At 69.9% G+C, this 57671-nt stretch carries 42 protein-coding genes and 2 riboswitches (2 of these 44 only partly in view); of the genes, 18 read left to right on the top strand and 24 right to left on the bottom strand.

The genetic code is table 11. The features are described 5' to 3' along the window. From sfnG to FNH13_RS19750, 3 genes are all read right to left on the bottom strand, one after another. On the bottom strand, window positions 1–833 hold the 5' portion of the coding sequence (sfnG, locus tag FNH13_RS07810) for a dimethylsulfone monooxygenase SfnG (RefSeq protein WP_143782938.1). It extends 268 nt beyond the left edge of the window; only the first 833 of its 1101 coding nucleotides appear in the window; the start codon lies at window positions 831–833; its stop codon lies off the left edge, out of view. A 3-nt stretch (window positions 834–836) separates the two neighbouring features. Further along, window positions 837–1364, bottom strand: a complete 528-nt coding sequence (locus tag FNH13_RS07805; RefSeq protein WP_143782937.1) for a flavin reductase family protein — start codon at window positions 1362–1364, stop codon at window positions 837–839. A 257-nt stretch (window positions 1365–1621) separates the two neighbouring features. Further along, window positions 1622–1712: riboswitch (SAM riboswitch) on the bottom strand. A gap of 81 nt (window positions 1713–1793) precedes the next feature. Then, on the bottom strand, window positions 1794–2570 hold the full coding sequence (locus FNH13_RS19750; RefSeq protein WP_143782936.1) for an AMIN-like domain-containing (lipo)protein: 777 nt from the start codon (window positions 2568–2570) through the stop codon (window positions 1794–1796). A 121-nt stretch (window positions 2571–2691) separates the two neighbouring features. On the opposite strand from FNH13_RS19750, the gene FNH13_RS07795 reads away from it, so the two are divergent. Then, the gene (locus FNH13_RS07795; RefSeq protein ID WP_143782935.1) at window positions 2692–3138 is read left to right on the top strand and encodes a hypothetical protein; all 447 of its coding nucleotides are present in this window, start codon (window positions 2692–2694) and stop codon (window positions 3136–3138) included. 36 nt (window positions 3139–3174) lie between these two features. Here the strand turns inward: FNH13_RS07795 and FNH13_RS07790 are convergent, their stop codons facing one another. Together FNH13_RS07790 and FNH13_RS07785 are read right to left on the bottom strand one after the other, a co-directional pair. Beyond that, window positions 3175–4443 (bottom strand): DUF445 domain-containing protein, encoded by a 1269-nt coding sequence (locus tag FNH13_RS07790; RefSeq protein ID WP_228266646.1) that lies wholly within the window; start codon window positions 4441–4443, stop codon window positions 3175–3177. A gap of 217 nt (window positions 4444–4660) precedes the next feature. Next, complete coding sequence (locus FNH13_RS07785) at window positions 4661–5740, bottom strand: cell wall-binding repeat-containing protein (protein WP_165700055.1); 1080 nt, start codon at window positions 5738–5740, stop codon at window positions 4661–4663. A gap of 296 nt (window positions 5741–6036) precedes the next feature. On the opposite strand from FNH13_RS07785, the gene FNH13_RS07780 reads away from it, so the two are divergent. Continuing rightward, window positions 6037–6552: a hypothetical protein gene (locus FNH13_RS07780; RefSeq protein WP_143782933.1), complete on the top strand. Its 516-nt coding sequence runs from the start codon at window positions 6037–6039 to the stop codon at window positions 6550–6552. A 37-nt stretch (window positions 6553–6589) separates the two neighbouring features. Here FNH13_RS07780 and FNH13_RS07775 read toward each other — a convergent pair whose 3' ends face one another. The 12 genes from FNH13_RS07775 to FNH13_RS07720 all read right to left on the bottom strand — a co-directional run bounded on the left by FNH13_RS07775 (window position 6590) and on the right by FNH13_RS07720 (window position 28658). Further along, on the bottom strand, window positions 6590–9892 hold the full coding sequence (locus tag FNH13_RS07775; RefSeq protein WP_143782932.1) for a TM0106 family RecB-like putative nuclease: 3303 nt from the start codon (window positions 9890–9892) through the stop codon (window positions 6590–6592). Between the two features lie 141 nt (window positions 9893–10033). Beyond that, the gene (locus FNH13_RS07770; RefSeq protein ID WP_143782931.1) at window positions 10034–11134 is read right to left on the bottom strand and encodes a zinc-binding dehydrogenase; all 1101 of its coding nucleotides are present in this window, start codon (window positions 11132–11134) and stop codon (window positions 10034–10036) included. 24 nt (window positions 11135–11158) lie between these two features. Then, complete coding sequence (locus FNH13_RS07765) at window positions 11159–12175, bottom strand: TIGR03842 family LLM class F420-dependent oxidoreductase (RefSeq protein WP_143782930.1); 1017 nt, start codon at window positions 12173–12175, stop codon at window positions 11159–11161. A 10-nt stretch (window positions 12176–12185) separates the two neighbouring features. Continuing rightward, the gene (hydA, locus tag FNH13_RS07760) at window positions 12186–13607 is read right to left on the bottom strand and encodes a dihydropyrimidinase (RefSeq protein ID WP_143782929.1); all 1422 of its coding nucleotides are present in this window, start codon (window positions 13605–13607) and stop codon (window positions 12186–12188) included. Window positions 13608–13623: 16 nt separating this feature from the next. After that, window positions 13624–14472 (bottom strand): nitrilase-related carbon-nitrogen hydrolase, encoded by an 849-nt coding sequence (locus FNH13_RS07755; protein WP_143782928.1) that lies wholly within the window; start codon window positions 14470–14472, stop codon window positions 13624–13626. Window positions 14473–14567: 95 nt separating this feature from the next. Then, window positions 14568–24044: a carboxypeptidase regulatory-like domain-containing protein gene (locus tag FNH13_RS07750; protein WP_143782927.1), complete on the bottom strand. Its 9477-nt coding sequence runs from the start codon at window positions 24042–24044 to the stop codon at window positions 14568–14570. A gap of 212 nt (window positions 24045–24256) precedes the next feature. Then, on the bottom strand, window positions 24257–24631 hold the full coding sequence (locus FNH13_RS07745) for a DMT family transporter (RefSeq protein ID WP_143782926.1): 375 nt from the start codon (window positions 24629–24631) through the stop codon (window positions 24257–24259). Between the two features lies 1 nt (window position 24632). Continuing rightward, window positions 24633–24947 (bottom strand): DMT family transporter, encoded by a 315-nt coding sequence (locus tag FNH13_RS07740; RefSeq protein WP_143782925.1) that lies wholly within the window; start codon window positions 24945–24947, stop codon window positions 24633–24635. Window positions 24948–24986: 39 nt separating this feature from the next. Next, a riboswitch (guanidine-III (ykkC-III) riboswitch) is annotated at window positions 24987–25047 on the bottom strand. 46 nt (window positions 25048–25093) lie between these two features. Further along, on the bottom strand, window positions 25094–26323 hold the full coding sequence (locus tag FNH13_RS07735; RefSeq protein ID WP_143782924.1) for an acetyl-CoA C-acetyltransferase: 1230 nt from the start codon (window positions 26321–26323) through the stop codon (window positions 25094–25096). Then, entirely contained in the window at window positions 26320–26607 is a 288-nt protein-coding gene (gene catC, locus FNH13_RS07730) for a muconolactone Delta-isomerase (RefSeq protein ID WP_202878898.1), read from the bottom strand. Before catC ends, FNH13_RS07735 begins: the two co-directional genes overlap by 4 nt. Window positions 26608–26635: 28 nt before the next feature. Further along, window positions 26636–27499 carry a catechol 1,2-dioxygenase gene (gene catA / locus FNH13_RS07725; RefSeq protein WP_143782923.1) on the bottom strand — a complete coding sequence of 288 codons (864 nt, stop codon included), beginning with the start codon at window positions 27497–27499 and terminating at the stop codon, window positions 26636–26638. A 55-nt stretch (window positions 27500–27554) separates the two neighbouring features. Continuing rightward, the gene (locus FNH13_RS07720) at window positions 27555–28658 is read right to left on the bottom strand and encodes a mandelate racemase/muconate lactonizing enzyme family protein (protein ID WP_143782922.1); all 1104 of its coding nucleotides are present in this window, start codon (window positions 28656–28658) and stop codon (window positions 27555–27557) included. Window positions 28659–28827: 169 nt separating this feature from the next. On the opposite strand from FNH13_RS07720, the gene FNH13_RS07715 reads away from it, so the two are divergent. Genes FNH13_RS07715 through FNH13_RS07705 form a run of 3 tightly spaced genes read left to right on the top strand, consistent with a single transcriptional unit; the run spans window position 28828 to window position 31282 of the window. Further along, the gene (locus tag FNH13_RS07715) at window positions 28828–29394 is read left to right on the top strand and encodes a nitroreductase/quinone reductase family protein (protein ID WP_143782921.1); all 567 of its coding nucleotides are present in this window, start codon (window positions 28828–28830) and stop codon (window positions 29392–29394) included. Further along, window positions 29391–29933 (top strand): DUF6328 family protein, encoded by a 543-nt coding sequence (locus tag FNH13_RS07710; protein ID WP_202878897.1) that lies wholly within the window; start codon window positions 29391–29393, stop codon window positions 29931–29933. Before FNH13_RS07715 ends, FNH13_RS07710 begins: the two co-directional genes overlap by 4 nt. A 20-nt stretch (window positions 29934–29953) precedes the next feature. Then, on the top strand, window positions 29954–31282 hold the full coding sequence (locus FNH13_RS07705) for a hypothetical protein (RefSeq protein WP_143782920.1): 1329 nt from the start codon (window positions 29954–29956) through the stop codon (window positions 31280–31282). Here the strand turns inward: FNH13_RS07705 and FNH13_RS07700 are convergent. The 3 genes from FNH13_RS07700 to FNH13_RS07690 are packed head-to-tail and all read right to left on the bottom strand — an operon-like array spanning window position 31221 to window position 33175. After that, window positions 31221–31862, bottom strand: a complete 642-nt coding sequence (locus FNH13_RS07700) for a hypothetical protein (protein WP_143782919.1) — start codon at window positions 31860–31862, stop codon at window positions 31221–31223. The two genes, FNH13_RS07705 and FNH13_RS07700, sit on opposite strands and share 62 nt — an antisense overlap. 24 nt (window positions 31863–31886) lie before the next feature. Next, the gene (locus FNH13_RS07695; protein WP_143782918.1) at window positions 31887–32480 is read right to left on the bottom strand and encodes a hypothetical protein; all 594 of its coding nucleotides are present in this window, start codon (window positions 32478–32480) and stop codon (window positions 31887–31889) included. After that, complete coding sequence (locus tag FNH13_RS07690; RefSeq protein WP_143782917.1) at window positions 32477–33175, bottom strand: hypothetical protein; 699 nt, start codon at window positions 33173–33175, stop codon at window positions 32477–32479. The genes FNH13_RS07695 and FNH13_RS07690 overlap by 4 nt, the downstream gene beginning before the upstream one ends. Window positions 33176–33255: 80 nt before the next feature. Between FNH13_RS07690 and FNH13_RS07685 the strand changes: the two genes are divergently transcribed. The 5 genes from FNH13_RS07685 to FNH13_RS07665 all read left to right on the top strand — a co-directional run bounded on the left by FNH13_RS07685 (window position 33256) and on the right by FNH13_RS07665 (window position 42183). Further along, window positions 33256–34689 carry an FAD-binding oxidoreductase gene (locus FNH13_RS07685; protein WP_228266645.1) on the top strand — a complete coding sequence of 478 codons (1434 nt, stop codon included), beginning with the start codon at window positions 33256–33258 and terminating at the stop codon, window positions 34687–34689. Then, the gene (locus FNH13_RS07680) at window positions 34686–35984 is read left to right on the top strand and encodes a class I SAM-dependent methyltransferase (RefSeq protein WP_143782916.1); all 1299 of its coding nucleotides are present in this window, start codon (window positions 34686–34688) and stop codon (window positions 35982–35984) included. Before FNH13_RS07685 ends, FNH13_RS07680 begins: the two co-directional genes overlap by 4 nt. Before the next feature lie 87 nt (window positions 35985–36071). Further along, window positions 36072–37334 carry a CapA family protein gene (locus tag FNH13_RS07675; protein WP_143782915.1) on the top strand — a complete coding sequence of 421 codons (1263 nt, stop codon included), beginning with the start codon at window positions 36072–36074 and terminating at the stop codon, window positions 37332–37334. A gap of 15 nt (window positions 37335–37349) precedes the next feature. Further along, on the top strand, window positions 37350–39686 hold the full coding sequence (locus tag FNH13_RS07670; RefSeq protein WP_143782914.1) for a cell wall-binding repeat-containing protein: 2337 nt from the start codon (window positions 37350–37352) through the stop codon (window positions 39684–39686). 118 nt (window positions 39687–39804) lie between these two features. Then, the gene (locus tag FNH13_RS07665) at window positions 39805–42183 is read left to right on the top strand and encodes a cell wall-binding repeat-containing protein (RefSeq protein WP_165700054.1); all 2379 of its coding nucleotides are present in this window, start codon (window positions 39805–39807) and stop codon (window positions 42181–42183) included. 100 nt (window positions 42184–42283) lie between these two features. Here the strand turns inward: FNH13_RS07665 and FNH13_RS07660 are convergent, their stop codons facing one another. After that, entirely contained in the window at window positions 42284–43441 is a 1158-nt protein-coding gene (locus FNH13_RS07660) for an ROK family transcriptional regulator (protein ID WP_228266644.1), read from the bottom strand. Between the two features lie 94 nt (window positions 43442–43535). On the opposite strand from FNH13_RS07660, the gene FNH13_RS07655 reads away from it, so the two are divergent. The 8 genes from FNH13_RS07655 (at window position 43536) to FNH13_RS07620 (ending at window position 52460) form a co-directional block, all read left to right on the top strand. Then, window positions 43536–45104: a sugar ABC transporter ATP-binding protein gene (locus tag FNH13_RS07655; protein ID WP_143782911.1), complete on the top strand. Its 1569-nt coding sequence runs from the start codon at window positions 43536–43538 to the stop codon at window positions 45102–45104. Continuing rightward, window positions 45101–46156, top strand: coding sequence for an ABC transporter permease (locus tag FNH13_RS07650; protein ID WP_143782910.1), 1056 nt, complete (start codon window positions 45101–45103; stop codon window positions 46154–46156). Before FNH13_RS07655 ends, FNH13_RS07650 begins: the two co-directional genes overlap by 4 nt. After that, entirely contained in the window at window positions 46153–47346 is a 1194-nt protein-coding gene (locus FNH13_RS07645) for an ABC transporter permease (protein ID WP_143782909.1), read from the top strand. Before FNH13_RS07650 ends, FNH13_RS07645 begins: the two co-directional genes overlap by 4 nt. After that, on the top strand, window positions 47346–48611 hold the full coding sequence (locus FNH13_RS07640; RefSeq protein ID WP_143782908.1) for a substrate-binding domain-containing protein: 1266 nt from the start codon (window positions 47346–47348) through the stop codon (window positions 48609–48611). The genes FNH13_RS07645 and FNH13_RS07640 overlap by 1 nt, the downstream gene beginning before the upstream one ends. Before the next feature lie 109 nt (window positions 48612–48720). Next, on the top strand, window positions 48721–49656 hold the full coding sequence (locus FNH13_RS07635; protein WP_143782907.1) for a sugar phosphate isomerase/epimerase family protein: 936 nt from the start codon (window positions 48721–48723) through the stop codon (window positions 49654–49656). After that, window positions 49649–50893: a Gfo/Idh/MocA family protein gene (locus FNH13_RS07630; protein ID WP_143782906.1), complete on the top strand. Its 1245-nt coding sequence runs from the start codon at window positions 49649–49651 to the stop codon at window positions 50891–50893. The genes FNH13_RS07635 and FNH13_RS07630 overlap by 8 nt, the downstream gene beginning before the upstream one ends. 68 nt (window positions 50894–50961) lie before the next feature. After that, window positions 50962–51963 (top strand): sugar phosphate isomerase/epimerase family protein, encoded by a 1002-nt coding sequence (locus FNH13_RS07625; protein ID WP_143782905.1) that lies wholly within the window; start codon window positions 50962–50964, stop codon window positions 51961–51963. A gap of 116 nt (window positions 51964–52079) precedes the next feature. Then, window positions 52080–52460, top strand: coding sequence for an iron chaperone (locus FNH13_RS07620; RefSeq protein WP_143782904.1), 381 nt, complete (start codon window positions 52080–52082; stop codon window positions 52458–52460). A gap of 179 nt (window positions 52461–52639) precedes the next feature. On the opposite strand, the gene FNH13_RS07615 is transcribed toward FNH13_RS07620, so the two are convergent. From FNH13_RS07615 to FNH13_RS07605, 3 genes are all read right to left on the bottom strand, one after another. Further along, a complete protein-coding gene (locus FNH13_RS07615; RefSeq protein WP_143782903.1) occupies window positions 52640–55360 on the bottom strand; it encodes an HNH endonuclease signature motif containing protein in 2721 nt (906 codons plus the stop codon). Between the two features lie 221 nt (window positions 55361–55581). Then, complete coding sequence (locus FNH13_RS07610; protein ID WP_143782902.1) at window positions 55582–57243, bottom strand: NERD domain-containing protein; 1662 nt, start codon at window positions 57241–57243, stop codon at window positions 55582–55584. A 155-nt stretch (window positions 57244–57398) separates the two neighbouring features. Next, a protein-coding gene (locus FNH13_RS07605; protein ID WP_143782901.1) for a glucosamine-6-phosphate deaminase crosses the window boundary here: on the bottom strand, window positions 57399–57671 show its final stretch. Its footprint extends 492 nt past the window's final position; 273 of the gene's 765 nt are visible here — the last part of the coding sequence; the start codon falls outside the window, past its right edge; it ends in the stop codon at window positions 57399–57401.

The following is a 57671-nucleotide window of genomic DNA, read 5'->3' as shown; positions in this document are numbered from 1 at the left end:
TTGACCGCGTTGCCGAAGTCGTTGACCTTGTCCACGTCGGCCTTGGCGATGATCTCCTCGACCACCTCCCGCGCCTCCGCCTCGGTGTCCCGCACGACGGCAAATCCGTTGAGCCCGAAGCGGACCCGGCGACCGTTGGCGGCCGCCTGGGCGCCCACGTCCTGGATCTGCTCGGCGGCGCCGTCCAGGGTGTTGCCGTTCATGAAGTACCAGTCGGACAGCCGCCCCGCCATCGCCCGGGCCGAGGTGGAGTTGCCCCCTTGGAAGACCTCCGGCTGGAGCTTCGGCTGCGGCCGGAAGGTCACGTCGCGGGTGCGATAGAAGTCGCCCCGGTAGGTGAAGTCGTCCTCGGTCCACAGCCCGCGCAGCACCTCGATGAACTCCTCGGCGCGGCGGTAGCGCTCCTCGTGGTCCAGCCACGGCAGGCCGAGGTCGGTGTACTCCCGCTTGAACCAGCCGGAGACGACGTTGAGCGCGAGGCGGTTGTTGTGCAGATCCTGCGCCGTGGCGGCGAGTTTGGCCAGGATGGTCGGTGGCCACTGCCCGGGGTGCACGGCGGCGATCACCTTGAGCCGCTCGGTCGCTGCGAGCAACCCGAGCGAGAACGAGACGGACTCGTGCTGGGCGTCCGCGCCATACGAGGCCAGGTAACGCACCTGGGTGAGCGCGTAGTCGAAACCGACCCGCTCGGCGGTCTGCGCCACCTCCCGGTTGTAGTCCGGGGTGTGGTTGGTCCGCTGCTCGATGGTGGAGACCACCAGGCCGCCGGAGACGTTGGGCACCCAGTAGGCGAAGGACAGGTCCTCGGGCGTGGTCAGGTCGTAGGTCGTCATCAGTCAGGCTCCTGCGGTGGTCGGGGTGGCGAGCGGGGCGTAGGCGCCGGCGTGGTGCAGCAGCGGGCGTCCGGGGACAGTCGTCGCGTGCTCGACGCGAGCGATCGTCACGAAGCTGTCGCCGGCGTCCACCAGGTCCTGGACCCGGGTGATGAGCCGGACCCGGACGTCACGCAGCCGCGGCAGACCGTGGTCGTCATAGGCCCACACGTCGTCGTCGACGAACCGCTTGCTGCGGTCCCGCGCGAAGCGCTGGGCCAGTGCCTCCTGGCCCTCCCCGAGCAGGTGCAGCGCGGCACGGCCGGTGTGGGCGAGGGTGACCAGCGAGGACGAGTTCTTGCTGATGTTGAAGGAGACGAGCGGCGGGGTGAGCGAGACCGAGATGATCGAGATCGCGGTGAAGCCGACCGGGCCGCGCTCCCCTGAGCCGGTGACGACCCAGGTGCTGGCGGCGGCCTGCCCGAACGCGGTGCGCAGGTCGAGGTGGACGTCCGGAGGGACGGTGGGGTGGGTGAGTGGTTGTGCGGACATGAGGTTCCTTCGAGCAGGGTCCGGTATGCCGGACCGCAGGTGTGTGGGGTGTGCTGGCCGGCTCGGCCCGCGGGTCAGCGAGCGGGGTTGGGCAGCGGGTGCGTCGGGCGGACGCGCAGAAAGTTCGGCGGGCAGCGCGTCAGGAGCGACAGGCGCTGACCGCCCGGCGCATCAGGTCGACGTCGCGACGCAGGTGCGGGCGGTGCACGGTCAGTGGTGGTTCGGCCGGGCCGAGCGTGGTGCGGTGGTGCACGATGCCTCCATCGATCCTGGCGTGAGCACCTGTCCGGACGTGGATGGTTGCTGCGGCGTCAACGAGCCAGATCTCTCGGCCGCTCTGGATGGGTGGACCCAGACAATCACAGGATCTTCGGCAAAGTCAAGACACAGACTGGGCGCGCCGAAGGATCCGTTTCCTCGGCGGGGTGTTCAGTGCTGGACGTCGATGACGAGGCGCTCGGGACCACTGAGTCGGAACACCCGGAAGGGCGTCTCGGTCTCCAGCCCGACATACACCTGGAGCTGCCCCTCGAAGGGCACGCCGCGCAGCACCTCGGTGACTGTCTGCAGCTCCCCTCCGTCGACGAGCAGCAGCCCGTCGTCGTAGGCCGGGTCGTCCGGCTCCGGGTAGGCCATGCCCTGGGCAGTGACCACCAGGACGGCCGGGCCGGTGAGGTCGACGGGGGTCCCGCTGCCGTCGAGGGCTGGGTCGTCGACATACTCCACCCGCCAGCCCACCTCCCCGGTCCCGGACAGGTCGAGCACCACGCGGTCGTAGCCGTCCTGCACGCCCAGGCGCACGTCATCGACCAGGAGCTGCACCCCTGCCGCCGGGTCGCGGGTGAGCAGCGTTCCGGGCGCGGCAAAGTCGGGCAACGCGCTCGTGGCATCGTCGCCGTCTGCGACACCGGCCGTGCCCTCGGTCGTGGTGGGTGCAGTGCTCCCGCCGCCGGAGGGGTCCTGCTCGGCAGTGGCGCCGGGCGGGGCGGGTGCGGGTGGGGCGGGTGCAGGTGGGGTGGCGGTGGGAGCGGTACTGTCCGCGTCGTCCAGCGTGTCGGTGTCCTCCGCGGAGTCGGTCGCCTCGGACGGTGCCGTCGGACCGATCGTGATCGACTCGTCCTGCTCGATCTGAGTGCCGCAGGCCGCGAGCGCCAGGACCGTGGCGAAGACCGCCACGGCCTCGGCTCCTCGGTGAGCGCCCGCCATACCCTCAGCGTAAACCCGGGACCGGCGGCCCACGACGTCATCGTCGCCACAGATGCGCAGGTCACTACGGTGCTGTGGAAAACCTCAGCGCCGATCGAGGGGTTTGCTTCAGATTCACCCCATGAGCAATAAGACTTTCGACCTCGATGCCCGGACCCAGATGCCCTCCCTCTACGACCCTGACGTGGCCAACGACGCCCTGGAGGCGTTCGTCGAGCCGGACGATCGCCTCGCCGGTGGCCTGGCCTTCCTCTTCTGTGACGCCGACGGGCGGCTGCTGCAGCCCGTCCTGGTGGCCGACGTGCCCGACCCGCCCAGCGAGGAGCAGCGCTGGACGGCGATACGCTGGGCGACTGCCCTCTGCGAGATGGTCAGCGACGAGCACAGCGGACCGCTCGGTCTGGTCATGGCCATGGTCCGCGAGACCGGCCCGGTCAGCGACGAGGACCGCGCCTGGCACCAGGTCGCGCTGGAGGCCTGCGCGGAGGCGGAGGTGCCACTGATCGGCATGCACCTGGTCACCCTGGACGGGGCCCTCGTGCTGCCGACCGCGAGTCGGGCAGCCTGATCTGCTGGAGCTCCTGGCCGGCTCAGGGCAGCCGGCTCAGAGCAGCTGCGAGACCGTGTGGATCAGCAACCCGACCAGGCCGCCGACGACGGTGCCGTTGATCCGGATGAACTGAAGGTCACGGCCGACGTGCAGCTCGATCCGGTCGGAGGCGTCGCGGCCGTCCCACCGCTCGATGGTGTGGCTGATCACGGTGGTCAACTCTGAGCCGTAGCGCGAGATGAGCACTGCTGCCGCGTCTGCACCCCACGCGTCCAGCCGTCCCCGCAGCACGTCGTCGGTCATCATCCGCCCGCCCAGATCCTCCAGCTCCCGTGCCAACCGGGTACGCAGCTGGCCCAGCGGGTCGGCGAGCTGCTCGAGCAGCACGATCTTGACGGCGTCCCACACCGCGACCACGCTCGGACCGACCTGTGGGTGGTCGAGGAGGCGATCCTTGAGCCGCTCGGCGTTGGCCATGGTGTCCGGGTCGTGCTGCATGTCGCGGGCCAGGTCAGCCAGGTAGGAGTCCAGGGCCTGACGGACCCGGTGCTGCGGGTCGTCGTTGACGTCCTTGGCCCAGGCGACAAGCTCCTGATAGACCCGGGAGGCGACCATGTCGTCCACCCACTTCGGCGACCAGGCGGGCGCTCGGGCGCCGATGATGCGGGTGACGTCCCCCGGGTGCGCCACCAGCCAGGAGTGGAGTTCCCGGAACCCGATGTCCATCAGTCCGCGGTGGGCGTCGTCGCGGACGACCTGCTCGAGCAGGTGACCGGCGAGGGGGCTGAGCGGCTCGCGGCGCACCCTGGGCAGCAAGGTCTGCTCGACAAACTCCTGCAGGTCCGTCCCGCCCACGCGCTCCAGGACGCGTGAGGCCAGGGGTGCGGCCTCCTGGATGACCCGTTCGGAATTGACCGGGTCGCTGAGCCACTCCCCCGCCCGCCGGGTGACCTCTGCGTCCAGATACCTCTCCCGGATGGTCTGCTCGGTCAGGAAGTTCTCGGCGACGAACTGCTCAAGGCTGCGGGCGAGCATGTCCTTGCGTCGGGGGATGATGGCTGTGTGTGGGACCGGGATCCCGAGCGGGTGCCGGAACAGCGCCGTCACCGCAAACCAGTCCGCCACCGCCCCGACCATCGCCGCCTCGGAGGCTGCGTTGACGTAGCCCCAGGCGCCGTCGCGCCCGTGGGTGAGGACGAAGACGATCGCGGCCAGCACCAGCAAGCTCGTGGCCAGCCAGCGCATCCGTCGCAGGTTGGCGCGCCGCGCCGCGTCGTCGGCACCGAACGCGAGGGAGGAACGCGCTGCGGTCGCCGTCGCCATCACGGGAGTGAACTCCTGGTAGTGCTCATCTGGTTCCTTCCGCCCCGGGCCTGCCCCGGCCGACAACTCCGGCCCTTAGGGTACGGGCGTGACATGGCCAGCGCGGCCAGCGAGCCCGAGCCATCGAGCCCGAGCCATCGAGCCCGAGCCAGGGAGACCAAGTCAGGGAGCCCGAGCCAGCGACCTGAGTCAGCGAGACCGCGTCAGGGCGACCGCGTCAGGGAGTCGGAGCCAGCAGCTCCTCGACCTCGAGCATCAAGTCGTCGCTCAGCACACCCGGTCCACCGACGAACCTGACGGTGTCCGGGTCGAGCGAAACCAGCCCGTCACGCGTTGCGCCTGGCAGGCGGGACTGGTTGGCCAGCAGCACGGGAGCCCCCTGCGAGGCGGCCAGGGACGACACCGATAGTGCGTCGGCGAACCACTCTCCCGAGGCCAGATAGGTCGTCGGTGCTCCCGACTCATAGTCCTCAAACAACTTCGCGGCCGTCTCGAACCGGGTGGAGCCACTGATCCGGCTGACCGGTGCGATCTGTCGCAGCTCGCTCTCCACATACGCCGACACGGTCCCCAGTCCTCCGACGATCGTGATGCTCGGCGGGTCGAGAGCCTCCAGTGCCTGGCGCATCACGACAGGCAGGCTCGACGACTTGGTCAGCAGCACCGGTGCCCCCTCAGCGCCGGCACGCGCCGAGGCGGTGAGCGCATCAGGCATCATCGGCACGAACGGAGGCTTGGGGATCAGCGGCTGACCAGAGGCGACGTAGACGGTGTCGAATCCTGGCTCGAAGGTGGTCGCGAGCACCGCTGCTGTGCCATAGCGGTCCTGCCCGAACACTCGTATCGGCTCGATGCCGGCTGCCACGAGAGCCTCGTCCACGGACGGGTTCACGACCAGCGGGCCGCCCAGGATGACCGCGGTGGTCGGCGCGAGTTCCTCCAGCGCCACTCGCGTCGCCGCCGGTATGCCGCCCGCCCGCACCAGCAGGATGGGAGCCGGACGACCGGAGGGGTCAGCGACGAGCGGCGGCACCGTGCCGCTTCCGGCTGCAGCACCTGCCGCAACGGCGTCGGCTCCCTGGGCCCAGTCCTCACCATTGGCCAGATAGACGGTGTCCACGCCGTCCGGGAACTGCGCACTCACCAGGGCAGCCGTCTGGTAGCGGTCAGCGCCGGCGAGACGGTCGACCACGACGTGGGCGTCCTCTGGAGGGACCGGGGTCGATGCTGCGGCGGGTGCGGCAACCACCGCCACGGTCGCCGCTATGGACAGGGTCCACCGGAGCGTTCTATTCACCATCGGTCCTTTCACAGGAGCGCGGCCGGGAGCGGGGACGATCCACGTCTGCGCTGGTCGGCACGGGGACGAGCCGATCTGACGCTGATGCTATTGAAGGGTGCCGACCGCCACCTCCTGGGAGACGACTTCGGTCCGGAGGCCGTGAGAGAGCACATCAGAACCTACCTACGGCGGGGGAAGTCATCCTGAGGACGGATGCCGCGAGGCTCGCGCCACTCCTAGGGTCGAGACACACGACGAGGAGAGCCGCGCCAGCATGCGCTGCGCACAGACCGTCACGAGGGAGACAGACGATGGGCCTGTTCGACAAGATCAAGAAGACCTTCAACACCGGCGGCATCAAGGTCGGCCTGGAGGCACCGAAGAAGTTCGACTGGGCGGACCAGGTGATCTATGCCCGGGTGACGCTGACCGGTCACGAGTCCGAGCCGCGGACGATCCACCACCTGGACTTCACCCTCGAGGACGTGGGCGACAACCAGGGCCACCCCGGCATGCGGGATCGGGACACGCCTCACCGGCCGGACGGACGCCGGTTCCGCAGCACCTACCAACACCTCATCGCCCTGGAGCTGCCTCCCGGCGAGGTCCGCACGATCGACGTCGCGTTCCCGTTGGGGACCGCTGAGGGACCGACGGTCGTGGACCGCCTGTCGCTCACGAGCGGAGGGGCCGTTCTGCACTTCGGCGACCAGTGGTACGAGCTGAAGGTCGCCGCCCCTGTCGAGGGTGCCAACATGGCGAAGGCCGCGACCGCGAAGCTGAAGGCGCCAGGGCGGTTGGGCGATCGGACCATCACCTCTGGCTGACCATTAGCCCCGGCTGACCAGCACGTCTGCCTGACCATCACCCCTGGCTGACCACCTGCTCCGCGAGGTCGACAAACCGGCACAACGCGTTGACGAGACGCAACTGCTCAGGTGAGCTCACCGGGGACTCCAGCAGCGTGGGGCTGCCCACCACGACGGCCAGCGCCCAGGCGCGCGAGACGGCGACATTGAGCCGGTGGCTGTCGAGCAGGAAGCCCACCCCACGGGGGGCGTCCTGTCCGCTCGAGCTGGCCATCGAGAAGATCACCACCGGTGCCTGGCGGCCCTGGAACTTGTCGACCGTGCCGACCTGAATGCCCTCCGGAAGGCGCTCCTGCAGGAGCCTGACCTGGGCGTTGTAGGGCGAGACGACGAGGATGTCCGCGAGCCCCAGGCGGTGCTGAGCTCCGGTGCTGTCGGTCCAGGTGCCGTGCAGCAGGTCCTCGACCAGAGCCGCCACGGCCTCCCCCTCCTCCGGGGACTCGGACACGTTGCCCTGGTGGGCGACGGGCACCCAGCGCAGTCCCGAGCCGGCCAGCCCGCCCGGGGCGTCGACGCGCTGCCGCTCCAGCCCCTCGACCGACTCCAGCCGGGAGGCATAGGACAGGTCCGAGACAAACCGGGTGATCTCCGGATGCATCCGATAGGTGCGGTCCAGGAAGATGCCGCGGTCGGCAGCGATGGTGTCGGCTCCGTCGATCAGGTGCTCCAGTGCCGAGACGCCGGCCCCGTGCGGGTGCGTGCCCTGAGTGACCTGCGGCAGCTGCTGCGGGTCACCCAGCAGGACGATGCCCCGGGTGGCGGCCTGCGCCACGGCTAGGGCGTTGGCCAGGGAGAACTGTCCGGCCTCGTCCACGACGAGCACGTCCACCGCATCGGCCAACTCCTCGCGCGCCCAGAGCCAGGCCGTGCCGGCAATCAGCGTGGCACCGTCGGCGACGGCCTTGTCGAGGTCCGGGTTGCCGCTGACCACGCGCACCATGCCGCTGTCGTGGGCACGGGGCACCCCCTTGCGCACACCAGGCCGACCCACGCCCTCGATGAGTTCGGTCAGCACCGAGTGACTGTTGGCGGTGACGCCGACCTTCAGCCCGGCGTCGAGCAGGTCGCGGATCAGGGCCTTGCCCGAGAAGCTCTTGCCCGACCCAGGCGGTCCCTGCACCGCGAGCACCTGCCGGTCCAGCCCAGCACCCACCCGGCGCACCACGTCGGTCGGGGCCTCGTCACCGACAGGATCCAGACCACTCGGCACCCGGCGCTCCAGCAGCGCGGCACCGAGCGTGTCGCGCCCGGACAGGCTGGCCTCGGCGAGCCGCTTCAGGGATTTCTGCTGGGCCTGCGCACTCACATTGGTGCTCACCACCAGCCCCTGCGCGTGGACCGGCTCCTTGCTCTTGCCCAGCTTCAGCACGAGGAAACCAGCCTCGGCGTCGATGTCGACGACGGTCCCCACCCGGGTGCTGTGCTCACGCGCATCGTCGACCGTGTCACCGACCCCGATGGCCGTCTCCTGAGGCGGGAACTCGTAGCGCCACAACAGAGACCGCTGGATTGCTCCTGCCGGGGCCGGTGCGCCGAGCCCACCCAGCGTCAGCCCCTTGTCCTCGATGAGCTCCTCGTCGCTCATCTCCTTCGTGCGGAAATAGTCCCAGTGGCTCTGCTTGGCCTCGCGCCGGTGGAAGCCCACGCAGCCGGCCAGCAACTCCTGCCCGGCCGCGACGAGCCGCTCGGCCAGAGCGGTCTCGACCTGCATCGCCTCAGAGTCGGTGGCCTCCTCGCGGACCCCCTCACCGGGACGCCGCAGCACCCCACCGGTGGCACCCTCGAGCTCCGTGCGCCGTTCCTCCAACCACTCGTGCAGCGCGTGGGTGGAGCGCACGTCCTCGCGGTTGTAGGCCGCCAGCCGGTCGAGGATGGACTGGTCGACCCCGCCCTGGGCGAGCCAGCGTTCATACTCGATCACCGAGGTCATCGCGTCGGCGACCTCATCACCCTGACCCGTGCGGGTGTGCTCCCAGTAGAACGCCTCGAGCTTCTTGATCGAATAACTCGGCTTGCTGATCTGCAGGCTCTGCCGTACCACGGCATACAGGTCCACGAAACGCTCGCCGCGCAGCAACATGTCCAGCTCGGTCTCGGCGGTGCCGTGCTGCTGCGCCATCCGCTTCAGCGCGGTCTGCTCATAGGCCGCGTAGTGATAGATGTGCATCCCCGGGAACTGCTGCCACCGCTGATCCAACCAGGTCAGCAGGTCACGGGTCAGGACCTTTTCCTCGTCGCGGTCGTGCGCCCACCAGGCCAGGAACTCCTCCTCCCGGGTCCAGACACCGGCGAGGTACTCCCGCCCGGCGCCGTCCTCGGCGAACGGGTCGCCCTCAAAGTCCAGATAGACGTCACCCGGGTCGGGCTCGGGCAGCAGCTCCAGACCCTCACCCCTGCGCACCGGCAACAGTTCGTATGACGGGACGCCGCTGTCCCGCTCGCTCACCTGGAGCCGGGCCTGGGTGCGCACCCGCTCCCTGGTCCGGCTGGCGAGGACACCTGACAACTCGGCATCGGTCGCCCCGGCCAGCTGTGCCACGGTGGTGATGCCGGCGGCCTCGAGTTGCTCACGCTGCCCGGAGCGCAGCCCGGCGACCTGGACCAGGTCGTCCCGGTCGTGCCACTCCTGCTCGCACACCGCCTGCCAGCGGCATCTGCCGCAGTGCGAGACCTTGGTCGAGCGGGTTGCCGGAGCCTGGGCCACGAACCCCTCGAGCCGCTCGCGCGTGCGCCGCGCATAGGACTCCACATCCACCAACCGCCACGCGTGCTCGGCGCCGTCGCCGGTGACCACGACGAGCTGGGCGGGGGCCACCCCCTGGATGCGTTCCAGGTGCTGGGCATAGGAGGCCATCTGCAGCAGGGCAGCGGTCTGCAGGTGACGGGCCAGCTTGGTGTCGGCCACGTCGTAGGACCACACCCCCAGCCGACTGGGCCGCTCCACCCGCAGCAGGAAGTCGGCATAGCCGGTCCAGGTCTCGTCGGTGAAGGCGGCCTGATAGATCACCTGCGCCCCGGCATACATCGCCTCGACCGTGGCAGCCTCGCGCTCGGCGGCCGACCCGCGCCCCGGGATCACCACGACCTCGAGGCCGCGACGCTCCAACTCAGCGAGATAGCTCCGCTCATGGGACAGGCCCTTGTCAAAGACCAGCTGCACCTGCTCGTCGAACCCGCCCTCCGGCTGCTCCCGCTCACCCCGCGCTGCCTGCAGGTCCAGCGTCGTGGCGTGCGCACACGCCAGGTGCGTGGTCAGGTCGGTGGCGCTCAGCCGCAGCTGCCCGTCGATCAAGTGCATGCCCTCACCATGACATCCGCCGGTGACAGGGCTGATCAACCCGGGCGCCGTGCGGCAGTTCCCGTCCTCGTGCCTGACAGCGTGTGGCCAGGGTGACCGATGGGGCGGCACCGCAGGGCCGCCCTCGACAGGGTCGGGCAGTCACTCCATGACGATGATCGAGCGTCCCTGGATCTGCCCACGGTCGAGCAGGTCGTAGGCCTTGGGTGCCTCGTCGAGGGTGAACCGGCGGGTGACGGCGCGCCGCACGTCGAAGGCGCCCTCCGCGGCGAGCCGGACCACCTCAGGCAGGTCGCGCCGGGTGCGGGCACCGAACGAGCCGGTGATGGTCAGCCCGCGCCGGACCACGGCGGTGATCGGGACTGCTGCGGTGGCGGCACCGGCGGCGATCCCGACGAGGACGAGCTGGCCGCCCTCGCGCAGCAGCGACAGACCCAGCTCCACGGTCTCCGGGCGCCCGATCACCTCCAGCACCAGCTCGGCACCTGCACCGTCGGTGGCCTCGAGGACAGCCTCGCGCGCGTTAGTCGTGGCCGAGTTGACCGTGACCGTGGCGCCCAGCCCGCGGACCACCTCGAGCTTGGCGTCATCGACGTCGATCGCGATGATCGGGTCCGCCCCGAGGTGCTTGGCAAACTGGACGATGCTCGAGCCGACCCCACCCACCGCGACGACCGCGACGGACCGACCGGCCAGGTCTCCGTCGGCGCGGGCCAGTGCCCCGTATGCCGTGAAGGCGGCACAGCCGAGCACCGCCGACTCCTCCAGTGGCAGGCTCTCGGGCAGGTGCGTCAGGGCGGTCACGGGCACCACGGCATACTCGGCCAGTCCGGCCATGGAGTACATCGACAGCCGCGATCCGTCGCCGCGGGTGAGCCGGGAGGTGCCGTCAAAGAGGTTGCCGCGCAAGCGATTCTGCTCGAAGAACGGCTCGCACATGTCGTCGCGTCCGACCAGGCACTGCCGGCACGTGCCGCACGGCATGATGAACGCCCCGACGACGCGGTCGCCGACCGCGAAGCTCTCGACGCGCTCCCCGAGGGCCTCAACGTGACCGGAGATCTCGTGTCCGAGGACCCCCGGCGCGGGGAAGGCCACCTCGCCCTTGATCACGTGCAGGTCGGTATGACACACGCCGGTCGCGGCGATCCTGACCAGGACCTCCCCCGGCCCGGGGCTCGGCGTCGGCACCTCCTCGACCGTCATCGGTGTGCCAGGTCCGTCCCACACGACTGCTCTCATGGCAGCCATCGTGGCACTACCTGCTCAGGACTTGGCGACAACGTGCTCCCGCAGGGCGGGGATGATGACCTCGCCGTACTGCCGCAGGGTCTCGTCCTTGTTGTCGTGCATCACGTAGGCCGCGAACTGGTCGACCCCGAGGTCCTTGAGCGCGGTGAGCTTGTCGATGTGGTCCTGCGCCGTCCCCAGCACGCAGAACCGGTCGACGATCTCGTCCGGGACGAAGGAGACGTGGTCGTTGTCGGTCCGGCCGTGGGTGTTGTAGTCGTAGGCCGTGCGCTCCGCGATGTAGTCGGTCAGGCTCGGCGGGATCGCGCTTGTCGTCCCATAACGGTCCACGATGTCGGCGATGTGGTTGCCGACCATGCCGCCGAACCACCGGCTCTGCTCCCGCTGGTGCTGCACGTCCGACCCGACATAGGCGGGCGCGGAGACACAGATCTTGACCGACATCGGGTCGCGGCCGGCAGCCTCGGCGGCGTCCCGCACGGCCTTGATCATCCAGGTCGCGATGTCGACGTCGGCGAGCTGCAGGATGTAGCCGTCGGCGATCTGACCGGTCAGCTCCAGCGCCTTGGGGCCGTAGGCCGCGACCCACACCTCGAGGGATGAGCCGCTCGACCAGGGAAACTGCAGGGTGGCCCCCTGGTACTCCACCGGCCGGGAGTTGGCCAGCTCCCGGATGACCCGCAGGCTGTCCCGCAGCGTCTTCAGAGTCGCCGGCGCCCCGTTGGTCACCCGCACCGCCGAGTCGCCGCGGCCCAGGCCACACACGGTGCGGTTGCCATACATCTCGTTCAGCGTCGCGAAGACGCTCGCGGTGACTGTCCAGTCGCGGGTCGAGGGATTGGTGACGAACGGCCCGACCATCACCTTGCGCGTGGCCGCCAGGATCGCCGAGTGGATGACATAGGGCTCCTGCCACAGCAGGTGGCTGTCGAAGGTCCACACGTGGCTGAACCCATGATGCTCAGCCAACTGGGCGAGCTGGACGACCCGGCTCGAGGGCGGGTTGGTCTGCAGGACGACTCCGAAGTCCATGGGGATCCTCTCAGATCAGGTATTGACTGAGCCCGCGCTTGAGATAGCTCCCGTGCCCGGCCGAGCCGTGATAGCTCCCGTCGTCCACGATCACTCTCCCCCGCGACAGCACGGTGTCGACGTGGCCGTCGATCTCGAAGCCCTCCCAGGCGGCATAGTCCATGTTCATGTGGTGGGTCTTGTCCAGCCCGATGGACGTGTGGCCGGCCGGGTCGTAGACCACGATGTCGGCGTCGGCGCCGGGCGCGATGAGCCCCTTCGTGCCATAGAGGCCGAACATCCGGGCCGGGGTGGTCGAGGTCAGCTCCACCCAACGCTCGAGGCTGATCTCACCGGTGACCACGCCCTGATACATCAGGTTCATCCGGTGCTCGACCGACCCGATGCCGTTGGGGATGGCCCGGAAGTCGCCGATGCCCATCTCCTTCTGGTCCTTCATGCAGAACGGGCAGTGGTCGGTGGAGACCATCTGCAGGTCGTTGGTCCGCAGCCCCTGCCACATCGCGGCCTGGTGGCCCTCCTCCCGCGAGCGCAGCGGCGTCGAGCAGACCCACTTCGCGCCCTCGAAGCCGGGCGCCCCCAGCTGTTCCTCCAGGGAGAGGTAGAGGTATTGCGGACAGGTCTCACCGAAGACGTTCTTGCCGCGACCGCGGGCCGCAGCCAGCTGCTCGACGGCCTGCTTGGCACTGACGTGCACGACATACAGCGGGGCCTCGGTGACGTCGGCGAGCATGATCGCGCGGTGCGTGGCCTCCTCCTCCAGCTGCCAGGCCCGGGCGATGCCGTGGTAGTAGGGCGAGGTCTTGCCCTGGTTGTAGAGCTGCTCGGCCAGGACGTCGATGGCCGGGCCGTTCTCGGCGTGCATCATCGTCAGCAGCCCCAGGTCGGCGGCCTTCTGCATGGCCAGCAGGATCTGCGCGTCGTCGCTGTAGAAGACGCCGGGATAGGCCATGAACAGCTTGTAGCTGGTGATGCCCTCATCGACCAGCGTCTCCATCGCCTTGAGGGAGAACTCGTCCACCCCGCCGATGATCTGGTGGAAGCCATAGTCGATGGCGCAGTTGCCGCCCGCCTTGTCGTGCCAGGCGGCCAACCCCTCCTCCACCCGCTCGCCATATCGCTGGATCGCGAAGTCGATGATCGTGGTGGTGCCGCCCCAGGCGGCGGCCCGGGTGCCGGTCTCGAAGGTGTCGGAGGCCTCCGTGCCGCCGAACGGCATCTGCATGTGGGTGTGTGCGTCGATGCCCCCGGGTATGACGTACTTGCCGGTCGCGTCGATCACCGCACCGACGCTGCTGGCCAGGTCATGGCCGAGCAGGGTGGATCCCGGGGCGAGCAGCGCGACCACCAACTCGCCGTCGATGAGCACGTCGGCGTCGGTGCGACCGGTGGACGAGACGACGGTGCCGCCTCTGATGAGGGTGGTGCTCATGCTGGGGTCTCCTGGGTCAGGGCTGGGCGATGCGGGTGTAGGAGTCGGGGCGCCGGTCCCGGTAGAACTGCCAGTCGTCGCGCATCTGCTGGACCATGTCCAGGTCCAGGTCGCGGATCAGCACCTCCTCGGTCTCCGAGGAGCCGCGCTCGCCGACGAAGTTGCCGCGCGGGTCAATGACCTGGCTGGTGCCATAGAAGGTGACGGCCTCGTCGCCATACTCGTTGTCCTCGCGGCCGACCCGGTTGGGTTGCAGCACGAAGTAGCCGTTGGCCACCGCCGCGCACGGTCCCTCGACCTCCCACAGCCGGTTGCTCAGCCCCGGCTTGGTCGCATTGGGGTTGAACACCAGGTGGGCGCCGCCCAGGCCGAGCTCGCGCCAGCCCTCGGGGAAGTGCCGGTCATAACAGATGTAGGTCCCGACCTTGCCGACCGCGGTGTCGAAGACCGGGTAGCCGAGGTTGCCGGGCCGGAAGTAGAACTTCTCCCAGAACTTGTCCAGGTGCGGCAGGTGGTGCTTGCGGTACTTGCCGAGCACGCTACCGTCGGCGTCGACCACCACGGTGGTGTTGTAGTAGACGCCGGTCTGCTCCTCCTCGTAGATCGGCAGGACCGAGACCAGCCCCAGCTCCTTGGCGAGGTCGGCGAAGCGCTGCACGATCGGACCGTCGGCCGGCTCGGCATAGCGGTAGTACTTCGGGTCCTGGGTGATGCCGAAGTAGGGGCCGTAGAACAGCTCCTGGAAGCAGATCACCTGCGCACCCTGCGCAGCGGCATCGCGGGCGAACTGCTCGTGCTTGTCGAGCATCGACTCCTTGTCACCCGTCCAGGTGGTCTGGGTGATTGCTGCTCTCACGCGTGCCATGACACTCCCTGCTCAACGCTGATGGGGAGTTGGCACTGTAGCGGTTTGCCGCCGTCCGCGTAAGGGGTCGCGCCGCGCCGCAGCGTCGCCCGGGCCTACATCCGCAGCTCCGGTCCGAGCACCAGTGCCTCGAAACCGTCGACGTCCAGCGCCACCTGCAACTCGTAGGTGCCGCGCGGCACACCGCGGACCACGGCGAGGTAGCCGGCGCCCGTGCTGCGCATCGGGAGGGTCTCGACGACCTCCCCGTCCTGCCGCAGCTGCAGCTGTGCACCGTCGACCAGCACGGTCTCGCCGCTGGAGTCGGTGAGGATCACCCGCACCGCCCTGGCCCGGGAGGTGGTGTCCGGCATCTGCCAGGTGACGTCGAGGTCCTGGTGGGCCACCTGACGGGTCTGCGCGGTCTCGTTGCCGGAGGCGTCCGTCGCCACCACGGTGAGGTCGTTCACGCCCTCCTCCAGCGGCACGACCAGTTCGAACGTCCCATCAGTGCCGACCTCGACGTCCTGCCCCTGGACGGTCACGCTGACCGGTCCCGGCGAGTCGTCCGAGACGGTGCCGCTGACCAGCACCTCGGGGTCGAGCACCGCGGTGCCGTCCTCCGGGGTCCACTCCAGCGTCGGCGCGGTGGTGTCGGTGGGCACCAGCAGCCAGTCCAGGGAGTTGAGGACGACCTGCTCGGTGCCCTCGGTCCAGCCGCGGTCGGGCCCCATGTAGTCGGAGACCGCCGCAAAGCTGAGCAGCAGGTGCCCGCTCTGCGCGGTCCGCTCCTCAAAGGCCACGGCGGTGCCGACCGGGGCACCGCCGACAGTGAGGGTCCCCAGCGACTCCCCCTGGTATGCCGACAGCCAGCTGTAGTAGCCGTCGTCACCCACGATGTGGTCGAGGGCATCGGCCGTGAGGTCGGCGAAGATCGGGTGGTCGGCCACCTCAGTCAGTCCCACTGCGCCGTCACGGTAGCCCTGGCCACCGACAGTGACACCCTCACCGTGCTGCTCCAGCAGCCGGATGCCACCCTCGCTCACGCCATAGGTGCCGGTGAAGACCAGGTCGACGCCCGCCTCGTCGGCGGCCTCGACCAGGTCGTCGAACTCGGCCTCGCTGGGATCCCCAGCAGCGTCGCCGCCGTTGACCACGACCACGCCGTAGTCCGCGACGTCCGCGGCCGCGTCGGCCCAGCTGATCTCCTGAGAGGCCACGCCCTCGGCCACCAGGAACTCGGTCAGGTCGCCGCGCACGTCTCCGAGGACCGCGACCTGGATCGGGGAGACCTCGACGGTCAGGGTGGCGGGCTCCTCACCCACGGTCACCTCGACCACGGCCTCGACGTGGCGCGGCCCGCGGACGGTGACCGTGTAGTCACCGACCAGCACCGGGTCGAAGAGCGCCGTGCCGTCCGCGCCGGTCTCGCCCGAGGCCCCGGTCGGGCCCTCGATGTCGACGACCGCACAGGCCACCGCCACTCCCGTCGTGTCGTCCACGACCGTGACGGTCAGGCTGGAGGAGGCCAACGGGACGAGCTCGATGTCGTGCAGCAGGCTCTCCTGCGGGTCGACGGTGACCGTCGCGCTGAACGGCGCGAACCCGGCGGCGGTCACCTCGAGGGTCACCTCACCTGAGGCCACGCCCACCTCGTAGGCGCCGTCTGCTCCGGTGACGTCCCGGGCACTGGTCCCGGCCACGGTCACCTCGGCGTCCTCGACCGGGGCGCCGTTGCCGGTGACCGTGCCATAGACCGAGCTCTGCTGGGCCTCCAGCGCCCAGTCGACACCGTTGAGGGTGATCCGCTCGGCGTCGAAGGTCCACCGGTTCACCGGGGACCCGTAGGAGCTGGACCCCAGACTCCCCAGCAACAGCTGGACGGAGCCGGGCGAGGCGAAGTGGTAACCCACTGCCTGGTCGAAGACGGTCCCGGTGCCGGGATGCACCGTGTCGGCCAGCACCGTGCCGGTGTAGCCGGCGAAGGACTGGAACTGCTGGTTGCTGCCCGGGTTGCTCAGCAGCGTCACGGTCTCCCCGACGTCATAGCCGTCGAAGACCGGGTGCTCGGCACCCACCCGCAGACCCATCGCGTCGGGCTCGAAGTCGTTGTCCACCGACGCGGGGTCGCCCAGGTAGGAGGACAGGTGCCGGATCGAGCCGGAGTTGTACTGCGAGGGCAGCACGACCGGCACGTCGTGGGCCGTGGTGGCCTCCAGGAAGGCGGTGAACACCTCGGCGGTCGGTGCGACACCATTGCCGTTGAGGAAGACCAGGTCGTAGGCACCGGTCGTGACATCCACGGTGTCCAGGTCCCGGTAGGCGATCGGGTCGACCGTGTAGCCGTTGTCGGTCAGGAAGGTGCCCATCGAGCCGTTGCCGATGTCACCGACCAGGGCGAGGTGCTTGCTGGCACCCAGCCGGGCCTGCGCGGTCGCCGTCGCACCGTCGGTCACCGTCACGTCGACGAAGTCGGTGACCAGGCCCTCGGCCCGGGCCACGACGACCCAGTCGCCGGACGGCAGGTGCGGCAGGGTGAACGTCCCGTCGGCACCGGTCGTGGCGGCATACTCCGTGCCTGCCACGGACACCGCGGCCCCGGCCACGGGGGCGCCGTCCGGCCCGCTGACCGTGCCGGTGATCGGCCCGCCGGCCGAGACCGGCAGGACGATCTGGGAGGTGACCGACTCGCCCTCGACGATGGTCACGCTGCTCGAGGCGGTGTCGTGACCGAAGGTCGAGGCGGTCAGCGTCCAGGTGCCCGGCTCCAGAGGTATGACGTAGCTGCCGTCTCCCTCCCGCGCCGGGTAGGTGCGTCCCGTCTCCTCGACGGTGACCGTGGCCTCCAGCGGGTGGCCGTCCGAGGACACGACGGTCCCGCGGGTGTCCGAGCCCAGCCCGTCGGCCGTCAGGGCCCACTGCAGGGCGTTGGTCAGCGAGCGGGAGGTGTGCGTCGAGAAGTAGAACTCGGGCAGCTCCCGCGTGCCGACCGCGCCGTAGGAGGATGCGCCGTTGGTGGACAGCAGGACGTCCACCGAGCCGGCGGTGCGCCCGTCGAAGGCGATCGAGTCACCGGCCGGCCCGTCGTCGCTGGCGATGGTGGCCAGCGTCGTGCCGGTGTAGCCGGTGAACCCGCCATACATCCGGCCCTCGTCGGTGGTCGCGAAGTTCTCCGGCAGGCCGCTGGTCAGCGGATGGTCGGCCGTGACGGTCGTGGTGACGGCACCGTCCAGGGAGCCCTCGACCCAGGTCTGCGGGTTGCCATAGAGGGAGACCATCTCCTCGATCGCGCCGCGGTCCCGGTTGCCGGCCCACACGACCGGCAGGTCGGCGCGGTTGACGCTGTCGAGGAAGGCGGGCAGGTCGCGGCTGGCGTAGGACGGGTCGTTGACCAGCACCATGTCCAGCCCGGCCGTGGCGCCCGGGTCAGTCCAGTCGATGTCGACCGCCTCATAACCCCAGTCGGTGAGGAAGGCCGTGAGCCGGCCCTCGTGCACACCCGACGTGGAGTCGGCGACCACACCGACCGTCGCGGACTCGAGGATCTCGACGTCCTCGGTGTGCGCCCCCGCCGTCATCTCAAACGGGTGCAGGGTCCGGATGTAGCCGTCGAGCTCGATCTCCAGCTCCTGCTCGCCGAGCTCGACCAGGCCGAAGGAGTAGGCACCGGTGTCGTCGGTCACGGTCTCCAGCGGCGTGCCGACAACGCGCACGGCCGCACCCTCCAGCGGCACCCCGTCGGCCTGGGTGCCCAGACCCGTGCCGGGCAGGGTGGCACCGGTGATGGTGCCGCTGAGCGCCCCGACGTCACCGTGGGCCAGCACGAACGTCAGGTCCTGGGCCGCGCCGTCGACGACGGAGATCTCCTGCGTCTGGGTGACATAGCCGAAGGCGCTGTCCTGGACGGTGTAGTCCCCGTCGGGCAGACCGATCAGGAACTGCCCGTCCGCACCGGTGGTGGCGCTCCAGGTCTGGCCCCAGACGCTGATCTCCGCGCCGGACACCGGGGCGCCCTCGGGGTCGGTGACCGAGCCGGTGACCTGCGCCAGGCCGGGGTCGCCGGCATAACGGACCGCGTTGAGGAAGAGCTGGCGCCCCTCGGGGGCCCACTCCACGTCGGTCTCGGTCCCGGCCCCGACGAACAGCCCGCTGAGCAGCACGTGGACGCTCTCGGGCGTGCGCACGTCATAGGCGATGCCGGCACCGGCGGGCGTGCCGTTCATGCCGACGGTGGCCAGGACGGTGCCCTGGTAGTCGACGAAGTGGGGCGCGTCGCTGTCGGCGTTGAGATAGATCACCGGCTCCTCGCCCAGGTCGGCGGTGATCGGGTGGGCGACGATGTCGGTCAGTTCCTTGGGGTCGCTGTTGAAGCCGCCGTGCCGCACGATGTCGGCGGGGTTGCCGGTCAGGTCGGACAGCTCGTAGACCGCGCTGGTGCCGGTCGCGCTGTTGGCCGCCGGGAAGATGACGCTGACGCCCGCAGCGTCGAAGGCCGCCAGGTTGGCCAGCCACTGCAGGTCCGGGATGGCCGCCGGGTCGTTGAGGATCACCACGTCGTATGACGCGAGGTCATCCATCACCTCCCAGCCCACCGCGGTAGCCGGGATCTGCGCGGCGTTCAAGAGGTCCGTCAGGCGGTCGGAGTAGTCCCCGACCACGGCGACGTTGGGGGCGCTGACCAGCGCGAAGTCGACCGTGGTGACGGTGCCCGCGGTGACGGCGACGTCCTCGACGCTCTCGGCGGTGAAGCCGTCGGCGGAGGCGGTCACCGTGTAACTGCCGACCGTGAGGTCGCTGATCAGATAGCTGCCGTCGGTGCCGGTCGTGGCCGGCTCGGCCCCCTCGACGCTGACCTCGGCCCCCACGATCGGGGCGCCCGACCCGTCGCGGACGGTGCCGCCGATCGCGCCGGCGTCGGAGGCCTCCAGGGTCACCGCCAAGGTGGTGGTCTCACCGACGGTGACGGACACCTCGTGCTCGCTGGCCGACATACCGGCGGCGCTGACGCGGAGGGTGTGGGTGCCGGCGGGCAGGATCAGCTCCCCGGTCCCACCCGGCAGGTCCGCGTGCTCGAAGGAGCCGACGACCGACAGCTCGGCGTCCAGCGGGGCGCCGTCCGGGCCGGTCACGGTGGCCGCGACGGTGCCGAACTCGGCATCGAGCGAGTGCTCGACCGCGGCGACGAAGATCTCCTGCGCCCCGGCGGTCCAGTGCACACCCGGTCCGACCAGGATGCTGGCCCCGTGGCTGGGCAGCAGGACCTGCACGGAGTCGGTGGAGGTGCGCTCGTAGCCGATGCCCGAGCCGCGTGCCCCGTCGCTGTCGTTGCCGATCGTGGCCAGGTTGCCGCCCTCGTAGCCGACCAGCCAGGCGTGGCTGTCGTCGGTGAGGATCTGGAAGCGGGTCTGGTCGATCGGCGCGGTGATCGGGTGCTCGACGGGGTCGGTCAGCCAGACCGGGCCCTGGTTGCCATAGACGGACTCCAGGTGCCCGGCGCTGTCACGCAGCTCGAGGACCTCGTCGACGCTGCCGCCGACCGCGCCCCAGCTGTCCAGGGCGATGATGCTCGTCCCGGCGGCGTCGGCGCCGGTCAGGATGGTCTCGAGGGCGTCCTTGTTGTCGCGGGCATAGTCGCCGCTGCGGCCGTTGAGCACGATCGCGTCATAGCGCTCCGGCGCCAGGGCGGCCTGGGCGAAGGTCAGCTCGTCCACGCTCCAGCCCTGAGCGCGCAGGATGGCGGACAGCCGGCCGTTGTAGTCGGCGACGACCGCCAGGTCGAAGCCGCCGAGGGTGAGTTCCACGGTGGTGTTCTCCCCCGCCGTGATCGTGACGTCCTGGGTCACCGTCGCATAGCCGGGCAGCTCGGCGATCAGCTCCCACTGCCCGTCGGCGACGACCTCGAAGGCGAAGGTGCCGTCGGCACCGGTGGTGGCCGGGTCGAGCGGCACCCCGGTCAACGTGATCGTGGCCCCCTCCAGCGGCTCACCGGCCTCGTCCACCACGGTGCCGCTCAACGAGCCCGAGCCGACCGAGGTCAGGGTCGCGTCGACGACCAGGTCGGAGGTGGGCCGCAGGGTGATCTCCTGGCTGAACGTGGACAGGCCGTAGCTGCTGATCCGCAGCCTGTAGTCCCCCGCCGGGGCACGCAGTTCGTAGTCCCCGGTCGCCGGGTCGGTGGTGGTCTCGTGGTCGGTTCCGACTAGCTCGACGGTCGCCTCGACCGGGCCGTCCGGTCCGGTCACGGTGCCGGTGATCACCCCGGAGGAGCGGTATGCCGCCAGGGTGCCGTCGCGGGACAGGAACAGGGCGGCGTCGTCACTGACCGCGGTGGAGGCCAGCACCGGGGCGGGCATCTGGTCCTCCCAGAGCAGTTCGCCGCTGGTGGCGTCCAGGGCATAAACGCCCCAGTTCTGCGAGGCGCCGAGCACCACGCCGCTGGTGGTGACCGCGACCGAGGAGGTCACCGCGCTGCCCACGAAGTGGTTCCAGACCAGCTCACCGGAGGTGGCGTCGTAGGCGCTGACCGCACCCGCGGTGTGCGAGCCGAGGATCACCAGGTCGCCATAGAGCACCGGGCTGCTGCCCTGGCTGTCGCCGTGGCCCTCGGCCTGCCAGAGCTGGGCTCCGGTCTGCAGGTCCAGTGCCAGCAGCGTGCCGTTGGTGAACTCCGGGTTGGTGGTGCCGAGATAGACCTTGCCCGCGTCGATGGCCGGCAGGGTGATGGAGATGGTGTCCGAGCGCTGCCACAGCAGCTCGCCAGTGGTCGTGTCCAGACCGACGACGGTGCCGGTGCCGGTGCTTGCGGCGACCGCGACGCCGTCGGCCACGGACGGTCCGAAGAAGACGCCCCCGCCGATGGGTGTGCGCCAGACCCGCTCGCCGGTGGCGGCGTCGACGGCGTGCACAGAGCCCGCGTCACCGCTGCCTGCCGCGACATAGACGGTGCCGTCCACCACCGTGGGGGTGGCATAGGTCGGCACGTCACCGTCAAAGCTGTAGCTCCAGGTGGTGGAGCCGTCCGCGGCGCTCAGCGCCAGCATCGTCGCGCTGTTGCCGGTCGTGACATAGACGGTCGTGCCGTCCGGGGAGATCGCCGGGGTGGCGCGCTGGCCACCGCCGGTCGGGACCTGCCAGCGGGTCTGCCCCGTGGCCAGGTCGACGGCGGTCAGCCGGCCGGTGTTGTCCAGCACGTAGGCGCTGGTGGCGTCGGCGACCGGGGAGTTGAACAGGGCGGCCCCCAGCCGGGTGCTCCACTCCTGTCGCAGGCTGGGCGCGTGCAGGCCGGTGTCGGCCAGGCCGTGCCCGGCGGGGTTGGCCTTGAGCTCGCGCCAGGTGTCGGTGCCCGCCAGCGGCAGCGCCTCCAGGGTCACGTCCTGCACGACGTCACCCTCGACGGTGACCGCACCGGTCCAGGCGCGGTGGCCGGTGGCCTGAACCCGGATCTCGTGGGTGCCGTGGGGCACGGTCAGGGCATAGTCGCCCGCGTCGTCGGTGTAGGCCGTGGCGCCGCTCTGCCCGACCACCTGGACGGCCGCGCCGACAACCGGGGTGCCGTCGGAGGTCACCGTGCCGGACAGGGTCGCCTCGGCCACGGCCTCCAGGGTGATGTCGAGCTCGACGAGGCCACCCTCGCTCACCTCGACCTGGTGCTCCTGGGTGGCATAGCCGTAGGCGCTGACCCGCAGGGTCTGGGTGCCGGCGGCGGCATACAGCTCGTAGTCACCGGTGGCGGGGTCGGCGGTGGTGGAGTTGCCGTCCACGATGGTCAGGGTCGCCGCGACGGGACCGTCGGGTCCGCTGACCTGCCCGGTGATCAGGCCGGCGTGGGCGGCCCGGGTGGTGGCGGCATACGAGTCGACGATGCCGTGGCCGTAGGCATTGTTGGGCAGCTGGCCCATGAACTGCTCGGTGCGGGCGGTGTCCTCGAGGAGGTCCTGCAGCTCGTCGACGCCGAGGCCGGGCGCGGCGGAGAGGACCAGGGCGGCGACACCGCTGACGTGCGGCGTGGCCATCGAGGTGCCCGAGATCGTGTGATAGTCCTGCCCGGAGTCCTGCGGCCAGGCGGAGTAGATCGCGGCGCCGGGCGCGCTCACCTGGGGCTTGACATATTCCACGCCGTCCCAGACCACGGGGCCGCGGCTGGAGAAGGCAGCGACCTGGTCGTTGCTGTCGGTGGCGCCGACGCCGATCGAGTGCGGATAGCCGCCGGGGTTGCCGACCGTGCCGCTGGCGGGGCCGTCGTTGCCGTTGGCAAAGATCGGGACGATGCCGGCCGCGCGCCAAGCGGCGACCGCGTCCCAGAAGGTGCGGTTGTTGCCCGGGCCGCTGCCCCAGGAGTTGCTGGCGATGTCCGGGGCCTTCGCCGGGTCGCCGCCGGGCGCCAGGACCCACTGCATGCCGTTGAGGATGCCGACCTCACCGCCACGACCGGCGTCGTTGAGGATCTTGACGCCGATCCACTCGGCCTCCGGGGCCACCCCGATGATCTCGCCGGGTGCACCGCCGGCGATCGACCCGGTCACGTGGGTGCCGTGACCGTTGCCGTCGCCGGGCAGTGGATAGTTCTCCCCCGTGGTGACGAACCAGGAGGATGAGTGGTCGCCGTCGTTGCCCCGGTAGGCGCCGTGCAGCGCGGGGTGCTCGAAGTCGACGCCGGTGTCCAGCACGGCGACCGTGACGCCCGCACCGCGATAGCCGTACTCCCCCCAGGTCTGCGGTGCGTGGACCTTCTCCAGCGACCAGGTCGGCAGGGCCGGCTCGCTGAGGATCTCGGGCAGCTCGACCTGCTCCTCCACGCGCACGTGGGCGACGTCCTCGCGGGCCTCGAGCTCGGCGAGGGTCTCGGCGTCGATGGTGGCTCCGACGCTGTTGACGATCCAGAGGTCGACGGGAGCGGTGGCTGCCTCGGTGCTCTCGGCATCGGCGGCAGCACCTCCCAGCTCGGCGATGAGTGCCGCACGCTGGTCCGCGCCGGTCCCGCGCAGCGTGTCCACGACCACGTGTCCGCGGGCGGTGTCCGCGGCCGCTGCGGCCCGCTCGGCGGTCTCCACCGAGTAGGACCTCGCGCTGTCACGGACCTCACGAGCGGCCTCCAGCCCCGCGCTGTCCGCCGCGGCGGAGAGCTCGGCGAGGTCGGCCGAGCCGGTCATCTCGATGACCACGGTGACCTGCCCGTGCTCGGCCAGTGCCTCACTCACCGCCGGGTCGACTGTGCTCGCCTCTGCAGCCGACGGGTGCCGCAGCAGTGCCGCCGTCAGGTCACTGACCACCGGGCTCTGCGCAGCCTCACCGGCGCCAGCCTCACCGGAGCCGTCGATGGCGTCCGCACGCTCACTGGCGGCCTCCGCAGCGGGCCCGGTGGTCGTGGCGTTTGCCGGGTCCACGTCGGCCACCGGCACGTCGAGTCCCTCCAGCAGGGAGGTGGACTCCCCCTCGAGCTCCGCGCCGGTCGCAGCCACGGGTCCCCCGACCCGGGTGCCGGTCAGGGAGTCGGTGCTTGCCGCCATACCAGGGGCCGCTCCGAGGAGGCTCAGGACGAGCGCCCAACCGAGCATGAAGGCCATCAGGCGGGACCAGGACGTGTGCAGCACCATTGCTACTCCAGGGTCGTTTTCAGGGGCGCACGCCCGTCTCCGGCACACGCTCAGGATCGCTTAGGGACCGTAGTCCGACGCCCTCCGACCCGGAAGGGAGTTGGCGAAACCTTGGGTGGCCCTTGGTGGACTTGTGATCTTTGTCCACGTCCTGTGACCATTCCGCGATGTCGCTGCCCACCGCGACTGCCTCGCGCACGAGGGGACTGTGCCTAGCCCTCTGTTGGAGTCCGCTGGCCGGTCGTGACGCCGCCTGGGTCGTGCTCGGCCGGCGCGGTGGCGAACTTCAGGCCGACCGCGCAGCCGATGATGCCCAGCAGGAAGATCACCTTGAGCGGGGTCAGCGCCTCCTGACCGGTGCTGGCAGCCCAGACCACCGTGAGCACTGCGCCCAGGCCGGTCCACACGGCGTATGCCGTGCCCGTCGGGATGGACTTCATCGCCCAGCCGAGTCCGACCAGGCTGACGATCGAGAAGACGACGAAGACCACCGTCGGGACGAGACGGGTCAGCCCGTCGGACTGCCCCAGCGCCGTCGCCCAGACCGCCTCGAAGACCGCACTGACCAGGAGCACTGCCCACGCCATGTCAGGACACCACCTTGAGACCGACGACACAGCCGACGATCCCGAGCAGCAGCAGCATGCGCAGCACGGTCACCGGCTCGGTGCCACGCAGCATCGCCCAGGCCACGGTGAGGCTGGCGCCGGTGGCGGTCCAGACCGCGTAGGCGGTGCCGGTGGGGATGGTCTGCATCGCGACCGCGAGCCCCCAGACCGAGACGATCATGGCGGCGAGGAAGACGATGCTGGGGCGCAGCCGTCGCAACCCGTTCGAGGCGCCGAGGGCGGTCGCCCAGACCGCTTCGAGCACCCCCGCGCTGATGAGGATCACCCAGTCCATGACGATTCACTGCTCCTTGACGAACGAGACGAGCACAGGGCTGGCCAGTCTTGTCGTCACCGGGTACTGAACCGTCGTCCGGGGTGCGGGGCACCACTGCTCAGGATAGCAAGGGTCAGCACGTGGCCAGCAGCAGCGGATGTCGGTCAGGCGGCCTCAAAGACAGCGGCCAGGCCCTGGCCACCGCCGATGCACATGGTCTCCAGGCCATAGCGGCTGCCCCGACGGCGCATCTCATAGGCCATCGTGGCCAGGATCCGGGCCCCGGTCGCCCCGACCGGATGTCCCATCGAGATGCCCGAGCCGTTGACGTTGACCCGCTCCCAGTCGGCCTCGGTCAGCTGCCACTGCCGGGTGACGGCGAGCGCCTGCGCGGCGAACGCCTCGTTGAGCTCGATCAGGTCCATGTCGGCCATCGTCAGGCCAGCACGAGACAGCGCCTCAGCGCTCGCTGGGACCGGGCCGATGCCCATCACCTCGGGCCCGCAACCGGCCACCGCCCAGCCGCGCAGGGCCAGCAGCGGCTCGAGGCCGCGTCGGTCGGCCTCGGCACGCGTGGTGACGACGCACAGGGCAGCGGCATCGTTCTGGCCGCTGGCGTTGCCTGCCGTCACCGTCGCGTCCGGGTCGGTGCGGCCCATGATCGGGCGGAGTCCGGCAAGGACCTCCAAGGTGGTGTCCGGACGGGGGTGCTCGTCGGAGTCCACGACGACGCTGCCCTTGCGGCTGGTGACCTCGACGGGGACGAGCTCCGCGGCGAAGTTGCCCGCAGCCAGCCCCGCGGCATACGCCTGCTGGGATCGCAGCGCGAGGGCGTCCTGGTCCTCCCGACTGATCGAGAACTCCCGGCGCAGGTTCTCCGCGGTCTCGATCATGCCCCCGGGCACCGGGTGGGACCGGCCCCCGGCGGTGACGCGGGCACGGCCGAGCCGGTCCTGCAGGTCGACGTCGCTGCGCACGCCGAGCCGCAGCGTGGCGTAGTGCTCGACCTGACTCATCGACTCGACCCCGCCAGCCACCACCAGGGCGGAGCCGCCGCTGCTGACCTGCATCGCGGCATACAGCACCGCCTGCAGTCCCGAGCCGCACCGCCGGTCGATCTGCACCCCGGGCACTCCGATGCCCAGCCCGGCGTCCAGGGCCATCACCCGGCCCAGGGCGGGGAACTCGCCGCTGGGGTTGGCGTTGCCGACGATCACGTCGTCGACGTCGCCCTCCCCCAGGCCCGTGCGCTCCACGAGGGCCGTGAGCAGCTGGGTGCCCAGGTGGTCCGCCGTCAGCGACGACAACGCGCCGAGGAAAGCACCGACCGGGGTGCGCAACGGTGAGCAGATGACAATGTCGGTCCCCGCGGCCTGCCCCGCGCCGGCACTCACGTCTCCACCGCGATGTCGGACGGGTGCTGCGCCAGCGGGGTGATCTCCATCGTCATGAACGGGAACAACGGCAGGTTCCACAGGATCTCGTGGAGCCGCTCGTTGTCGGTGACGTCAAAGATGCTGATGTTGGAGTACTGCCCCGCGATCCGCCAGATGTGCGCCCACTCCCCGCCACGCTGCAGGTCCTGGCTGTAGGCCTTCTCGCGCGCGAGGGTCTCCGCGCGGACCTGCGGGTCGAGGTCACGCGGGATCGCCACGTCCATCTTCACGGCATAGAGCACTGGCCGTCTCCTTTCCGGGTCGCCGGCCTCAGGCCGGGTCGAGCACGAAGTTGTAGGTGGTCTGCTCGCCCTCGCCGGACTCCGCGGGCACGATGTCGAGCATCAGCTCCGGCTTGACGGCCGAGGCGATGTCGTCCTCGTTGTGCGCGTCGCCGGGGAAGTAGAGCTGGGTGGTGATCAGCTGATGGCCGGGCGCGGAGACCTTCAGGTGAAGGTGGGCGGGGCGCCAGGCGTGCCAACCGGCGGCGGCGATCAACTTGCCGCAGGAGCCGTCGGTGGGGATCTGGTAGGGCGCCGGCTGCAGGGTGTGGATCCGGTAGCCGCCCTGCTCGTCGGCCGTGACGGTGCCGCGCAGGTTCCACTCCGGGAGGCCTGGTGCGTATTGGGAGTAGAAGCCGAGCGCGTCGGCCTGCCAAATCTCGACCTTCGCGCCAGCGATCGGGTCGCCACCGACGGTGGTCACCTGACCCTGGAAGAGCAGCGGCGTGCCGGACTCGTCCTCGCGCATCGGCAGCGTCGCGTCGGCGGGCAGGCCCGGGGCGTCCGGGACGTAGTAGGGCCCCTCGATGCTGCCCTTGGTGCCGTGGCGGTTTTCGTTGGCGACCTGCTCGACGACGTGCTCGACCCAGACGTCGAGGAAGAGCGGCCACTCCCCGTCCTCACCGACCTGGATCAGCCACGCCTTGAGAGCGTCATACTCCGCATAGGTCACCTTGTGCCGACGGATCGTGTCGTGCACGGCGGTGAGCACCTCCCTCGCCAGGGTGTTCACGCGCTCAGGCGTCACATCCTCCAGCCCCTCGGTCTGCAGCTTGCTCCGGAAGGCAGCAGTCGCACCGGCTCCCGAGTCGGCTGCGCGGGCCTCGATCTCGGCGGGGGTCTGCTCGGTCATGGTGACTCCTATGGCTCGGATGGTCGCTGTCTTAGTGGTGGCAACTCGTGGGTGGTCAGGTGTCCTGGCGGTAATGAGTGAGTTTGTCCTCGTCGATCTGCAGCCCCAGCCCGGCGCCGCGCCGCACGCTCAGGGTGCCGTCACTGATCTGCAGCGGCTCGGCCAACAGGTCGTCCTTCATGTCCAGGAAGTTGGACAGCTCCCCCGCTCGCCGCGACGTGCTCTGGTGTGCCGCACCGAAGGCGACCGAGCAGAGCGTGCCGACCTGGCCGTCGATCTGGTTGCCCATCACCACCTCGACCCCAAGGCCCTCTGCCTGGCCCAGGATCCGCTGGGAGACAGTGAAACCGGTGCGTGCCGTCTTGATGCTGACGGCGGTGGCACTTCCCCCCAGCAGCTCCCGGGTCACCTCACCGGGGTTCGTGGCGCTCTCGTCCGCGACGAACGGCACCGGGCACTGACCGACCAACCACCGACGACCGAGTATGTCGTCAGCCGGGCAGAGTTCCTCGGCGAGAGTCAGTCCGAGGTCGGCCATGCGACGCAGGGCATCGGCAGACTCCGAGGGGGTCCAGCCGCGGTTGCCGTCGACATAGAGCTCGACGGTCTCGCCGAAGTGCTCGCGCAGGGCCGCGACGACATCGACGTCGAGGGTCACGGGGCGGCGCCCGACCTTGACCTTGAAGGTGGCGATGCCATAACGCTCGTGGATGGCCTGGGCCTCGGTCACCATCTGCTCCGGGGTGTCGAACCCGAGCATGTGGCTGACCCGCATCCGGTCGGTCCAGCCGCCGAGCAGTTGGCTGACCGAGACGTCGAGCGCCTGGCCGATGACGTCCCAGATCGCCATGTCCAGGGCCGCCTTGGCGGTGGGGTTGCCGATCGTGCGATGCAGGATCGCCTGGATCTGCTCCCGCTCCAGCGCCGAGTGGCCGATGACCTGTGGCGCAAAGATCGTGTCGATGACGGTGACGATGGACTGCTGGGTCTCCCCATAGGTGTAGGGCCGCGGCGGCGCCTCCGCGGTGCCGACCAGCCCGTCCTCGGTGTGCACCCGGACCAGGACGTGGTCGGCGGTGTGCACCTCGCCGCTGGCGAACTTCAGGGTCTTGACATAGGGGATGGCGAAAGGGATCGCCTCGATCCTGGTGATCTTCACCGCGTGCCTTCCTGCCGTCGCGCCAGTGCCCGTCACGCTAGCCGTCCGGACCTGCTGCGGTCCACAGCAGGGATCGTGGCGACCCGGCCATGTCAGTCATTGGCCTGCGGACCGCCCTGCGCTAGCGTCGGGACGTGGGCGGCGAGACGCCGCCTCGAGGGAGCAGGCAATGACGCAGCACGCATCGTCGGATCATGACGCCCCGGCCGAGCCGTCGGCCCTGACCGGCAGGGCGCCCACACCCCCTGCCCGCAACGCCCACCACATCACCCCCCACAACACCCCTCGAAACGCCCCCCGCGTGAGTCCACGCTGGTTCGCCACCCGCGCCTGGGCCACCCACCGCAACATCCACCGGCTCACCGGAGGGCACCTGGGACTGTGGCGTCCCCGCCGCGGCGGCTGGGGCACCCTGCGGGTCACCACCACGGGTCGGCGCACCGGGCAGGACCGCAGCGTGATCCTGGGCTATCTGGAGGACGGAGCCGACCTGGTGACGCTGGCGATGAACGGCTGGAGGGAGGGTGAGCCGAGCTGGTGGCTCAACCTGCAGACCCAGCCGGACGCCCTGGTCGAGACCCGCGAGGGCGCCCGGGCAGTGCGGGCCAGGACTGCCTCCGGCGAGGAGGCGACCCGGCTCTGGACCCTGTGGCAGGACGCCATCCGGGGTCTTGACGCCCGCGCCGCGGGACGCGCCACCCCGACGACCCTCGTCCTGCTCACTCCCCGCCGGTGAGCACCCAGGAGCGGCCGGAACCGGGCGCGGCATCAGAGCAGGCATCAGACCGGGCATCAGATCACGCATCAGATCGGCGCGTCACCGCCCGGCACGAGACCGACGAGGAGCGTTACGACCGCAACTGGAACGAGCTGCTGCAGGAGATCCGGGTCACCCAGATGGGCACCCAGATCATGACCGGCTTCCTGCTGGCCGCCGCCTTCCAGGACCGGATGGCTGACCTGGACGGGTTTCAGCTCACCGTCTATCTCGTCCTGGTCTGCCTCGGGGTGAGCACGACAGCCCTGGGCCTGGCGCCGGTGAGCCTGCACCGCACCCTGTTTCGGCAGGGGCGCAAGCAGACCACCGTCGAGCTGGGGCACCGCATCCTGCGGGTTGTGCTGGTCGGGGTGGTGCTGATGCTCGTCGGCACGACGGTGCTGATCTTTGACCTGGTCGTCGGCACCGTGCCGGCTCTGATCGCTGGGGGCATGGTCCTGGCCACCGCCGCAGGCTTCGTCGTCCTGACCCACCGGGTGGAGCACCGGTTGCGCTAGACGCGCTCTACACTGCCCCGGTGGACAGCCTCGGCGCCCTGCTGCGCGACGGACTCGTCGTGGTGCGTGACGCCGGCCGGTTGCTCTGGCGACACTGGCCGGTCCTCCTGGTCCTCTACCTGCTCGGTATGGCGGGCCGCGAGATCGCGATCTACCTCGCCGTGCAGGGCAGCGGGGCCAACGTGTGGCTGGGTGCGGCGCTGCTGCCCTTCGCTCCGCTGTCCCTGATGATCGCCATCCTGCTGATGCTCGACGCGGTCGCTCCCTCGCTGTGGCACGGACCGGTCCGCCAGGACAAGCTGACCCTGCTGGCGGGGGCGCTGATCCCGTTCCTGGCCGTCTACTCCGCGCAGGGCTACCTGCGCGAGGACCGGCAGCGCTTCCTCAAGGAGTCGGTCGCCGACGAATATCTCAACGACTCCTACCTCTTCGACCCCGCGAGCGTCCAGGGCCGCACCATCGCCGACGTCGACACGGTGGCCGTCATGATCGTGGTCCTCGCTGTGCTGCTGCTCCGGCGGGCCCTGGACTGGAGCGGGCTGACCGCGCGCAACCAGCCGGTCCGGCTGCTCGCGGCCTGGCTCGAGGTCGCCTGGCTGACCTGGTTGGCCTCGATGCTGCTGGCCGAGATCGAGACCTTCCGCGGGTGGATGGAGGAGCGGGTCTTCATCGACTGGTCGCTGGACGCCTGGGGCCAGTTCCTGAGCCTGATCGGGCCCCTGGCTGGCGTCGTCACCTGGATCACCGACTGGATCGGCACCCTGCTGACCGACATCGACGCGCTCGTCGTCGTGCCCCTGGCGTGGCTGACCACGGGGGCGGTCGTCTATGGCGGCACGCTCGCCACCCGCCACCTGGGACTGAGCACGACGGCCGCGGCGCTCGGCACGTCCCTGTCCACACCACTGCAGGCTCCGGTCGGCGCATCGGTGGCGTGGTCGACCCAGCAGGTCAGCCTGGTCCGGGAGCGGGTCTCGGTGCTGCCCGAGCCGATCAACGGATGGCTCCGGTCGGTGTGGAAGGCCCTGTTCGGGCGATTCAGCACGCTGCTCGCCGGGCTGCGCACCCTGGCGGTCGGCGGGGTCGCGCCGATGATCCTGTTCTGCCTGGCCTTCCTGCTCTCCCACTACGCCGAGGTCGCCACGGCCGAGGTCATCCGCTGGGTCGTGGGTCCACGCGACACCGACCAGATGGTGGCGCTCAACACCTATGTCAGGATCGCCGGCACGTCGGTGTCGATGCTGGTGCAGGTCAGCCTCGTGGCGGCGGCGGTCGACCGGTTGCTGATCACGGCGCGCCGTCAGGAAGCGGCACAGACAGATAGGTCGGTGGCTCCCACCACACCCTGACCGAGGTCGGCTCGAAGTCCTCGGCCGCGAGCAGCTGGACGACGCGGGTGTATGCCGGGGGGCGGGTCGAGACGACCTGCTCGTCACCGACGAAGAGCTCCGCCTGCGGGTTGGTGGTGTCGACCGGCTGACAGTCGTCGAAGCCGGTGTCCCAGTGCAGCAGGCTGGTCTCTCGCTGCGTCACCCGCCCCGCAGCGTCGACGAGGGCGATGAGGCACCCCTGCAGCACCGTGTCCGGGTCCGCCTCGAAGCCGAGCTCCACCTCCCACAGCCGGGTCCCCTCCGGCAGCTCGACCCCTGCGACGGGCTCCTCGCGGTTGGTCTCCGGTGCCGGGTCCGGGGTCACCGCGTGCACCGTCACCTCCACGGTGCGGGTGTGCTCTCCACCGGCATCCCGGTAGTCGTCGGTGAGGGTGGTCGCCTGGCCGAACTCACCGGTCACCTCGTCACTGAGCTGGTAGGGCAGCCAGAAGGTCGCGGCCCTGCCCGCCCCCGCGACCGCGACGAGAGCCAGCACGGGCAGCAGCGCCAGCAGTGCCCACCGGTTGCGCCGCCACCAGCCCGCGTGCGGCTCACCCATGCTCCACCTCAGCCAAGCTCCACCTCACCCATGGTCAGCCTGCGTGAGTGTCCCGACCGTTGCCCGCACGCTCTCCAGCGGCTCCTCGACCTGCTCGGCCGCGGCGACCTGGTCGGCATCGATCGCCAGGTCGATCACCGCCAGGGAGTCATAGCGGTGGTCGTCCTCGGTGGAGACGAGCAGCGTCCCACCGGGCAGCTGCTCGGGCGGCACCTCGATGAGGACCTCACAGGTGACCGGCACCCCCGGTGGGGTCACCGGGCAGGTCTCCTGCTGCCGGGAGCGGCTCTGCCAGGTGCGGGCCCCGTCCTGGGAGCGAAATGCCGTGTAGGCCAACGTCTCCCGCTCGGCCCCAGGCACCAGGGAGACACTCATCACCACCCACAGTCCCGGCGTGCGGTATCCGGCCGTCGGTGTCAGCACGGTGGACGCCAGGCGCACGTCGTTGACCCGGACCGTGCCGGTTCGCAGCTCCACGTCCTCACCCAGGTGGCCGGCCATCTCGAACGGCCGAGCGGCCACGGAGTCCTCCGGCAGGCCGGAGACCAGTTCCTTGCCGATGACGAGGGCGAGCACGACGAAGCCGACCCGGGCCAGCCGCCTCCACGGCAACGTCACGACTCGCCCCCAGACGTGTCCTGCGGCGCGAGCGGCACCACGATCTCGGCCGCGACGGCCGGGTCGAGCCAGCGCTCCTCGCGGGTGAAGGCGTCCGGACGCCAGGTGTGTCCCGACACCTGCAGCGTCAACGCGTCCGGCAGCTCAGCGGCAGCCGTGCGGAAAACCAGCCCCACCTCATAGGTCAGGTCCGGTCCCAGCCGACGCAGCTGGGTGCTGTCCGCGGCGGAGTAGATCTCCGGGACGGGGGCGGCCCCCTCGAGCGCCGCACCGAGTGCATCGACGGGCTGGGGCAGGTCCAGCACCGTGATCGCCGCCTGCAGGGTGGGGGCGTCCACGCTCGTGTCGTGGCGCGAGGTCACCGTGCCCAGCACCACGACATACTGCTGCCCTGGGTCGAGCTCACTGAAGCTCTCGCTCGGCCGAGCGGCGAAGTAGGCCCGGTCGAGGGTGACCTCGAAGGGTGCGGCCTCAGCGACCTGCTCGGCCGGCACCACCGGCGTCGCCTCCGACGGCGCGGTCCGCCAACCACCGAACGGGGCGCTGAGGACCAGACCGACCACGGCGATCGCCGTCGGGAGGCGGTAGGGCGTGGCGGTGGCCCAGGTGCGGGCCCGACCGGCCAGGGGCGCGGCCACCGCAGACACAGGTCTGGCCTGGTCAGCCCGTTCGGTGGGCTCCTCCCCTGGGGTCATGGCGGAATGCTACGACGTCGGCGATCCCCGTCTGCCAGAACAGTGCTGCGGCGGGCTCGGTGGTGGGCCAAGATAGGACCGTGACCACGGTCCAGCCCGAGCTGGCCCGGGCGATGTCCCGGGCGCAGGCCGAGGTGCGCTCCAGGACTCAGGTGCGGCTGGCCAAGAAGACCTCCAACCTGTTTCGCTCCCGCGCCAGGAGCCGCGACGGACTGGACCTGTCCGCCTTCACCGGGGTCCTGTCCCGGACGGAGGCGACCCAGGGGCAGCCGGCGACGGCCACGGTCGGTGGGCTCACGACATACGAGCAGCTGGTCGATGAGCTGTTCGTCCACGGGCAGATGCCACGGGTGGTCCCCCAGCTGCGCACCATCACCCTCGGCGGCGCCGTCACCGGACTGGGCATCGAGTCCACCAGCTTCCGTGACGGGCTCCCCCACGAGTCGGTCACGCAGCTGCAGGTGCTCACCGGCACCGGAGAGGTCATCACCGCGACCCCCGACAACGAGCACGCGGACCTGTTCCGGGCCTTCCCCAACAGCTATGGGTCGCTCGGCTACGCCCTGACCCTCACCATCGAGACCGCCCCCACCAGCCCGTATGTCGCGCTGCGGCACCTGCGGTTCACCCACCTGGAGGACGCCCTCGCCGCGATCGGACAGATCATGGCCAGCCGCACCTGGGCGGGCACGGACGTCGACTTCCTCGACGGCGTGGTCTTCGGGCCGAGCGAGACCTATCTGACCCTGGGCCGGTGGGCAGCGGATCCACAGGGAGTGGTCCCGAGCGACTACACCGGCTCTCAGATCTACTACCGCTCGATCCAGCACAAGCGTCAGGACCTGCTGAGCGTCCGCGACTATCTGTGGCGCTGGGACACCGACTGGTTCTGGTGCTCGCGGGCCTTCGGCGCTCAGGTGCCGGCGATCCGCCGGCTCTGGCCCCGACGCCTGCTGCGCAGCGACGTCTACTGGCGGATCCAGGATCTCGAGGCGCGCCACGGCATCGTCGCTGGCCTCGACCGGTTGCGGGGCAGACCGGCCCAGGAGCGTGTCGTCCAGGACGTGGAGATCCCGCTCGAGCACACGGCCGAGTTCCTGACCTGGTTCCTCACGCACGTCCCGATCGAGCCGCTCTGGTTGTGTCCGGTCCAGCTGCGGGAGAGCCGACAAAACCCCTCCAAAAATCCGGGTGGGGCAGACAAAACCCCTCAAAAAATTGGGGAGACCCCGTGGCCGCTCTATCCGATGCGGCCGGACACGCCCTACGTCAACGTCGGCTTCTGGTCGGCCGTGCCGATCCACGAGGGCGCCACCCGCGGCGACGTCAACCAGGCGATCGAGGCCAAGGTCACCGAGCTCGGTGGGCACAAGGGGTTGTACTCCGAGTCGTTCTATGACGAGCAGACCTTCGCGGCGCTCTATGGCGGCGCGACCTATGACCGGGTCAAGGAGCGCTATGACCCGCAGGGACGATTCCCGAGGCTCTATGACAAGGCGGTGCGTGCGCGATGAGTCCGGCGAGGATGAGCGTCGGGGAGGCCTTTGACCGCTTCTTCGGTCCCGGCACCGGGTTGCGGGTCGAGGCGTATGACGGATCCACCGGGGGCGACCCGGACGGGCAGGTGGTGCAGGTGCACAGCCCGCGCGCCCTAAACTACCTGCTCACCGCGCACCGCTCGGTGGCGCTGATGCGGGCCTATCTGGCGGACGAGCTGACTTTCGTGGGGATGGACGAGGGCAATCCGTATCCCGTGATGGTCAGCGTCCTCAACCGCCTGCACGCCCGTCGGCCCACGGTCCGCGAACTGCCCGAGCTGGCGCGCTTCGTGCGGGAGATCGGTCTGCACGTGCCCGACCTGCCACCGCAGGAGGCGCCCGCCCCGTGGCGCCGCCTGGCGTACGGCCTGCGGCACGGTCGGGCGCGCGACGCCGCAGCAATCGCGCACCACTACGACGTCTCCAACCGGTTCTACGAGATGGTGCTGGGGCCCTCAATGGCCTATACGTGCGCGGTCTATCCGCACGCCGAGGCGTCGTTGGAGGAGGCACAGGAGGCCAAGTTCGATCTCGTCTGCCGCAAGCTGGGCCTGTCTCCCGGCATGCGACTGCTCGACGTCGGCTGTGGCTGGGGCGGCATGGTCCGGCACGCCGTGCAGCACTATGGCGTGAGCGCGCTGGGGGTGACGCTGTCCGCCCACCAGGCCAGTTGGGGTCAGGAGATGATCGAGCGCGAGGGGCTGACCGGCCGCGCCGAGATCCGGCACGGTGACTATCGGGACGTGGCCGAGCGGGGATTCGACGCGGTCTCGAGCATCGGCCTCACCGAGCACATCGGGGTACGCCACTATCCGGCATACTTCACCTTCCTGCGCGAGCGGCTGCGGGACGGCGGGCGCCTGCTCAACCACTGCATCACCCGGCCGGACAACCGGCACAACGGCCTGCTCAAGGACCCGTTCACCAATCGCTACACCTTCCCCGACGGCGAGCTGGCCGGCGTCGGGCACATCGTCTCGGTCATGCAGGACAGCGGGTTGGAGGTGCGCCACCAGGAGAATCTGCGCGAGCACTATGCCCGCACCACCGACGCCTGGGCGCAGAACCTGTCCGCGCACTGGGACGCCTGTGTCGCCGAGGCGGGACGAGGCACGGCGCGGGTGTGGGGTGTCTACCTGGCGGGGTCGCGGGTCAACTTCGAGCACAACGTCATCCAGCTGCACCAGGTGCTGGGCGTGCGCACGTCCGCGGACGGCGACGCGCGGTGGCCGCTGCGGCCGACGTGGGAGGGCCAGTCGTCACAGCGGTGACCCGCAGAGCGCTCCCCATCTCAACTTGGACCCGTCCATGACGTGCGGTTAGTCTGGCGGGCACTGTTTTCGAGGGGGAACACCGCTATGGCACTGCACCGTGACGATGCCGCGCGCGGGCCCGCGGGCGCCGCTGCGCTGCCGGGGGTCCTGGCGCTGCTGGGGGTCCTGGTGCTGCTGGCGGCCGTGATCGGCGGCTGGTTCGCGGTCGGGAGTCTCACCGCCGACGAGGACCCCGGTCAGGTGGCCGACCACACCGCGCGCACCGTCGAGGACACCAGCGGGGACACCAGCGGGGACACCAGCGGGGACACCAGCGGGGACACCGGCGCGCACCCGTCCGCAGCCCGGGACTCCGAGGCTGCTGACCGGGGTCGCGGGGACGACGCCCCCACCCTCGACCCGGACACCGAGGTCAGCCTGGCCGTGGTCGGCGACATCATGCTCTCCCGCGCGGTCGGCGAGCGGATGGACAGCGACGGCACCGAGGCGGTGCTCGCCGGCGTGCGCGAGCAGCTGCGCGACGCCGACCTGACGATCGGCAACCTGGAGAGTCCGCTCTGCGAGGGTGGCACGCCGGCGCCCAAGAGGTTCACGCTCAAGGCTGACCCGGTCGGCCTCGAGGTGCTCGAGGACGGCTCCTTCGACGTGCTGTCGCTGGCCAACAACCACATCCTGGACTACGGCTCCGAGTGCATGGACAGCACGATCGAGCTGCTCGACGACGCCGGGATCGATCACGTCGGTGCCGGAGCCTCGATCGATGAGGCCCGCGAGCCGCTGATCGTGGAGAGCAAGGGCATGCGGATCGCCTTCCTGAGCTATCTGCAGATGCCGGTCGAGCGCAGCGGGTTCGACTCCCGGACCTGGACAGCGACCACGGACTCCCCCGGCCTGCCGTGGGCCACCCCCGAGGTGATCACCGAGGACGTCGAGGCGGCCACGTCCCAGGCCGACCACGTCATCGTGCTCCTGCACAGCGGCTGGGAGAAGACTGAGACCCTCAGCCCCGAGCAGCAGGCCGCCGGCGAGGCGGCCCTGGAGGCCGGCGCCACGGCGGTGCTCGGCGCCCACCCGCACCGCCTACAGGCCCACCACGACGAGGACGGCAGCTTCGTCGCGTGGAGCATGGGCAACTTCGTCTTCGACTATCCCGACGGCACACCCGAGTCCGACTCCGCCATCCTGCACCTGACCCTGGGACCAGAGGGTGTCACGAAGCACGAGTGGACCCCGATCATCATCCAGGACGGCTTCCCCAAGGCGCTCGATCCGGACGAGGGGGACGGGGCACGGATCCTGGCCACCCTGGACCGGATGAGCGCGGAGTATGCCGCCACCCGCGACTAGCACCGGAGGTCACCCATGGGGCACGCCCCCGCTCTCGCCCGCCGTCTGCTCGGCGGCCTCGCCGCCGTCTCGCTCGTGCTGGCGGGAGGTCCGGCAGCCGAGGGCGGCGCGTCCCTGCCGTCCTCGCCGGCACCACCGAGTTCCGCCGACCGGGTCGACCCCGGGGTGCTCGCCGAGGTGGCCCGAGAGGGCTCGGCCGACTTCTGGGTCTACTTCGAGGACCGTCCCGACCTGGCACCGGCGGCCGCGATCGAGGACTGGGACGTCCGGGGGCAGTGGGTCTACGAGGCCCTGACCTCGACCGCCCGGACGAGCCAGAGTCCGGTGCGCGCTGACCTGGACGCCGCCGGAGTCGACTACCAGGCCTTCCACATCACCAACGCCATCCTGGTCAACGACGGGGACGCGGCCCTGGTCTCCTCCCTGGCGACCGAGCCGGGCGTGGCCTACCTCTATCCCGACCCCGAGCTGACGCCCCCCTCTCCCGAGCAGCTCGTGCCGACCTCCACCTTCGCCCCCGCAGCACTCCCGTGGGGCATCACGGACATCCACGCCGACCAGGCGTGGGCCCAGGGTGTCACCGGCGAGGGCATGGTCGTGGCCAGCATCGACACCGGCGTCCAGTGGGACCACCCGGCCCTGGTCCACCAGTACCGCGGCAGCGGCACTGAGACGGTCAACCACAACTACAACTGGTATGACGTCGCCGGGCAGAGCCCCGACTTCCCCGCGGACACCAACGGACACGGCACCCACACCACCGGCACCATCGTCGGTGACGACGGTGGAGCCAACCAGATCGGCGTCGCGCCGCAGGCCCGGTGGATCGCGGTCAACGGGTGCTGCCGCTCGATCGCCGGACTCATCATGTCCGGCGAGTGGACCCTGGCCCCGAGGGATCTCAACAACGCCAACCCCGACGTGACCCGTCGCCCGCACATCATCAACAACTCCTGGGGCACGACCGGACCCAGCACCTCCCCGTTCCTGGACGACGTGTCCGAGGCGTGGGAGGCCTCGGGACAGTTCGCGGTCTTCTCCAACGGCAACGAGGGTTCGGCGTGCCGCACCTCGACGGCCCCGGGCAGCCGCATCATCAACTACTCGGTGGGCAACTACGACAGCTCGCACACCCTCAGCCCGGGCTCCAGCCGCGGAGCCGGGCAGGCCGGGGCGATCAAGCCCGACATCTCGGCTCCGGGCACGGCGGTGCGCTCGGCATACCCCACCGATGGCTATGCGGAGGGGACGGGCACCTCCATGGCGGCGCCGCACGTCGCCGGTGCGGTCGCCCTCCTCTGGTCTGCCGCACCCTCGCTGGTCGGTGACGTGGGGGTGACACGCGCGCTGCTGGACGGCACGGCCATCGACACCGACGGTGCCGAGTGCGGCGGGAGCCTCGGCAACAACAATATGTTCGGCGAGGGGCGCCTGGACGTCCTGGCCCTGCTCGAGGCCGGGCCTGACGTGGTCCGGCTCTCGGGCACCAGCCGCTATGCCACGGCGGCGGCAGTCTCCGAGGCCGCCTACCCGGAGGGGACGGACACCGTCTACCTGGCCACCGGATCTGACTACCCCGACGCCCTAGTCGGCGCGGCACTGGCCGGCAGCCGGGGTGCCCCGGTGCTGCTGACCAGGGCTGACACGCTGCCGATCGCCACCCGGACCGAGCTGTCCCGGCTCGCCCCGAGCCAGGTCTATCTCTTCGGGGGCGAGGGGGCTGTCTCGGACGCCGTGGGTGAGGCCGTCGGCATACTGACCGGTGCCACGGTGACCCGCCTCTCGGGTGACCATCGCTTTGCCACTGCGGCCGTGATCGCCGAGGAGTTCACCGCGGCGGACGTCGTCTATCTGGCCACCGGGCAGAACTATCCCGACGCGCTGGCCGGCGCCGCCCGGGCCGGCGCTCTGGACGGGCCGGTGCTGCTCACCCAGCCCGGTCTGCTCCCGCAGGCGACGCGCGCCCAGCTGGAACGGCTCACCCCGGAGCACATCGTCGTGCTCGGTGGCACCGGGGCGGTCTCCGAGCAGGTGGTGGAGCAGCTGGGGGCTTATGGCTCGGTCACTCGCACCTCCGGGACCAACCGTTATGAGACGGCGGTCGCGGTCAGTGCGGACTACGCCGAGGCGGACACCGTCTTCGTGACCACCGGCCTGGACTGGCCCGACGCCCTGGCCGGGGCCGCCCGGGCCGGTGCGGTCCACGCCCCGGTGCTGCTCGTGCGGCAGGAGGACATCCCCAACGTGACCTGGAGCGAGCTGGGACGGCTCGAGCCACAGACCGTCTATGTCCTCGGTGGCACGGCGGCGGTCTCCTCCGGGGTGCAGAACAGGTTGCGCCTGCTGCCCTGACGCCACCTGCGCCGGTAAAGATACATCTGCAGGCCCTGTTGCGGGGCGGGGTGGAGCCCTAGCCTGTGCTCAGCGGCACTCCCCTGGACCGCTGCAGGTTCTCGCCTCGGAGGTCCCCATGCGCACGTCACCCCCCATCCACCGTCTCCTCGCCGGGCTCGCGGGCCTCTCGCTCGTCCTCGGTGGCAGCCTCGCCGCCCAGGGCAGCATGGCAGCGGCACCGCCACCGGCGCCGACACCGGCACCGACACCGACACCGACACCGACACCAGCCTTGGCCCAGGACACCGACGACCGCGTCGATGCCACGGTCCTCGCCGACCTGGAGACCGATGGCGCCGCAGACTTCTGGATCTACTTCACGGCGCGGGCCGACCTGTCGGCAGCGGCGGCCATCACGGACTGGGACGCCCGCGGCCAGGCGGTCTATGACGCGCTGACCGCGACCGCCACCGAGAGCCAGGCTGCGGTGCGCGCCGACCTCGACCGCGCCGACGTGGACTATCACGCCTTCCACATCACCAACGCCATCCGCGTGACTGACGGCGACGCGGCACTGGTGGCCACCCTCGCCGCCGATCCCAGCGTCGCGCAGCTCTATCCCACCGTCACCATCACCCCGCCCGACGTCGACCTCACGGTGGCCGGCGACCTGGCCCCACAGGCCATCGAGTGGGGCATCAACGACATCAATGCCAACGACGTGTGGGCCACGGGCGCCACCGGCGAGGGCATCGTCGTCGCCAGCATCGACACCGGGGTCCAGTGGGACCACCCCGCCCTGATCAACCACTATCGCGGCAACACCGGTGGCACGGTCAACCACAACTACAACTGGTTCAACGCCGGGCACGGCAGCCCGAGCGCTCCGAACGACCCGAACGGGCACGGCACCCACACCACCGGCACCATGGTCGGCGACGACGGTGGAGCCAACCAGATCGGCGTCGCACCCGGAGCGAGGTGGATCGCGGCCAACGGATGTTGTCCCAGCGACCTCGCCCTGATCTCCTCCGGGGAGTGGACACTGGCGCCGACCAACCTGAGCGGCACGAGCCCCCGGCCGGACCTGCGCCCCCACATCATCAACAACTCCTGGGGCACCACCATCCCCTCCAACGCCCCCTTCATGGAGGACGTCTCGATCGCGTGGGCAGCCTCGGGCCAGTTCGGAGTCTTCGCCAACGGCAACAACGGCCCTGCGTGCAACACCTCCGGCTCCCCCGGCAGTCGGGCCATCAACTACTCGGTCGGCAACTACACCCAGTCACACACGATCGCCTTTGACTCCAGTCGCGGCTCCGGCCAGGGCGGCGTCATCAAGCCGGACATCTCAGCACCTGGCAGCAACGTGCGATCGGCCTACCCAGGCAGCTCCTACGCCTCCGCCAGCGGGACCTCCATGGCCGCCCCCCACGTCGCCGGGGCAGTCGCGCTGCTCTGGTCGGCCCACCCCAGCATGGTCGGGGACCTCAGCCGCACGCGCGCTCTGCTCGATGGGACCGCCATCGACACCGCCAACTCCCAGTGTGGTGGCACGGCGGCCAACAACAACGTCTTCGGTGAGGGCCGCCTCGACGCCCTCGCGCTCGTCGAGACCGGGCCGGACGTTGAGCGACTCTCCGGCGGCAACCGCTACGCCACCGCCGCTGCCATCTCCGCCGCGGTCCACCCGAGCGGTGCGAGCACGGTCTTCCTCGCCACCGGGCTCGACTACCCGGACGCCCTGGTGGGGGCCGCGCTGGCCGGCAGCCGGGGCGCACCGGTCCTGCTCGTCCGGCCAGACGGTCTCCCCCTCGACACCCGGGCCGAACTCACCCGGCTCGCCCCGGACCAGGTGTTCCTCTTCGGCGGCACCACCGCCATCTCCCAGGCCACGCTCGAGGAGGTCGCTGACCTCACCGGCGCCACAGTGACCCGGCTGTCAGGAGACAACCGCTATGGCACCGCAGCCGCGATCGCGCAGCAGTTCAGCAGCGCAGACGTGGTCTATGTCGCCACCGGGCAGAACTACCCTGACGCCCTGGCCGGGGCCGCCCGCGCCGGGGCGGTGGACGGTCCCGTGCTGCTGACCCAGCCCGGGCTGCTCCCCCAGGCCAGCCGCCAGCAGCTGGAGCGACTGACTCCAGATCACATCTACGTCCTCGGCGGCACCACCGTCGTGTCTCCCGCGGTCATGAACCAGCTCGGCAGCTACGCCCCGGTGACCCGCCTCTCCGGAGCAAACCGCTATGCCACGGCTGTGGAGATCAGCCAGGACTACAGCGCACCGACGTCGGTCTTCCTCGCCACCGGTCTGGACTGGCCCGATGCCCTGGCCGGCGCGGCTGCGGCAGGAGCGGCCCACGCGCCGGTGCTGCTGGTCCAGCACGACCTGATCCCGTCAGTCACCTGGGATGAGCTGGACCGGCTGAACCCGGCATCGGTCGTCGTCCTGGGCGGCTCCAGCGTGGTCTCCACCGGGGTCCAGAACCAGCTGAGGTTGCTGCGGCCATAACGTCGCCCCACACGCCGGGTCGGTCCTGAGAGCACCGCCCCACACGCCCGGTCGTTCCTGAGAGCACCACCCGATGCACTCGATCGCCAGGACGCGAGGGTCAGCCGACGGTGGCGCTGGCGGCCTCGATGGCCTCCGGCGAGAGCACGTGCGTGATCGCCATGGACGCCGCGCCGAGCACGCCGGCCTCGACGCCGGCCTGCGAGGAGATGACCCGCAGCGACTCGGTGGCCAGCGGCAGGGACCGGCGATAGACCACCTCGCGGATGCCGGCCAGCAGGTGCTCGCCGGCATCCGCGAGACGACCGCCGATCACCACGACCGAGGGGTTGATCAGGTTCACCATCGTGGCGACGACCTCGCCGATGTCGCGCCCGGCCTGCCGGATCTCCTGGATCGCGCCGGGGTCGCCACCACGCACCAGGTTCACCACGTCCTGGGTGGAGGACACCGTGTGCCCCCCCTCCTGCAGCCGAGCGGCCAGGGCCGGTCCGGCGGCCACAGCCTCCAGGCAGCCCTCGTTGCCGCAGCGGCAGATCACCCCGGCTCCTCGCAGCACCCGCACGTGGCCCAGGTCCCCCGCCGTTCCCTGGGCGCCACGCTGCAGCATGCCCCCGCTGATGATCCCGGCACCGATGCCGGTCGCCACCTTGATGAACACCAGGTCGTCGACGTCGCGCAGGTGGGTCTGCTGCTCACCCAGCGCCATGATGTTGACGTCGTTGTCGATCAGGACCGGCAGCGGATAGGTGCGCTGCACGTGACCCGGCACGTCATACCGGTCCCAGCCCGGCATGATCGGCGGGTTGATCGGCCGTCCGGTGGAGTGCTGCACCGGACCGGGCAGCCCGATGCCGATGGCAGCGAGGTCCCCCGGCGGCCGGTTCGCCTCGGCGAGCAGCTGGCCCACCGTGTCGGTGACCCACCCGAGGACGACGTCCGGGCCCTGGGCGATGTCGAGGGCGGCGCGGGTCTCGGCGAGCACGGCACCGGACAGGTCACAGATCACCGCGACCGCGTGGGTCGCACCGACGTCGATGCCGGCCACCACCCGCACCGCGGGGTTGAGGGCAAAGAGCGAGGGTGGTCTGCCACCGGTGGATCGGGCGTCACCGTAGGGAGCGACCAGCCCGAGCCTCATGAGCACGTCGACCCGCGCGGCCACCGTGGACCGGGCCAGGCCGGTGGACTCGGCCAACTGGGCACGGGTCCTGGGCCGGCCATCCCGGAGCAGGTCGAAGACGTCGCTGGTGCGCACGCCCCGAAGTGAACCATGACGACTTAGTAACAATCAATAGGCAACTTTCGTCAGGTACTCGACAAAAGTGTGTGAACCGTGTCATAGTCAGGCCGTGCCGAACGACAGCGACGTCGCCCGACCCGGGCCACACCTCAGCGAGGACGCCGACCACTCCCAGCCACTGCTGCGAGCGGTCGGCCTGACCAAGCGCTTTTTTGGCAACGCGGTGCTCCAGGACGTCGACCTGGAGCTGCGGGCCGGAGTGGTGCACGGGCTCGTCGGCGAGAACGGCGCCGGCAAGTCGACCCTGATGAAGATCCTGGCCGGGGTCCACCAGCCGGACGGTGGCACCGTGGAGATCGCCGGCGAGCGCCGCACGTTCGGCCACCCGGTGCAGGCCCAGGAGGCAGGCCTGGCCACCGTCTTCCAGGAGTTCAACCTGCTGCCGGACCGCAGCGTCGCGGAGAACATCTATCTGGGCCGCGAGCCCCGCCGCGGTCTCCTGGTGGACACCCGCCAGATGCAGCGCGACACCGCCGCCCTCCTTGAGGGACTCGGGGTGGACAACCTCTCCCCCAGCACGATCGTGGGCACGCTGTCGGTCGCCGAGCAGCAGATCGTCGAGATCGCCAAGGCCGTCAGCTATGACGCGCAGATCATCCAGATGGACGAGCCGACCGCGGCGCTGGCCGACCACGAGGTCGAGCTGCTCTACAGCATGATCCGCCGCCTGCAGGCGCGCGGCGTGGCCATCCTCTATGTCTCCCACCGCCTCACCGAGCTGTTCGACCTCTGCGAGACGATCACCGTGCTCAAGGACGGCCGGCACGTGGCCACCCAACGCGCCGCCGACCTCACCGAGTCGTCCCTGGTGCGCATGATGGTCGGCCGCGAGATGTCCGCCTTCTTCCCCGACCCCGTCCCCGGCACCGCGGCCGGAGCGGACGTGCTCACCCTCACCCACTGCGGCAACGGCTATGTGGACGGCGTCAGCCTGACCCTGCGCGCCGGTGAGATCGTCGGGCTGGCAGGCCTGCAGGGCTCGGGCCGCACCGAGCTGGTCGAGGGCATCTTCGGCGCCCAACCGTTCACCCGCGGACAGCTCTCGCTCGGGGGCGCCCCCACCCGGATCAGCTCGCCGCGGCAGGCCATCCGCAAGGGCCTGGCCCTGATCACCGAGGACCGCAAGGCCAAGGGTCTGGCCCTCAACCAGTCGATCCTGGACAACGCCCTGGGTGTGGTGCGCGCCGTCTTCCCCGGGCGCACCGCCACCGCACGACGCGGTATGCCGCAGGTCCTGTCGTCGATGTCCGTCTCCGCCCGCGGGATGGACCAGGAGGCGCAGTTCCTCTCCGGCGGCAACCAGCAGAAGGTCGTCCTCGCGCGCTGGCTCAGCACCGCCCCGCGGGTGATGCTGATGGACGAACCGACGCGGGGCATCGACGTGGGCGCCAAGCACGCCATCTACGAGCTGATGCGCCAACTGGCCGCCGACGGGGAGGCCATCCTGATGGTCTCCAGCGAGCTGCCCGAGATCATTGGCATGTCCGACCGGATCCTGGTCATGCACGAGGGACGGTTGACCGGCGAGCTGCCGGCGGGCTCCTCCGAGGAGGAGATCCTCGCCCTGGCCACCGGTGCGGACGCCGCCACCACCCACCCCGGAGGTGATGCCGCATGAGCACGCCAGCCCCCGCGACAAACCCTGCGGCGACGTCTGCGACCCGGCGCCGGATCCCGGTCACCTCGACCGGCATCGTCTTCATCGTGCTGGCGCTCACGCTGGTCGCCGGCACGATCCTGACCTCGATGGCCGGGCGCAACTTCTTCAGCCCCGGCAATATCTCCGCGATCCTGACCGGCACCTCGATCCTGGGCTTCATCGCGATCGGGCAGACGCTGGTCATCCTCGCGGGCAGCCTGGACCTCTCGGTTCCCTATGTCACCAGCCTGGCCAGCCTGCTCGCCGGCACCACCATGGCCGGACAGACCGGCAATATCGTCCTGGGCATCGTGGTCGCGCTGGGCGTCTCGGCACTGATCGGGCTGGCCAACGGCCTGATCGTCACGCTCCTGGACGTGCACGGCTTCATCGCCACGCTCGGCATGGGGCTCATCCTGGCCGGCTACCTCGGCACCAACTACAAGGGCTCGGCCGGCTCCGCACCCCGCGACTTCCGCCTGATCGGCGCGACCAACATCGGTCCGGTGCCGCTGTCCACCGTGATCATGCTCGTCTGCGCGGTGCTGGTGATGCTGCTGCTGCGCCGCACCCGGGTGGGCCACCACCTGTATGCCGTCGGCGGCAACCGTGAGGTGGCCCGCATGTCCGGCCTGCGCACGGCCACCCCGGTGGTCCTGGCCCACGTGCTGTGCTCCGTGCTCGCCGGCATGGCCGGTCTGCTGCTGCTGGCCCGGCTCAGCGTCGGCAGCCCCACCATCGGCTCCCAGGGTGGCTACGACCTCATGTCGATCGCCGCGGTCGTCCTGGGCGGCACGGTCCTGGCCGGCGGCAAGGGCAACATCCTGGGCACCCTCGGTGGCGTGGCGATCTTCGCCGTCATGGACAACGTGATGGGCGTCATGGAGGTCAACCCCTTCCTCAAGGACGTGGTGCGCGGCATCGTCATCGTGGCCGCGGTCGCGGTCTACGCCCGGCGCACCGCAGGGCGGCGTCCGGCCAGGTTCGAGAAGCAGTCGCTCACCGACGCGGCCCTGCAGGAGGCACGATGAGCACCGGCACCACGGCATACGACACAGCTCGCGTCCTGCTGCCCGCGCACCAGGGCAACCGACTGCAGCGGCTGGCCCGCACCCTCAGCACCCCTGGCGGGGCCATCTTCATCCTGGTCGGGCTGCTGCTCGCCGCGGTGATCGTGGCCAACCCCAACTTCGGTGAGCCCGGCTCACTCATCCGCTTCATCGGCCGGACCGCGCCCATCGCGATCGCCGCCATGGGTCAGTACTTCGTGATCGTCGCCGGCGAGTTCGACCTGTCGATGGGCTCGGTCGTCACGCTGCAGGTGATCGTCGCCGGCAACCTCATCGGTCAGGACGAGTCCAAGATCCTGCCCGTCATGCTGCTGATGTTCGGCCTCGGTGCGCTGGTGGGCCTGATCAACGGCCTGGCCACGACCCTGCTGCGGGTCCCCAGCTTCATCGTCACCCTCGGCACGATGCTGGCCCTGCTCGGCCTGGTCATGCACTGGACCGGAGGTGCCGCGACCGGCAACCCGGTCGACGCCTTCCGGCAGATCGGCCGCGGCGGGATCCGGGACGTGCCGATCCTGGAGATCATCCCCTATCCCGCGATCATCCTGCTCGTGCTCGCGGTCGGCGCCGTGATCCTGATGCGTCGCCCCTGGGGCCGCACCCTGATCGCCGCCGGTGACAACCCGGAGGCCACCCACCTGGCCGGCGCACCCGTGTGGTGGGTCAAGACCCGCGCGTTCATCCTGTCCTCGCTGGCCGCGACCGTCGCCGGGATCATCCTGGTCGGGTATGCCGGGGTGCACCCCTCCGTGGGCCGCGGCTATGAGTTCACCGCGATCACGGCCGTCGTCCTCGGCGGGGTCGTCCTCGGCGGCGGGCGCGGCTGGGTCCTGTCGGCCGCCGCGGGCGCCTTTGCGCTGGAGCTGCTGTTCACCCTGCTGAACTTCGTCGGGGTCGCCTCGACCTGGCGGGACAGCGTGCAGGGACTCATCATCATCGTCGCCGTCGCCGCCGCAGGGAAGGCCTGGCGAGGAAGCCTCCGGCCGCGCCGACGAGACCGCACCCCACCTGCTGCGACCCCGTCCGCCCAACCCGGCGCGACGGCGCCCCTGGCCGCTGACCTGGCCACCCCTCATACTCCCGGCTCACCAGCCGGGGACTCCACCGGTCCCAACCAGCCCGACCCGGGCACCACCACAGGAGAAAACTGATGCGCAGAAAGATGCTGACCGCCCCCCTGGCGGCCGTGGCGGCGCTCGCCATGCTGGCCGCGTGTTCCACCGACGACTCGCTCGACGACCCGTCGGCGGCCGAGTCCGCCGCAGACCCCGCCGGCGACGAGACTGCCGACGACGAGACGGCCACCGATGAGGAGCCCGCCGACGAGGGCTCCTCCGACGACTGGTTCGACCAGGCCGTCTACGACACGCAGTACGAGCAGCGCTCGGCCACCTTCGAGGGCGACGCCTCCGCGCCGCACCTGCAGTACATCGACGGCCCGATGACCGACACCTCCGAGTTCGCCTCCGAGGGTGCCAAGAAGGTGTGCTTCTCCAACGCCTCCATCGGCAACCCGTGGCGGCAGACCGGCTGGATCACGATGAACGAGCAGCTGAAGGTGCTACAGGACTCCGGTGTCATCTCCGAGATGGAGACCCGTGACGCCCAGGATGACGACAACACCCAGATCGCCGACATCGACTACTTCATCGCCGAGGGCAACTGCGACGCCTTCGTCATCTCCCCCAACAGCACCGCCGCAATGACACCGGCGGTCGAGCGGGCATGTGACACCGGCAAGCCGGTCGTCGTCTTTGACCGTGGCGTCGAGACCGACTGCGCCACGACCTTCATCCACCCGATCGGTGGCTATGCCTGGGGCATCGACACCGCCGAGTTCCTGGTCGACAACCTCGAGGAGGGCGACAAGGTCGTCGCGCTGCGCATCCTGCCCGGCGTCGACGTCCTGGAGCACCGCTGGGCCGCGGCCGACAAGATCTTTGCCGAGAACGGCATCGACGCGGTCGACTACTTCACCGGTGCCGACCCGACTGAGATCAAGAAGATCATCAGCGACGAGCTGGCCAAGGGTGACGTCCAGGGTGTCTGGATGGACGCCGGTGACGGTGCCGTCGCCGCCATCGAGGCTTTCGAGGACGCCGGCGTGGACTACCCGGTCATGACCGGTGAGGACGAGATGAGCTTCCTGCGCAAGTGGGAGGACACCGGCCTGACCGGCCTGGCTCCGGTCTACTCCAACTTCCAGTGGCGCACCCCGCTGCTGGCCGTGGAGCAGATCTTCGCCGGTGAGGAGATCCCGACCGAGTGGGTGCTCCCGCAGAGCCCGATCACCGAGGGTGAGCGCGCCGACTTCCTGACCTCCAACGACGGCATGCCCGACGGGCACTACGCCAAGTTCGGTGGCGAGGACCTGCCCGGTTACCCGCAGGTCTGGCAGGAGCGCGTCATCCCCTGACCGGCAACCTCTAGGAGTCCTTGGGGGACGTGACAATGGTGCATCGAAACCCCAGTGTCACGTCCCCTGGGACACTCCGGTGCACCAGCACCAACCGTGTCACGTCCCCATGACCTTTCACCGCGCCGACGACGGCCCGCGGGACCACTTCGTGCTACAGGAGCCATCGTTGCGAGCCATCGGCGTCAACACCTGGGTCTGGACCTCGCCCCTGACCGACTCAGCGCTACCCGCCCTGCTGGACCAGATCGCCCACATGGGCTTTGACGCGGTCGAATTGCCGTTGGAGACGGTCGGCGACCTGACCGTCCCCGTCGTCTCCCGCGTGCTGGCCGACACCGGCCTGACTCCTTATGTCGTGGGTGCGATGGCACCTGGCCGCGACCTCGTGGATGCTGAGGCGACGCAGGTCCGGACGACGCAGGACTATCTGCGCTCGTGCGTCGACCTCGCCTCGGGCATCGGCGCGAGTGCCGTGTGCGGGCCCTTCTATTCCTCGACTGGCCGCGTGTGGCGACTGTCGGCACAGGCTCGCGCCACGGCATACGAGCAGTGGCGCGAGAACCTGGCGCCCGTCGCTGAGCACGCGCAGGCGTCCGGGGTGCAGCTCGGGATCGAGCCGCTGAACCGCTATGAGACCTCACTGATCAACACCGTCGACCAGGCGCTGACCGGGCTGGGTGACCTGCTGGGCCAGGGCGTGGGGCTGGCCCTGGACACCTATCACCTGAACATCGAGGAGCGCTCCTCGGCCGACGCGATCCGGCAGGCCGGCAAGCACCTGGTCCACGTGCAGGTCTGCGGCAACGACCGCGGCGCGCCCGGCCACGACCAGACCGACTGGCCCGCCCTGATCGCCGCCCTTGACGAGGTCGGCTATGCCGGTCCGCTCAACATCGAGAGCTTCACCGCGGAGAACGCCTCCATCGCCACCGCCGCCTCCATCTGGCGGCCGCTGGCCCCGACCCAGGATGACCTGGCGAGCAGCGGGCTGGCCTTCCTGCGCTCACTGACCGCGCCGACCGAGGGGGATCCTCATGACTGATCAGACGACCAATGCCTCGACCACTGGGGCGACCACCGCAACCACCACCGCCACCGCGACGGGCGACACCGCCGCCAGCACCAGCGCCTCTGAGTCCCCCGTGCAGACCAACCGGCCGCTGGGGGTCGCGGTGATCGGCTACTCCTTCATGGGCAGGGCCCACTCCAACGCGTGGCGCAACGTCTCTGCCTTCTATCCGGACGTGCCCGCGGCGCGCATGACGACCCTGGTCGGGCGCGACGGCTCTCGGGTGCAGCAGGCGGCGGACGAACTGGGATGGGAAGGCACTGCGACCGACTGGCGTGACGTGCTGGAGCGCGATGACATCGACATCGTCGACGTGTGCACCCCCGGTCACCTCCACGCGGAGGTGACCCTGGCCGCGCTGCGCGCCGGCAAGCACGTGCTCGTGGAGAAACCGCTCGCCAACTCTGTGGCCGAGTGCGAGGCGCTGGTCGCTGCCGCGGCCGACTCCCCCGGGACCGCCATGCTGGGCTTCAACTACCGCAGGGTGCCGGCGCTGGCGCTGGCCCGCGAGCTGGTGCAGGAGGGACGGATCGGGCGCATCCAGCAGGTCCGGCTCAGCTATCTGCAGGACTGGCTCAGCGACCCACAGGCGCCGATGACCTGGCGGCTGCGCAAGGAGTCCGCGGGTTCTGGTGTGCTCGGTGACCTCGGGTCGCATGCTGTCGACCAACTGCACTACCTGCTCGGTGAGCACGTCACGGAGGTCAGCGGCTCCCTGCGGACCTTCGTCTCGGAGCGCCCCGGCCCGAACGGGACCGAAGCAGTCACGGTCGATGACGCAGCCTGGGCCACCCTGCATACGGCGTCCGGGGTCGTCGCGAGCCTGGAGGTGAGCCGTGTGGCCACGGGTCGCAAGAACGCCATGGTCATCGAGCTCTACGGCACCACCGGGTCCCTGCGTTTCGATCTCGAGCGGCTCAACGAGCTGATCCTCACCCAGACCCCCGGCGCGGACGCGCGCACCGCGGGGGCCGCCACGATATTGGTGACCGAGCCGGAGCACCCTTACGTCGATGCCTGGTGGCCGGCCGGTCACGTGCTGGGCTGGGACCACACCTTCACCTCCCAGGCGGCCGACTTCCTGCGGGCGATCGCGACCGGTGACCCGGTGCAGGCCAGCTTCGAGGACGGCCTGGCGGTGCAGCGCGTGCTCGCCGCGATCGAGACCAGCGACGGGCGCGGCGGTGCCCGCACCGAGACCGGCAACTGAGCCAGCCCCGCACCCGGCAACTGAGCAAGACTGACCACACCGCAGCACAGCACGACGAAGGAGAGACCATGGCACGCCGATTCACCCTCTTCACCGGACAGTGGGCCGACCTGTCGCTCGAGGAGGTCGCCGAGCTGGCCGCGAAGTGGGGCTATGACGGACTGGAGATCGCGGTCTCCGGTGAGCACCTCGACGCCTGGCGCTGGGACGACGAGGAGTATGTCGAGGGGCGGCTGGAGATCCTGCGGCGCCATGGCCTGGGCTGCTGGGCGATCTCGAACCACCTGAAGGGGCAGGCGGTCTGTGACGATCCGATCGACGAGAGCCACCAGTCGATCGTCGGGTCCAAGGTGTGGGGCAACGGTGACCCTGAGGGCGTGCGGCAGCGGGCCGCCGAGGAACTGAAGCTGACCGCCAAGCTCGCGCAGAAGATGGGGGTCGACACGGTCGTCGGGTTCACCGGCTCCTCGATCTGGCAGTACGTCGCCATGTTCCCGCCGGTGCCCGCCGAACGCATCGAGGCTGGCTACCAGGACTTCGCGGACCGGTGGAACCCGATCCTCGACGTCTTTGACGAGTGCGGTGTCCGCTTTGCCCACGAGGTGCACCCGAGCGAGATCGCCTACGACTACTGGTCGACGGTGAAGACGCTGGAGGCGATCGGGCACCGTGAGGCGTTCGGTCTCAACTGGGACCCGAGTCACATGCTGTGGCAGGACATCGACGTGGTTGGCTTCATCACCGACTTTGCCGACCGGATCTATCACGTGGACTGCAAGGACACCCGGATGCGCATCGGCAACGGGCGCAACGGGCGTCTCGGCTCGCACCTGCCCTGGGGCGACCCGCGACGCGGCTGGGACTTTGTGTCCACCGGACGCGGCGACGTGCCGTGGGAGGACTGCTTCCGGGCGCTGTCCGCCGCAGGCTATGAGGGCCCCATCTCGGTCGAGTGGGAGGACGCCGGCATGGACCGTCTCGAGGGCGCACCCGAGGCCCTGGCCTTCCTGAAGAAGTTCGACTACTCCCCCGCGACGGCATCGTTCGACTCAGCCTTCAGCCAGGACTGACGAGGACTGCGCCCGTAGTCGGTCGGGCGAGCCGCGTCCGCCCCGTTCCACCAAGTCTGACGCGCGTTCTGTCGTCCGGATCGCGCTCCAGGCGTGGTGGCGCCACACTGATCCTCATGGCAGGCAAGCGTTCCGAAGGGGCCGACGAGACAGCGGTGCGCGCCTACCTGGAGCAGTCTCCGCCCCCGGGTCAGGACAGATATGCGCTGATCCGCTCGGCTGTTCACGCCCAGCTGCCGCCGTCTCGCGTGAGCGAGCGGCTGTCCTACAAGATGCCGACCTTCTTCGTCGACGCGAAGGTCCTGCTGCACGTGGGGCTGTGGGAGGAGCACCTCGCGATCTATCCGGTGCCGGAGTCCGGGACCGACGCGGCGCTCACCGAGGACCTTGAGCCCTACCGCAAGGGAAAGGGCACCCTGCACTTTCGGTATGCCGACGACTGGCCGGTCGAGCTCATCAACCGCATCGTCGCGGCGCACATCGCTCGTCGCTCCTAGCCGTCTCCCAGGCACCTCGCTCCGCCTCCCAGGCACCTCGCTCCGTCTCCAGGCACCGCGCTCCGTCTCCCAGACACCCCGCTGGCCGGTGCCCTAGCTGAACTGATGCAGTTCACACAGTCCTGACTCTCACCTGAGGGGCAAGGCCGTGGCCGGATGGACGTGGCGCCCGCCGGAGATCAGAAGGGCGGCTCTGAGTCGTCCGTGGTGTCCCAGACGGGGAACCTGCTGGGGCCGAAGGAGTCGGAGGGGCCGAAGGGGTCGGAGGCCGCCATCTCCGGGGCCGTCGCAGCTGGCCTCGACTCATCAATGGTGGAGAGATCCACCGCCTGAGACAGGTCGATGCCGTCCAGTAGTGCGGCGTCCCGGTCCGTTGGAGGCCCCTCGCCCTCTGACGCGGCGGAGCGGGTGCGGCGCGCCTCAGCGAGGGTGGCCGGGTCAGGTTCGAAGACGCGCCGACCATTGGCATTGCGGTGGGTCAAGGTGATCAACGGCCACCCGTAGAACGCAGCCTCGTCCTCGGACCAGTCGTCATCACGGAGCAACTCCTCCCCCGCGAACCGGTAGGACAGGGCTCGGTAGATAGCCTCACCCACTCGATCCGCCCGATCCGCCCGATCCTGATCCGCACAGTCATCTCTGGTGCGCGATTCCTCCTGGCCGGCACACACGCCCGCCTGACGGTCGGTCCGATCGGGTGCGACACCCGTGGTCGTGTCAGGTCCCTCGGGAGCGTTGACGAACTGCGTCGCTGCGGTGAGGAGCTTGGTGTACTGCGTGTAGTCATGGGCCTTCGTCGTGTAGATCCGACCCAGCAAGGTGGTCCAGGTGACATCGCGGTGCTTGTTGATCACCGCGTCCCACAACTTCATCGTCTTGAGGTTGTGGTGCTGGTCGTTCACCGATTGCGCATTCGCCTCGGAAGTGTCACCTCCCGGGGTGCCGTACTCCTGGACGTGGTCGATCTGGCAGAGCCAGGCCGGCTGCAGGCATCCCGGAGCCCGACAGAACCCGTCGGCGGCCATGATCTGTTCCCGCTGGGCAGCTGTGAACCGGTAGCCCTTCGCAGACTTCTCCACACAGCGACCAGTGACCGGGTCGACCAGGAGGCGGTAGAACGCCGAACCTGGGGTCAACATCAACTCCCACAGCTCACTGCTGCTCAGGAAGGTTGGGCGCTTCCCGATCACCTCACCCACAGCATTCGGCCGGACGCTGTCTTGGCTGGCGGGCGGGGTCCTGCCTTGGCTGGCAGGCGGAGTCCTGCCTTGGCTGGCGGGCGGGGTCCTGCCTTGGCTGGCGGGCGGGGTCCTGCCTTGGCTGGCAGGCGGAGTCGGGCAGGGATCACCCCTGGTCCCGGGCGTGGATGGCTCAGCCGGGCCCGGAGGGGCGGCAGCAGGGCCGCCCACCAGACCGGTAGTCACCTCGCCGCCAAGGTCAGCAGCCACGTCCGGCGCGTCGTTCACGCCGTGCGAGCCGAGCGGGCTTCCCGTGCTCCCCATGCCGGGCAGGGTGTCACCGAAGATCGCCCCGAACGGGACGATGACCTGCAGGTTTGCCGCTGGCAAGGCATACAGAATCTTGGTGAGCTGGTCGGACTGTTCCACAGTGAGCGTGTTGGGGTCGTCGCTGATGCCGTCGAAGTCGAGCGTGCCGTGCAACAGCAAAGACATCGCCACGGCGACCCGGAGCTCGCGCAGCGTCCGCTTGTCGCCGGCCTTGCGGGCGGCACGAGCCGCTCGCTCGATCCGGTCTGCCGCGGCCGTCGCGTGCGCCGGACGCGTGCCGATCAGGATCTCGGCGGTGCCTTCGAGATCGATATTGACGCGAACATCTGCGCCCGCCTTGGCCCGGGCCTTAGCCTTCTTGGCCCCTTCAGGGTCTTGGTTCTTGATCTTGTGGACCTCGCGCTCCAGAGCACGGTAGAACTCCTTGGCTCGCCAGGGCCCACCCACGAACTCACCCTCGCGGGTGAGTCGCTCCGTGACTGACTCGTCTGGGTCATCCCCGAAGAGTCCATTGGCGATCGCCGCGCCATCCTCGTGCTCCATCGCGGAGGTCGAGCGAAAGTAGGCCCGGACGACTGGCCACGACGCCTCACCCTTGGCCAGTGATTGGTGCACGGGTCCTCGCACCGAGGCGGGAGCGTTGGCCAAACCGACCAGCTTGGTGACGTCGCCAGACCCCCAGCCGGTCAGGGCCTCGATCTCGTGCCGGGTGGAGCGCTTCGCCTGGATCAGCAGCGCCTTCCGCGCGGTCTTGGACATCTCGTCCGGGTCGGTCATCCCCTTCTCGGCGAGCAGCATCTTGGTCACCTGAGCCGTCAGTTGGCGGGTCGCGGCCAGCCGCACCCCATCCATCCGGGAGGACAGCACCGTGACCTGCTCAACCGCCGCCAACATTTCTTGCGCACGCGCCTTGTGGTCCGGAGCCGAAGTCAGGGCTGCGGCCCCGTCCGCTTCGTGAACGTCCGGATCACTCCCGGCGTCGACTGCGGCACATGCCAGCGATGCCTTCGTCAGGTCGTCGATCAGCCCGGAAGCCACCCCCACGTCCGCCAGCGCCTGCCTCAAGCGCATCTCCGCGTCATCCTCGGCAGAGGTTGGTGACTCTGCAGTGATGCTGCCAGCCTCTGGGATGCCTGGTGGGGTGAGGGCCTCGTCACAGGGGATCTCGGCAGAGAGGATCTCGGCAGAGGGGATCTCGGCGGAAGAGCCCTGCGAGCTGGGGGTCTCGGAGGGACTGTCAGACAGTTCCACGAGAAAGCGCGCGTCACGCCTGGGCGTGATCACCCGCATGCCCGCACGACGATAGCGAGCATTCTCCCGCCGAGCCGGCCCCACACAGCGACCGGAACATGCAGCGAACCACTGCTCCAGCTGCCGCTCCAAAACCGTCACGCCTCTCCCCTCCTTCCGCTGTTGACGGCGCCCTTCCTGATGCCTTTCCAATCAGTTTAGAACATACGTCTGACAGTCACTTGACCTGCGGAAACGTCCTTCCGACCAGCGCGACCTCACCTGGCGACGGCTCCCCCGAGCCAGCCCGACCCCACCTGGCGACGGCCCCGAGCCAACGCGGCCTCACCTGAATGACACACCTCTGGACCGGACCGCTCCTCCTACAGCCCGAGGGCTCGGGCAACTGCCCCACCACCCACCTCACGGATCCAGTCGGGGTCGCCCACGACCACCAGCCGGTCGGTGGCCCGGGACATCCCGACATACAGCCGCTCACGGGCACGGTCGGTGTCGGTGGAGTTGATGCAGAGCACGACTGCGCGCCGCTCCATCCCCTTGCAGCCCAGCACCGTGCCGTAGAAGACCTCCTCCTGGTCCCAGAAGCTCTCCCAGTAACCCTGGTCACCCCGCGTCTGCTGCAACTCGCGCTGCTGTGGGTGTCGTGACTGCGTGGTGATCAGGGCGATGTGGTGGGGCTCCCATCCCTCGTCGAGCAGCTTGTCGACCTGGTCGTCGGCCACGTCAAGTGCGTCCTCAGCCGCCCCCGGGACGAACATGACGGCAGGTCCATCACCGCCCAACAGCCTCATGCGCGACGGTGCGAGCGGCCCGAAGGTCTCAGCAATCTGCTTGGTGTTGCGCAGGTTGTGGTCGAGCACGAGCGGCACCAGCTCGATCGGCGGCGTGCCGAAGCGCGGGAACAGTCGCTGGTTCTCGTCAGAGTAGAGGTAGAGGCCACCAGAGTCGGGGTCCTTCAGCGCCGCCAGCAACGGCGCCCACCACGACTCAGCGAAGTCTTGGGACTCATCCACCACGACCGAGTCAAACTTCTCCTTCTCCGGCAGCTGCTGTGCCAGGTCGAGCATCAGCGCGGGCAACTCCGTCTCCCAGAACTCACTGTCGTCACGGTCCCCGTCGGGCGCTCCCCACTGCTTGCCCAGGGCATGGAAACCGCCCACGAAGGCTGGCTGACTCCTCCGAGGCGCTTGAGCCACCTGACGCTCCAGGAAGCCAGCCAGACCGATGGAGTAGCACAGCAGTGCCACCCGCTGGGCCGGGCGACCCTCGCCCGCACTGCCTCTGGTCAACTGCTTCGCCTGGGTCAGGGCCAGGACCGTCTTGCCACTGCCCGCTCCACCGCGCACCTCGACCCGGTGCAGCAGGCGGGTGACCTTCAGCAGCATGGCCTGCTCCTGGGTGAGCCGGTCAGTGGCAACTCCCTCTCGCTCGCTCGCGCCGGAGACCACGCTGGGGGACACGGTGGCGTGGCTGCGCCACAGCTCCAGGATCTTGTCGACGTCATCAACCGTAGGCACCTGTCGGTTGGTGTCCTGCCGGGTCGCCTGGTGCCGGAGCCTGCCGACGAGGTGCGGCATGTCCTGCTGATCGTGGACCATCCAGCGGGGCAGGTCGGGGAGCGCAAAGTCGTGCGGGAGCTTAGTGAACGGCAGCACCACAGCGTGTGACCAGCGCACCTTCGGCCGACCCCAAGCAGGGTGGTCCTCGATGTAGGTCCGGAGCTGATACTTCCCGCGCAACGCCTGCTCGACCGGATCGACCGCGACGTCCTCACCCTTGCTGCGCAGCCACCACCGACCGTCCTGGTCGATCGAGACCCCACCGCCCTTGACCTCGATCACGAAGACGCCGGCATCCGGCAACAGGACCACAAGGTCGAGCTCGTGGTCACCGTCGTCGTTCGTCAACCGCACATTTGCCAGCAGCACCGCCTCGTCCGGCAACTCCTCACGCAACTGGCGCCAGACGTGCTCCTCGGACTGGGTGACGAAGGCCGGTGCTGGCGGATGGCAACGTGCGGTCACGGGACTCTCCCCTCCGTTGGGAGCCCCATACCTACCAGGTCGCCCCGACACCCGATCAGCCAGGCAGTCCCGACACCCGATCAGCCAGGCAGTCCCGACACACGGTTGACCAGCCGGTCCGACCCGCACTCGAGCAGACAGTTGACCAAGCAGTCTCAGTAGTCCTGCCAGTCCGGTTTGTGGTCGTGCGCGAACCGGTAGTAATCGACCCGCTCCAACTGAGCCGCGGACAGCCTGTCCAGCACGACGCTCACGTGCGGGTGCAACTGCAGCACGGAGGCGGGACAGAACGCGCTCAGCGGCCCCTCCACCGCAGCCGCGACCGCGGCCGCCTTGCCCTCCCCCGTCGCGATCAGCACCAGGTGTCGCGCTTCGCGGATCGTGGCCAGCCCCTGAGTGAGCACATGGTGCGGCACCTGGTCGTCCGC

Source organism: Ornithinimicrobium ciconiae (assembly GCF_007197575.1).
GTDB lineage: Bacteria > Actinomycetota > Actinomycetes > Actinomycetales > Dermatophilaceae > Ornithinicoccus > Ornithinicoccus ciconiae.
This window is presented reverse-complemented; position numbering and strand designations above follow the sequence as displayed.

Coding starts and splice junctions, on each gene's coding strand:
- FNH13_RS07650 (WP_143782910.1), top strand. CDS start 45,101: ATGAGCACGCCAGCCCCCGCGACAAACCCTGCGGCGACGTCTGCGACC.
- FNH13_RS07670 (WP_143782914.1), top strand. CDS start 37,350: ATGGGGCACGCCCCCGCTCTCGCCCGCCGTCTGCTCGGCGGCCTCGCC.
- catA (WP_143782923.1), bottom strand. CDS start 27,499: ATGACCGAGCAGACCCCCGCCGAGATCGAGGCCCGCGCAGCCGACTCG.
- FNH13_RS07625 (WP_143782905.1), top strand. CDS start 50,962: ATGGCACGCCGATTCACCCTCTTCACCGGACAGTGGGCCGACCTGTCG.
- hydA (WP_143782929.1), bottom strand. CDS start 13,607: ATGAGCACCACCCTCATCAGAGGCGGCACCGTCGTCTCGTCCACCGGT.
- FNH13_RS07755 (WP_143782928.1), bottom strand. CDS start 14,472: ATGGCACGCGTGAGAGCAGCAATCACCCAGACCACCTGGACGGGTGAC.
- FNH13_RS07805 (WP_143782937.1), bottom strand. CDS start 1,364: ATGTCCGCACAACCACTCACCCACCCCACCGTCCCTCCGGACGTCCAC.
- FNH13_RS07795 (WP_143782935.1), top strand. CDS start 2,692: ATGAGCAATAAGACTTTCGACCTCGATGCCCGGACCCAGATGCCCTCC.
- FNH13_RS07645 (WP_143782909.1), top strand. CDS start 46,153: ATGAGCACCGGCACCACGGCATACGACACAGCTCGCGTCCTGCTGCCC.
- FNH13_RS07690 (WP_143782917.1), bottom strand. CDS start 33,175: ATGACCCCAGGGGAGGAGCCCACCGAACGGGCTGACCAGGCCAGACCT.
- FNH13_RS07745 (WP_143782926.1), bottom strand. CDS start 24,631: ATGGCGTGGGCAGTGCTCCTGGTCAGTGCGGTCTTCGAGGCGGTCTGG.
- FNH13_RS07770 (WP_143782931.1), bottom strand. CDS start 11,134: ATGAGAGCAGTCGTGTGGGACGGACCTGGCACACCGATGACGGTCGAG.
- FNH13_RS07790 (WP_228266646.1), bottom strand. CDS start 4,443: ATGGCGACGGCGACCGCAGCGCGTTCCTCCCTCGCGTTCGGTGCCGAC.
- FNH13_RS19750 (WP_143782936.1), bottom strand. CDS start 2,570: ATGGCGGGCGCTCACCGAGGAGCCGAGGCCGTGGCGGTCTTCGCCACG.
- FNH13_RS07680 (WP_143782916.1), top strand. CDS start 34,686: ATGAGTCCGGCGAGGATGAGCGTCGGGGAGGCCTTTGACCGCTTCTTC.
- FNH13_RS07715 (WP_143782921.1), top strand. CDS start 28,828: ATGACGCAGCACGCATCGTCGGATCATGACGCCCCGGCCGAGCCGTCG.
- FNH13_RS07675 (WP_143782915.1), top strand. CDS start 36,072: ATGGCACTGCACCGTGACGATGCCGCGCGCGGGCCCGCGGGCGCCGCT.
- FNH13_RS07620 (WP_143782904.1), top strand. CDS start 52,080: ATGGCAGGCAAGCGTTCCGAAGGGGCCGACGAGACAGCGGTGCGCGCC.
- FNH13_RS07665 (WP_165700054.1), top strand. CDS start 39,805: ATGCGCACGTCACCCCCCATCCACCGTCTCCTCGCCGGGCTCGCGGGC.
- FNH13_RS07640 (WP_143782908.1), top strand. CDS start 47,346: ATGCGCAGAAAGATGCTGACCGCCCCCCTGGCGGCCGTGGCGGCGCTC.
- FNH13_RS07775 (WP_143782932.1), bottom strand. CDS start 9,892: ATGCACTTGATCGACGGGCAGCTGCGGCTGAGCGCCACCGACCTGACC.
- FNH13_RS07750 (WP_143782927.1), bottom strand. CDS start 24,044: ATGGTGCTGCACACGTCCTGGTCCCGCCTGATGGCCTTCATGCTCGGT.
- FNH13_RS07635 (WP_143782907.1), top strand. CDS start 48,721: ATGACCTTTCACCGCGCCGACGACGGCCCGCGGGACCACTTCGTGCTA.
- FNH13_RS07780 (WP_143782933.1), top strand. CDS start 6,037: ATGGGCCTGTTCGACAAGATCAAGAAGACCTTCAACACCGGCGGCATC.
- FNH13_RS07765 (WP_143782930.1), bottom strand. CDS start 12,175: ATGGACTTCGGAGTCGTCCTGCAGACCAACCCGCCCTCGAGCCGGGTC.
- FNH13_RS07630 (WP_143782906.1), top strand. CDS start 49,649: ATGACTGATCAGACGACCAATGCCTCGACCACTGGGGCGACCACCGCA.
- FNH13_RS07740 (WP_143782925.1), bottom strand. CDS start 24,947: ATGGACTGGGTGATCCTCATCAGCGCGGGGGTGCTCGAAGCGGTCTGG.
- FNH13_RS07700 (WP_143782919.1), bottom strand. CDS start 31,862: ATGGGTGAGCCGCACGCGGGCTGGTGGCGGCGCAACCGGTGGGCACTG.